The organism is Brevibacillus sp. AG162 (genome assembly GCF_006715575.1).
Taxonomy (GTDB): Bacteria; Bacillota; Bacilli; order Brevibacillales; family Brevibacillaceae; genus Brevibacillus; species Brevibacillus brevis.
Genome location: NZ_VFNO01000001.1, coordinates 917255 through 974925, shown reverse-complemented (window position 1 = coordinate 974925; position 57671 = coordinate 917255). Strand labels below are relative to the sequence as shown.

At 47.9% G+C, this 57671-nt stretch carries 35 protein-coding genes, 1 tRNA gene and 1 pseudogene (2 of these 37 running past the window's edge); 6 read left to right on the top strand and 31 right to left on the bottom strand.

The window, feature by feature from the left end; genetic code table 11:
* The 12 genes from FB479_RS04575 to FB479_RS04520 all read right to left on the bottom strand — a co-directional run.
* Positions 1 to 203: the start of a KDGP aldolase gene (locus FB479_RS04575; RefSeq protein WP_142062806.1), read on the bottom strand. Its footprint begins 520 nt before the window's first position; only the first 203 of its 723 coding nucleotides appear in the window; the start codon lies at positions 201 to 203; its stop codon lies off the left edge, out of view.
* 5 nt (positions 204 to 208) lie between these two features.
* Complete coding sequence (locus tag FB479_RS04570) at positions 209 to 1324, bottom strand: DgaE family pyridoxal phosphate-dependent ammonia lyase (RefSeq protein ID WP_142062803.1); 1116 nt, start codon at positions 1322 to 1324, stop codon at positions 209 to 211.
* Between the two features lie 40 nt (positions 1325 to 1364).
* Positions 1365 to 2015: a DUF4310 family protein gene (locus tag FB479_RS04565; RefSeq protein WP_142062800.1), complete on the bottom strand. Its 651-nt coding sequence runs from the start codon at positions 2013 to 2015 to the stop codon at positions 1365 to 1367.
* The gene (locus FB479_RS04560; protein ID WP_142062797.1) at positions 2015 to 2803 is read right to left on the bottom strand and encodes a DUF4311 domain-containing protein; all 789 of its coding nucleotides are present in this window, start codon (positions 2801 to 2803) and stop codon (positions 2015 to 2017) included. The genes FB479_RS04565 and FB479_RS04560 overlap by 1 nt, the downstream gene beginning before the upstream one ends.
* A 21-nt stretch (positions 2804 to 2824) precedes the next feature.
* The gene (locus FB479_RS04555) at positions 2825 to 3163 is read right to left on the bottom strand and encodes a DUF4312 family protein (RefSeq protein WP_142062794.1); all 339 of its coding nucleotides are present in this window, start codon (positions 3161 to 3163) and stop codon (positions 2825 to 2827) included.
* Positions 3164 to 3166: 3 nt separating this feature from the next.
* A complete protein-coding gene (locus FB479_RS04550; protein WP_106656408.1) occupies positions 3167 to 3529 on the bottom strand; it encodes a glycine-rich SFCGS family protein in 363 nt (120 codons plus the stop codon).
* Positions 3530 to 3561: 32 nt separating this feature from the next.
* On the bottom strand, positions 3562 to 3819 hold the full coding sequence (locus tag FB479_RS04545; protein WP_255438270.1) for a hypothetical protein: 258 nt from the start codon (positions 3817 to 3819) through the stop codon (positions 3562 to 3564).
* 104 nt (positions 3820 to 3923) lie between these two features.
* Positions 3924 to 5069: an amidohydrolase/deacetylase family metallohydrolase gene (locus FB479_RS04540; protein ID WP_142062788.1), complete on the bottom strand. Its 1146-nt coding sequence runs from the start codon at positions 5067 to 5069 to the stop codon at positions 3924 to 3926.
* The gene (locus FB479_RS04535; protein WP_142062785.1) at positions 5029 to 6999 is read right to left on the bottom strand and encodes a BglG family transcription antiterminator; all 1971 of its coding nucleotides are present in this window, start codon (positions 6997 to 6999) and stop codon (positions 5029 to 5031) included. The genes FB479_RS04540 and FB479_RS04535 overlap by 41 nt, the downstream gene beginning before the upstream one ends.
* Before the next feature lie 216 nt (positions 7000 to 7215).
* Positions 7216 to 9045: a UbiD family decarboxylase gene (locus FB479_RS04530; RefSeq protein WP_142062782.1), complete on the bottom strand. Its 1830-nt coding sequence runs from the start codon at positions 9043 to 9045 to the stop codon at positions 7216 to 7218.
* 73 nt (positions 9046 to 9118) lie between these two features.
* Positions 9119 to 9820: a YjjG family noncanonical pyrimidine nucleotidase gene (locus FB479_RS04525; RefSeq protein WP_142062779.1), complete on the bottom strand. Its 702-nt coding sequence runs from the start codon at positions 9818 to 9820 to the stop codon at positions 9119 to 9121.
* A gap of 151 nt (positions 9821 to 9971) precedes the next feature.
* Positions 9972 to 10616, bottom strand: coding sequence for a hypothetical protein (locus tag FB479_RS04520; RefSeq protein WP_142062776.1), 645 nt, complete (start codon positions 10614 to 10616; stop codon positions 9972 to 9974).
* Between the two features lie 117 nt (positions 10617 to 10733).
* On the opposite strand from FB479_RS04520, the gene FB479_RS04515 reads away from it, so the two are divergent.
* Positions 10734 to 11261 carry an isochorismatase family protein gene (locus FB479_RS04515; RefSeq protein ID WP_142062773.1) on the top strand — a complete coding sequence of 176 codons (528 nt, stop codon included), beginning with the start codon at positions 10734 to 10736 and terminating at the stop codon, positions 11259 to 11261.
* A gap of 357 nt (positions 11262 to 11618) precedes the next feature.
* The gene (locus FB479_RS04510; protein WP_142062771.1) at positions 11619 to 11993 is read left to right on the top strand and encodes a DoxX family protein; all 375 of its coding nucleotides are present in this window, start codon (positions 11619 to 11621) and stop codon (positions 11991 to 11993) included.
* A gap of 89 nt (positions 11994 to 12082) precedes the next feature.
* On the opposite strand, the pseudogene FB479_RS04505 reads toward FB479_RS04510, so the two are convergent.
* Positions 12083 to 12252: pseudogene (locus tag FB479_RS04505) on the bottom strand (tryptophan RNA-binding attenuation protein).
* 133 nt (positions 12253 to 12385) lie between these two features.
* On the opposite strand from FB479_RS04505, the gene FB479_RS04500 reads away from it, so the two are divergent.
* From FB479_RS04500 to FB479_RS04485, 4 genes are all read left to right on the top strand, one after another.
* The gene (locus FB479_RS04500) at positions 12386 to 12595 is read left to right on the top strand and encodes a CDGSH iron-sulfur domain-containing protein (RefSeq protein ID WP_142062768.1); all 210 of its coding nucleotides are present in this window, start codon (positions 12386 to 12388) and stop codon (positions 12593 to 12595) included.
* Positions 12596 to 12907: 312 nt separating this feature from the next.
* Positions 12908 to 13891, top strand: coding sequence for a zinc-dependent alcohol dehydrogenase family protein (locus FB479_RS04495; RefSeq protein WP_142062765.1), 984 nt, complete (start codon positions 12908 to 12910; stop codon positions 13889 to 13891).
* Between the two features lie 210 nt (positions 13892 to 14101).
* Positions 14102 to 14494, top strand: coding sequence for a YkvA family protein (locus FB479_RS04490; RefSeq protein WP_106656419.1), 393 nt, complete (start codon positions 14102 to 14104; stop codon positions 14492 to 14494).
* Between the two features lie 36 nt (positions 14495 to 14530).
* The gene (locus tag FB479_RS04485) at positions 14531 to 15172 is read left to right on the top strand and encodes a DUF3885 domain-containing protein (RefSeq protein ID WP_142062763.1); all 642 of its coding nucleotides are present in this window, start codon (positions 14531 to 14533) and stop codon (positions 15170 to 15172) included.
* A gap of 10 nt (positions 15173 to 15182) precedes the next feature.
* On the opposite strand, the gene FB479_RS04480 is transcribed toward FB479_RS04485, so the two are convergent.
* The 18 genes from FB479_RS04480 to edeP all read right to left on the bottom strand — a co-directional run.
* Positions 15183 to 16100, bottom strand: coding sequence for an aldo/keto reductase (locus FB479_RS04480; RefSeq protein ID WP_142062760.1), 918 nt, complete (start codon positions 16098 to 16100; stop codon positions 15183 to 15185).
* Between the two features lie 498 nt (positions 16101 to 16598).
* Positions 16599 to 16672 (bottom strand) — tRNA-Gly (locus FB479_RS04475).
* Positions 16673 to 16824: 152 nt separating this feature from the next.
* The gene (gene edeA / locus FB479_RS04470; protein WP_185746328.1) at positions 16825 to 19884 is read right to left on the bottom strand and encodes a cyclic peptide edeine export ABC transporter EdeA; all 3060 of its coding nucleotides are present in this window, start codon (positions 19882 to 19884) and stop codon (positions 16825 to 16827) included.
* A 154-nt stretch (positions 19885 to 20038) separates the two neighbouring features.
* Complete coding sequence (locus tag FB479_RS04465; protein WP_255438283.1) at positions 20039 to 20800, bottom strand: ParB N-terminal domain-containing protein; 762 nt, start codon at positions 20798 to 20800, stop codon at positions 20039 to 20041.
* Between the two features lie 24 nt (positions 20801 to 20824).
* Entirely contained in the window at positions 20825 to 21793 is a 969-nt protein-coding gene (sbnB, locus tag FB479_RS04460) for a 2,3-diaminopropionate biosynthesis protein SbnB (protein ID WP_142062754.1), read from the bottom strand.
* A 46-nt stretch (positions 21794 to 21839) separates the two neighbouring features.
* Positions 21840 to 22808 (bottom strand): 2,3-diaminopropionate biosynthesis protein SbnA, encoded by a 969-nt coding sequence (gene sbnA / locus FB479_RS04455; protein WP_106656425.1) that lies wholly within the window; start codon positions 22806 to 22808, stop codon positions 21840 to 21842.
* Between the two features lie 66 nt (positions 22809 to 22874).
* Positions 22875 to 23111, bottom strand: a complete 237-nt coding sequence (locus tag FB479_RS04450; RefSeq protein ID WP_142062751.1) for an acyl carrier protein — start codon at positions 23109 to 23111, stop codon at positions 22875 to 22877.
* 25 nt (positions 23112 to 23136) lie between these two features.
* Positions 23137 to 24180 carry a BtrH N-terminal domain-containing protein gene (locus tag FB479_RS04445; RefSeq protein ID WP_142062746.1) on the bottom strand — a complete coding sequence of 348 codons (1044 nt, stop codon included), beginning with the start codon at positions 24178 to 24180 and terminating at the stop codon, positions 23137 to 23139.
* 43 nt (positions 24181 to 24223) lie between these two features.
* Positions 24224 to 27589 (bottom strand): edeine polyketide synthase EdeG, encoded by a 3366-nt coding sequence (gene edeG, locus FB479_RS04440; RefSeq protein WP_142062742.1) that lies wholly within the window; start codon positions 27587 to 27589, stop codon positions 24224 to 24226.
* Between the two features lie 40 nt (positions 27590 to 27629).
* Positions 27630 to 28898 carry an ACP S-malonyltransferase gene (fabD, locus tag FB479_RS04435; RefSeq protein WP_142062739.1) on the bottom strand — a complete coding sequence of 423 codons (1269 nt, stop codon included), beginning with the start codon at positions 28896 to 28898 and terminating at the stop codon, positions 27630 to 27632.
* Positions 28899 to 28914: 16 nt separating this feature from the next.
* Positions 28915 to 37572 carry an edeine biosynthesis hybrid PKS-NRPS EdeI gene (gene edeI / locus FB479_RS04430; RefSeq protein ID WP_142062735.1) on the bottom strand — a complete coding sequence of 2886 codons (8658 nt, stop codon included), beginning with the start codon at positions 37570 to 37572 and terminating at the stop codon, positions 28915 to 28917.
* A 1-nt stretch (position 37573) separates the two neighbouring features.
* Positions 37574 to 40264, bottom strand: coding sequence for an edeine non-ribosomal peptide synthetase EdeJ (edeJ, locus tag FB479_RS04425; protein ID WP_142062733.1), 2691 nt, complete (start codon positions 40262 to 40264; stop codon positions 37574 to 37576).
* Positions 40265 to 40294: 30 nt separating this feature from the next.
* Entirely contained in the window at positions 40295 to 44278 is a 3984-nt protein-coding gene (gene edeK, locus FB479_RS04420) for an edeine non-ribosomal peptide synthetase EdeK (RefSeq protein ID WP_142062730.1), read from the bottom strand.
* A 33-nt stretch (positions 44279 to 44311) separates the two neighbouring features.
* On the bottom strand, positions 44312 to 47602 hold the full coding sequence (edeL, locus tag FB479_RS04415) for an edeine non-ribosomal peptide synthetase EdeL (protein ID WP_142062727.1): 3291 nt from the start codon (positions 47600 to 47602) through the stop codon (positions 44312 to 44314).
* A gap of 17 nt (positions 47603 to 47619) precedes the next feature.
* A complete protein-coding gene (locus FB479_RS04410) occupies positions 47620 to 48783 on the bottom strand; it encodes a pyridoxal phosphate-dependent aminotransferase (protein WP_142062724.1) in 1164 nt (387 codons plus the stop codon).
* A gap of 15 nt (positions 48784 to 48798) precedes the next feature.
* Positions 48799 to 55314, bottom strand: a complete 6516-nt coding sequence (gene edeN, locus FB479_RS04405; RefSeq protein WP_142062951.1) for an edeine non-ribosomal peptide synthetase EdeN — start codon at positions 55312 to 55314, stop codon at positions 48799 to 48801.
* Between the two features lie 24 nt (positions 55315 to 55338).
* A complete protein-coding gene (locus tag FB479_RS04400) occupies positions 55339 to 56586 on the bottom strand; it encodes a lysine 2,3-aminomutase (RefSeq protein WP_142062721.1) in 1248 nt (415 codons plus the stop codon).
* Between the two features lie 78 nt (positions 56587 to 56664).
* Positions 56665 to 57671 carry the 3' portion of an edeine non-ribosomal peptide synthetase EdeP gene (gene edeP, locus FB479_RS04395; RefSeq protein ID WP_142062718.1) on the bottom strand. It continues 3499 nt past the right edge of the window, so only the last 1007 of its 4506 coding nucleotides appear in the window; its start codon lies off the right edge, out of view — the gene reads right to left on this strand; the stop codon is at positions 56665 to 56667.

Sequence of the window (57671 nt, the reverse complement as noted above, 5' to 3'; positions counted from 1 at the left end):
GTAGGATCACCTGCACCCAGCCCTACAGACACTGGTACACCTGCTTGCTGATATTGTTCAACTGCGGTTATTGCTGCTTCTACGGATGCAAATCCTTTGACCAAGATCCCGATCAGAGCGCGGCCATCAGCGACGGAACATATTTGTTTTGCGTTTTCTACATCCCTTGCCAAAACGTTTAAACGAATTTTCGGTGTCCCCACTTTTGTTATTCTCCTTCTCCCGTTTTTTGCAGCAGTTCCTTCATTCGCGCTGCAATGATATGTTCTTGCCCTTCGTGAAACGGTCGTGGATCAAAGGCAATTACTCCCGTATTCACATAATGGTTGCGGGTAAAAATAGCTGGATTTCCTTGCTCCAGTTGGCGTGTAAGCTCCCGAGCCGTCATCCCCGTCACTCGTTCGTCAAGCTGAACTTGCACACGAAAGATCGCCCGGCCTGCCTCATCCTGTGTGATCACTGCTCTCACACCGGGCAAGCTGTTCAGTTCTCCTGCCAGCCACTCCACTCGCCTCTTCTGCTCGGGAACATTTTGCTTTTCCGGGTCGTACTGTCCAAGCGCTGCAAGCAAGCCTGCAATCGCTTCCTTTCCTACCTTCATGGCACGACCGACGCCTTTATATTGCGCGCGACATGCGGTCACCAGATCGGCACGGCCTGTGATAAAACCAGACGTTGGTCCACCGATTGCTTTTCCGCCACTGTAGATGACCAGATCGGCACCCAACGCTACATAGCGCCGTAGATCCTCCTCCGCGGCTGCATCAACAATTACCGGGAGTCCAAACTCACGACCAATTTGAATCATCTTGTCTAGCGACTGCATCCCTTTTTGAATCGCATGGTGTGATTTGACATACAGCAGCGCTGCTGTCTGATCATCAATCGCTTCTCGCAAATGGTCTTCTTCTACGTGATTCGCATGACCGACCTCTACGACTTTCCCACCACCCAGCGCAATCATCTGTTGAACGGAAGCGCCAAAGTGCACCGCGTGTCCTTTTTGGATGATAATCTTGTTATTCAACCCTTCGGAGTAAGGAAGCCGCTCGATCAAACTCAGATGGCAACCAGCTATGACTGCCGCTACACTAATGGCAATACCAGCAGCTGCTCCTGAAGTAGGACAACCGTCTTCTGCACCGGTCGCCTCTGCGATATGACGACCTGCCACAATCATCAGCTCACTGATTTCTACATAATCCATGGCGGCTTCTCCCATGGCCTGTGCGATAGAAGGATGGACGGCACTTGCACCCAGTGCCGTCATCTTACCGCTTGCGTTAATGACTTGCTTCAACCCTAGCTGCTGATAGATTCCCATGGTTTGCCCTTCCTTCCTATGAAAACTCTTCTCTCTAGCCTCATTGTGTCGGGATCGGGAAAATGGCGCCGAGGATCATGGCGCCGATAATCGCACCACCCGCAATCGGTTTATTGTAATAGTAGAAAATCGCTGCACCTGCTGTTGCGCCGAGTCCAACTGGAATCGAAGCCATAATCGCAGAAATGACAATCAAAGGACCTAAGTAACGACCTGCTGCGTTTCCAGCTCCCATCATGACATCCGCACCAAAGGTAGAGTTCGATGCGTTGATCGTGTACTTCCGAATCAAAATAATGACGGTACCAATGACGAGGCCCAAGAATGCACCTGTTGCCAGCGCCAATGGAAAAGAAGTCAACGGAGCTGTAAAGCCTGCTCCCAACATCAATGCGGGAACGCCAATCCCGATACCTGTTTGCAACGAGCCGCCAATATCGAGAATCCCAACCAGCGGCCCCTCCAAAACGCGGGCGAACAGAAAGCTCGCACCAAACGCAGCAGCCGCACCGTATCCGCCACCCTTGATCCCCGCCTCCAGCATCGCAACGATGGCGATATCGTTAAAGGCACCGACATGATACACATAGTAAAGATGGGTACCCGCAAAAATTCCTGAAGACAAGCACGCCACAAAAAGGGGAAATGCCCATTCTGAATACCAAAACCCTTTTGCCTGCAATTCACCCATTACTTTTTCACCACCGATCCGAATGTTTCGTGAAGCTCAATCAACCACTGTGGAATTTCCACGTACATACTCTTCAAGAGCGCGACATCAAAACCACGGAAGAAGCCACTGAATACAAACAAGAGAATGACTGCAATAAACATGGATTTCGTAATTTTGTTCCAACCACTGTCATCCAGGCCTTTACCGATCAAAATACCCAAGACGATTCCAGGTACCGCATTCCCCATGACCAAGTGCGACAAACCGCCCAAGACCGTTCCCCATATCCCTGTCCGCTTGCCTGCATCCATCGCAGCCATCCAGAACACAATCGGCATGATCGGATTGATCAACCAGTTCGCAGCCGGCACCAGTACCTTCGTCGCCACCAGCTGCATCGACTCAGGAATTGCCGTCGCGGTTGAGTTCAGCAGGGTGACCACAACCACACCAACCGCTGCTCCAGCAATAGCCATTTGCTTCGGATTGTGCAATGTCTCTGCGACATTCTTGTTTCGCCAGAGCAGCACGGCCGCCGACCAGTTCGGGATGACGCGATGATCCACATCTTGCGTCAACGCACCCGCACCGACAACAGACGCCCATGAGTTAAACAAAAAGCCAAGTCCAAATGAAAAGTGGGAAATGGGATCGCCTGCACATGCGTTCAGCTCTCCAAAAGTCCGGAATGCCCCCATCCCTTGGACATTGGGTGCATGGAACATCCTCGCCGCCCCTGCACCAACACCGAAGCCGACCAATGCCCCGATGACGATCGACTTCAACACAATCATCAAAGTAACCATGAATCTACCCCCTGTCTGCTTCTATCGCTGACGAACCAACTGCCCTATACCCGCAGTCTGCTCGGTTTGCTGCTGAAACGTTATGTTTTCTACCTGCATCATTCCCAGCCTTACTTGAATATCTACCGTGATGTCATACCGCGTTCGTTTGCGCGGGAAGAACAATCCAAAAAATCGCTCATGCTTCACTGTTTCTGTCGCAGACACAATGGAAACTCCTACAGGCTCGATTCGCACGACCAAATCATTCGTCTGTCTCGCCACTACATGCTTGATTTGGGAAAAAATCTTGTTGAAGGCTCCCTCTTTCGTATCGCCACTCCCGGATAATCGCAAGGTCTGCGTCGTCTCCGTATACATGGATTACTTCCCTCCCAGCTTGACGTATTCTTCCACTATGCGCCTGCCTAGCTCTTCTGTATCCATGAAGCCAAAGCCAATCACTTTTTTGCCGCTACGCAAGGCAGTAATACCCGCATCTACTGAGCGCAAGCCGTACTCGACCGGAAAACCATACTTGGTCTTGGCAGTCAGTGCCCCAGCCCCACCACTTCCGCAAAAGGACAGCCCTAGATCTGCGCTCTCACTGACCATGACATCTCCGACCTTCATATCAGCGCCAACACCTGGAATGACGATCGCGGTCCCGCCAGCAGCTTCGATTCCTTTGGCGATGTTCTGTCCTTTTCCGAGACGATCACCAATCACGATTTTTACCTTAGACATATACATACCCTCCTTATATTCACAGCGATGTTTTACGATGGCCCCATCTGCATGGCACGGATCGCTTCAAAATGAACCGCTAATAGAAACGCTTCTGTATCATCTGCCTTCCACGCACTATTTTCTTCCGAGAGGACTTTGTGCGAGAGCGTAACCATATCGGGATGAATCTCAGCGAATAACTCCGCTTCAATCACGGGCAGCCTTTCCCCGTTTGTCATCCGTCGTACAAATGCCAGTACATGAGCTCCGATGGCCAGCCAGCGATCTCGCGGTATATGAATCTCCATGAGGAGAAACTCCTCCTCAATTTTTCGGAGAATCTGTTTAGTTTCAGAAATTTCAGATAAATAATCCGATTTTGTCTCTGCCAGTTCCTTGAGAATGTCATCAATCATTTGCATGTCAGTACCTTTCCCGAAGTAATCGCTTGATAAGCCACTACTCTTTCCTTTGTCTCCAACGTTTCTTGTTCACTGTCCGTCAAAATGGTCAGCTCTTTTTTGATCTGCAGTATGGATACATCTGCGCATGCCCCTACTCTCAACGTCCCAATCTCGTTTTCCAACCCGAGAATTCGTGCGGGCGCAAGCGTACTTGCCGCAATCACATCATCGAGCGAGTAGCCCATGGCGAGAAACTTCGTGAGCGTGTGCGTCAAGCTGTGCACAGGACCATCAATATTGCGCTGGTGAACATCTGTGCTAATGACATGTGGCCTAATCCCTTGAGCCTGCGCATGACGCAGTGTTTGAAAACTAAAGCTCGCTTCGCCGTGCCCGATATCGAGTAAGACTCCCCTCTCCAATGCGTCTTGCGCCTCTGGGATCAACTCGCCTCGTTCGTCGAACATCCCTCCTTTTTTTCCGTGAAACGCATGTGTCACCACGTCTCCTCGGTCTAGCAGAGGTAATATTTCCGTGAGTTTGGGCGGAGCGTTTCCAATGTGAACCATCATGGGTACGCCCGCTTCCCTCGCCGCTTCCTTGGCTATGAGCAAGGGTTTTATGCCGTTTTGCTTGACGACAGATCCGCTCATGCGGGCTTTTATCCCTCGTAATATCGGCTGTTCTCTTATGAGAGCTGCCGCTTCTCTCGGGGTTAACCGCGCCATGTCTGCGAGCTCCCCGCCGCCATTGCACAAGCCGTCCCCCGAAATATTCAGAAATGCAAGAACACGAGTAGCAGAAGGGTACACGGCTTCTTCAAGAAAAGCATCAAACGACCATAGCCCGACACTGCCAGCATCTACTACAGTTGTCACTCCTTGCTCGACCCCGACCCGATCCGCAGCTACGCCCAAATTCGTTTTTGTCGGAAAAACGTGAGCGTGCAGATCGATCAAACCGGGTGTCACGATAGATCCCTCTGCATCGATCGTCTCCTTGCTTTCCAGATTCATCCCTTGATCATCGGTTGTCTTCCCTTTCTCATACACCCCAAGGATCCGCCCTTCCCGAATGGCAAGATCATAGTGCCCGTTCAGGTTCTGGGAAGGATCAATGACCCGTCCGTTGCGTATAAGTAGATCCACTATCACTCTCTACCGTCCCCTTTCCTGAAAAATAGCGCATAATGGCTGTCACTTCACTAGGTGGAACTTGGAGGTTTGCCTCAGCCATCAATTGGTTCAGCTTTTCACGCCATGCCTTCCATTCTTTTGATTCTGCCTCTGCCGACGATTCCCACTCCTCCTGATAGGGTGAGCCAAAAGCCAGTCGATTCACCATCAACAGCAGGTGCAGCGTCAGTCCGCTTGCCGTTTGTTCCGTTACGTACTCCCGAAAAGCAGTCACGATTTTTTGACTGATCTCATACCCTTTGCAGATGACATCCTGGGACAGTCTCTCCACCACCGGCAAATCTGACGGATTGAGACCAGTAGTCAGTGTGGGAAACCAAGCTTCCTTGCGAGCATTCACAGCCTGCTGTCGATTTCCTCCCTCCACTTGCAAGGCTTCCAGACAGTTCTGAATCTGGTTGATATCTTGTCGTGTAGGAAGGGGACTGACAACCACAACGGGCACTTCTGCCTTGATCGGAAGTACACTGATAATGACATCCACTCGACGACTCGCCAAATACTTCTCTACCTCTGTGCTGGAACACAGGCCTACGACCCGCAGGGAACGCAATTCGCTTTCCAGATACGTTTTCAAAAACCGTGAAGTCCCTCTGCCTGTTCCGCAAACGACGAGCGCATCTGCCTTTTTCTGCTCCAGCCAGCGATCATAACCCGCTTGGAAATGGAGTACAAAGTAAGCAATGTCTGCATCGAGCCAATAGACCCCACGATGCCAAAACACATCTTCGCAAGAGCGTTTGACTGCATCAAACATGCGTGCGTATGAACGGCGAATCTCCTCCGTCAGTGGATTCGCAAAAAGAACTCCCTGACGATAACGGTTCAAACTGTCATCCAAGTGAGCAAAAAGCAGTCTGACCAGCTCCTGATCCTCGTACAACGGTGCCAGCATCCGATTACTAACCGCTTCCGTCAGTTCCTTGGTTGCCTGGAAAACATCCAAAACAATCCTACCTGCACGCGCCTCTCTTGGCACCTGTTCAGTCCCTAGCAGCGGAAGGCACGCATACGCAATTTCGTGTTCGGGAATATCGACGTTCAATCGCTGACATAACGCTCGAACTTCTTGTGAAAACAGCTCGTACCCGCTCCAATGCCTTGCTTCTCCCATCTCGGCATCATCCGCAGTGACCAATTGGCCCCGCTGTACACGATGGACGACAATGCAGAAGCGAATCAGTAAACTAATCAGAGCTCGGTCTGCCAGCGTCTCCGCAGCAGCATTCATCCATGCTTTGATGCTGTGAATGATCTCTCCTAACTCTGTCCGGCTGATCAGCCATTTCTCCAGTAAGGGGCCTGTTCTCGCTTCTTGTCCGTATTCTAAAAACACCCCCTGTACCATTCGATACATGTCGATTCCATCCAACAGATCGTGAATCAAGTTTTCGAGAGCATACCGCTTGTGCCGCTCACTCCCGTCCACTCGTACCCCATACCTTTGCTTCGTGACAAGCTCGAGACGCCAGCCATCGAGCAGCTTTTCCGCGTCCTTGACATCGGCAACGACGGTATTGCGACTGACTCCCATATGGTCGGCCAAATCGTTCATCCGCTGATACCCTTCTGACAGCAGAAGAATGAACAAAAAATGCTTGACCCGATCCTTTTGTGGCAGAATGAGTGTCTTGCTGTCATCACTTTGCAAATTTTCCTTCAAAGCATTTCGATGCTCTTGTTCTTCCGTGATCCACAGCCCTTTATTCGGTTGAGAATGGAGGATGACATTTCGTTCCTTCAGCCATTGTCTGACGTTCTCCAGATCGTACTTGACGGTCCGTTCGCTTACCTGGAAATCGCGCGCGACATCCTTAATTTTCAACGGATAGTAGCTGTCGAGTATCACCTTCAGTAATGCATGGGAACGTGTGGTTAAAAAGACCATTCCTTTCTCCTTTCCATAAAAAGCTGTGTCCTTGCTTGAGATTCATTATAGAAAACGCTTTCTTGATGGTAAAGAACGATTCCTTTCCCCATCGATCGTGCAATTTTTGCAATTATCAGTTTGAATCGACAGCAATGAAAAAGATGACCCCAATAGTACCCTTACATAAAAAAGGTCCGCAACGAAAGGTTACGGACCTCTACTTGTAGGAGGTGCTTACAGGATTCCACCCAAACTCGCACCTTTGACAAACAGTCGTTCGATATTTTTCTCGACAGTTGGATCTGGTACCAATGGCGGTGCTTGATGGGGCTTGGTACGGGCATCAATAATCAGATTATCGCAACCCCAATGCTTATTCTCATAGTAGCTGTTCACGCCGTAAATGTCGTGGGATGGATTGCTGCGCGTGAAGGTTGCCCACAGGAAGTTTTGTAGTGATGTACTCATGAATGTACTGTCATCACAAAGGATGATCATCGGGCAAGACGGGATCGGCCCTCTCGCTTGAATCGCGTCACACAGATTCTGTAATTGCTGCTGGGCGTTTGCGTAATCGGTAAATGCAGGGCCTTGGATCGACACCACACCTGGCATAATCAAACGGGCATTCTCAAACTCTCGTAAACCCTTCAGTTCATCCGGTACCTCTTTGCACAGCTCTCGTTTTTGATCGCCGTAAGCTGCGAGGACAACCTTACTGCCGCTGTTTAATCCCGTTCCCGAATAATCCAGCGTATCAATGGTCGTGTTTGTATAAAAATGAACATCGCGATGCAGGTCGATTCTCTCCAAAATATAGGTCATAAAATCAACTTCATCATGCGTCGTCAATGGTCGATTTTCTTCTGCGGTAATGAATAAATACTTGGCCAAGCTCAATTGGCCAGTCCCTAAAATGCGGTTGGCAATGGTGAGCATCTCCGTCGGCTGTTTGACTTGCTGATAAGGCGTATATCGCTCGCTTCCGATGGCAAACAGCAGCGGATGCACACCGGCAGCATCTACAGCATGGACTTCTTTTACACCCGGGATTTCTTGCTTGATCGCATCCCCCGTTAACTCGTGAATCAGCTGACCGAATGACGTATCTTCTTGTGGCGGACGGCCCACAACCGTGAATGGCCAGATGGCATTTGGCTTGGCATACACTTTCTTAACCTTCATCACAGGGAATGGATGAATCAGACTGTAATAGCCCAAATGGTCGCCAAATGGTCCTTCTGGCTTCGTATCTCCAGGATAAATATCTCCTGTGATCACAAAATCCGCATCATTGCTTATGCAGTAACCATCGATATAGCTGTAGTGAAAACGACGCCCAGAAAGCAAGCCTGCAAAAGTAATTTCGCTCAAGCCTTCTGGCAACGGCATGACAGCCGATAACGTATGCGCAGGAGGCCCGCCAACGAAACAGCTTACTTTCAGCGGCATCCCCATTTTGGTCGCTTTGGCTTGGTGGACACCGATTCCACGATGGATTTGATAGTGTAAGCCAATTTCTTTGTTTACTTCATACTCATTTCCAGTCAACTGCACACGATACATACCCAAATTGGAATTCATGATTCCAGGCTTGTCCGGATCTTCCGAATAGATTTGGGGCAGCGTGACAAAAGCTCCGCCATCCATCGGCCAGCTTTGGATGAGTGGAAGATCGGTTATGTTGATTTCCTGTGCAGTTACTGGCATGCTAGTGGATTTTTTTGCAGGCAATGCTTTCAGAGCAGCAAAGCCGTTCTCGATATTTTTAAATGGCTGCTTTAGCGCTTTCATCGGATCATTGCGCATGGCAATGATATTTTCAGCGGCTTGCCAGGTGCTTCTGAAAATAAACTTGCTGCGCTCGATTGTGCCAAAAAGATTGGACACCGCACGAAATTTTGATCCTTTAACATTTTCAAACAGCAATGCTGGTCCCCCAGCTTCGTACACCTTCAAATGAATCGCGGCCATTTCCAGATAAGGATCTACTTCTTCACGAATACGAACCAAATGTCCGTGCCTTTCCAAGTCAAGGATGCACTCTTCTAAATTCTGATACATATCTATAGGGCTCCAATCACTAGATTCTAGATTTACCTGTAGATCAATACCTTCTCATCATACAGGAAAGATCCTACAAATTCACGTTACCCTTCCGCACAATTTCTTGAAGCTCGCTCAGTTCTCTGATTTCGTACGTTGGCTGAATGCTCGTCTGATTTTCCTTGCCCAGAGGATTGAACCAGCACGTATCGATCCCGTAATGGGCTCCCCCTTGTATATCAGAGGTCAGGGAATCTCCCACCATCAATACGTTCGCCTTCTCTGTCCATTGAAGTTTGGAAAACGCGTAATCAAAAATTTCCCGATCCGGCTTTTTGTAGCCGACCTCTTCGGAAATAATCAGGTGCTCAAAAGAGTTGCAAAGCGGTGAAGCGGCAATTCTTGCCGTTTGCACAGAGGCGAACCCATTCGTAATGATTACTAAGCGGCAACCCTCCAAGCTGTTGCACAATTCAACTGCTCCCGGTACCAAATGCACTTCTTTGCCCAAGGATTCGAGATAGGCGCTGCCGAACGCCTCTGCATCAACGTCTAGCTGAACAGCTTTGAAAAGTCTTCGAAATCTCTCTACGCCCAGCTCTGCTAGAGTGATCCGCCCCTTTTCTAAATCCTCCCACAATCCTTTGCTGATCTCTTTGTAAGTCGCTCCATAATCAGACGATCCCGTAGCGTGTCCGAACTGGGAAAACGTCTTTTGCAGAGCATTTTCTTCTGTCGTTTTGAAGTCGAGAAGTGTATCATCTACATCGAATAAGATGACTTGATAGCGCATGGCAACCTCCATAAATCTTTACTGATCAAGTATTCGTACAAACTATCACCTTCCTATCATATCAAAAACAGAAGGCCAAACTGCATACAAAAAGCCTCGAACTGTATCATTCGAGGCCATCTCGCTATACGAGAATCCATTTTACGCTAGCTTAATTCGCACTTTTTCCTACATAGCTCCCTGCCATGATGATCGAATTCGTGTATCCACCACTTACATTATCGAAGCCTGAGAGCAAGGTTGGAACCCCCACAAATTCAACCGTATCATCTTCGTAGATGTCTAATGCACCTAGGTAAACAACTTGGTAGCTATCCTCCTCGTCATTGACGACATGCAAAACAGAAATGGTTCCGACCTCCGGTATTTCTTCCTCTTCGATGCTCAGCACCGTTCCTTTATCTTGAATCATCGTGGCATGATACTTAGAAATATTTTTATTGATATGTTTCGGTTGCACATTTTGATCGACTAATTGCTGGGCTTCCTTCACTTTATCACCGGTTGCCGGAAACAGATGAGCATGCTTTGCCAAAAACGCTTTGGATTCCGGTGGAAATTCTTCTCCAGCTTCAAAGCCATTCGCTTCATGTAAGGCGAGTACAGCCATCGAAAGGTATGTAGCGATATGATTATTTTCTGATTCCGCAACTGCCTCTGTACCTTCACTCGTGGAAGAAGAGCCTTGAGTAGCTAAATTGGAAAACACGGAAGAAGTACTTGAATTCGTTGAACCACATCCTGTCACGAGAATAAATGCAAGTAGTATGAATGCATAAGAAAATGAAACTCTCATCTCACTCAACCTTTCCTATTATTTCCTTCCCTTCATTATCTCATGGTATGTACCTTGCAGGAAGTACACTCTTTCCTTCCGAATTATCTCTTTACATGGTAGAAGGAAGGTGAATCAATGAACGCACTCTTAGTGATTGATGTGCAAAACGGAATTGTGAGTTGTGGGGATTACAAAGAGGAACTTTTTTTGATGGAGCAGGTGATCAAAGATTTTAAAGAGAACAATCGCCCTGTCATTTTTATGAGACATATCGATGATGCAGAAGAAAGTCCACTGAATAGAAGCTCTATCGGTTCTCACATACACCCTCCATTAAAAGACTATTCCGACTACTCGATCGAAAAACAGACCCCTAGTTCCTTCTTCCAAACTGAACTCACACAGACATTAGAAAAGTTAGGGGTCGATCATCTTTTTATCATTGGTTTTGAGACGGAATTTTGTTGTATGTTTACGGCGATCGCTGCCTATGATCGCGGATATAAAGTGACGCTCATTAAGGACGCGACTGGAACAACCAATACCGCCGAATCATACGGCATGCAAGGATTAGACATTAATAAGTTTGTCGGGACCGTTCTCCATTGGTCGAGTGTCATTGAAGTAGTAAACTACGCCGAGTATGCTGAAAAATACAAGTGATGTGAGCAGGTCGTACCTGTTATTCGAGGACTCGCCATCGATTTCCATTGTGGATTGGATGGCGCGTTTTTCAATTGTGTCATTTTATTTATGAATAATGGAGTAATTACCTTGAACAACTAAACCTACCCACGTTCATTTTCACACATTGGATATCCGTCCCTGATATAGAAAAAAGCGTACTGATGATCGAAATAAATACGCACAACTATGACTTGACTTACTCTGCCGGGGCTTATTAAGAGACGTAGACAGGTCAATCCTTTGCAGAACGTTCAGGAATTGAAATATGACAAAAGATGTCATAGTGGGCAGTTTATACTGAATCCATCAACGAAACGATTGGAGGATTTCAGTATGATAGGTCTGCGTATTTTCGCAAAATGGGTAATGATCGCAGGGTTGTGCTTGATGTTCGTTTCATCTGGTATTTACAAGCTGATTGGACATCCAGAGACAACACTTGCTTTCCAAGCATTCGGGTTTCCCTTTTGGTTCCAAGTTGTAATCGGTTTAGGCGAACTACTCGGCGGACTGGGCTTACTGATGAAAAAGTATGTGCGTTACGCCGCCTATGCGCTCGCAGTGATTATGCTTGGTGCTTCAATTACTCTTCTTTTACACGGGGACACGACTACTGTAGCGATTCCGCTTGTCTTACTCCTTGTTTTCTTGCTGATCGCTCACCAGAGTGATAGCAAAAAACAGCCGAATAAGGCTACGTCGATTTAATCCTTCCGCTCACTAAAAAGGCCGTCAGCTCCTACCCGTAACCAGGTGAGGATATGACGGCCTCCCGCTTTTTCTACAAGCTCGTTCGTTTACAAATGCTTTTTTATAAAGTGTAAGAGGGTCTGACCTTGTGCGGTAAGAATCGCTCCCTTACCTTGGCATTTGGGGCATGATTCCTCTTGCTTGTTTTCATTCCAAGAATCCCCTTGCCTTCGCATTCCCAGCAGGATTGCTCTAAGTCATCCATTGAAATCGTCATGAGACAAAACCCTTTCCCTGCTAAAAACAACCGTACTTTGTCCTGATTTTAACACGAATAAGCAATTATTTACCACATACCCTTCTGCTCGAAATCATAGTAGGTAAAGATAGTAAAAAAGGAGGGATGACATGTGGATCAAGAAAAAGTAACCATCAAGATTAACGACAATGGATCAATTCGTGTTACCGGTGCAGTTGACTTGCTGGATGGAGCAGGTGACAAGTTTGAAGTCGGTTCATCTTTTTCACTCTGTCGATGCGGTCAATCCGAGAAGAAGCCGTTCTGTGATGGCACGCATAAAAAAGTAGGCTTTGAAAGTGCACCACGGGCAAAATCTTGATCCGAAAGAGCGCAGATGCGCTCTTTTTTTCACTTATTGATCGCTTATTATGTCAAATTGTTTCCACATTGAAATATTGGTATAATTTTGAAGAATATCATGGCGACAAGTCATCCATAACCCGAACCATTATCTTATGTCTGCGGTCTAGATCGCGTATCTGTTTTTTATTGTAGCTGCCCTGCCAAGTTCTCGTTTTGATTGACGGCAATTATTTTTTATACCTAAAATAATGACATTCCGATCCCATACGCAAAGACGAAGAACTATCCTTCGTTCGGTTATGGCTGACAAAGTTAGGAGTGCACAACCATGAATGCACAAGTTGTACGTTACGATCAATTTGGCGAACCCCATGAAGTATTGAAGGTTGAACAGCGGCTGATTGAACCTCTGAAGCAAGATGAAATATTGGTGAAAATGAGCGCACGTCCGATTAATCCTTCTGATCTTATCCCGATTCGTGGTGCCTACAAGCATCGCATCAACCTTCCCGCCATTCCTGGGTATGAGGGGGTTGGTACCGTTATTGATACAGGTCCTTTTGCTCCCCGATCTCTTATCGGTAAACGTGTTCTGCCTTTGCGCGGAGAGGGTACTTGGCAAGAATACGTAAAAACGACAGCTGAGCTAGCCATTTCGGTTCCCGATTCGATCCAAGATGATATCGCCAGTCGGTTGTACATCAACCCCATCACTGCGTGGGTCATCTGCAATGAGACACTTCAACTGTCTTCTCATCAGGTTTTGTTAGTCAATGCAGCCAACTCAGCCATTGGCCGCTTGTTTATACAGCTATCCGCTCTTTTCGGTTTTAGAGTGATCGCCATCGTCCGAAACGCAAGATATACCGAGGAGTTGATGCATCTTGGGGCATGGCAGGTCATCGACAGTTCATGTATGTCTATATATGATGCCGTCATGAGTGTAACGAACGGACAAGGTGCTCATGCGTCTATTGATTCCATTGGCGGCCCAGATGGTTTAGAGCTGGCGAAGTCTACACGTACTGGCGGGATTTTCTTGTCGTTAGGACTTTTATCGGGAGTTCAAGTGGATTGGTCGATCATCTCGAAAGAGCTTGGCGTTCTCCCTCAACTGTTTTTATTGCGCCACTGGAATCAACGAGTTTCCGTATCTACCTGGCACGAAACGTTTGAGAAAGTCATCGAGCTCGTTCAGAATGGGAAGCTCCTTTTAGCAGAGCCTGGAGAGAAATTTGCTTTGCATGATGTAATAGAAGCAGTGAAATCTGCGGAGAGTCGTCATCGTAAAGGGAAAATCATCTTGGTGTAATTACTGGCATGCAATCGTACATCCTAAACGCTACTTTTCTACGAGCAAAATACATGATAAGCTCTCGCTGTAGCGCAAATTTAGATGGTAAAGTGCCTATACGGCCCCTCGTTCTTTAGGGATGTACAAGGGGTTTACGCTTTAATAACACCGAAGCCAAAATAAGCGTTTCCTCACCCTTTTTGGCTTCGGCGAAACATAGGAGGTCCTATGGCTAAACATGAAAAGAGGTTTCTTAAAAATTATGAATCAAAAGCCTCTGAATATCTGAACGATAAAGAAAAAGCATCTAATCTCCTCAAAAAAGCAATGAAGAAAGCAGATAAAAAAGCGATCGGAGATGTTTGGGAGAATTTACAGCTACTCTTTAGTATTTTCGGAGATTGGACGAGTGGAAAATATCGAACAATCCCTGTTAAATCCATCTTGATGATTATTGGCGGGATTTTGTACTTTGTTTCACCCGTAGACGCCATCACAGATTTTATTCCTGTTGCTGGTTTACTAGATGACGCGACAATCATTGGTTTGGTGCTTCGACAAGTGAGCAGCGACCTTACTCTATACAAAGAGTGGAAACAAAAAGAATTTTTACAGGAATAGGAAAAATCCATGGTTCTAGTAGAGCGAGGTGCTTTGATGACGTTACACGAGTATTTATATCATGCATTTCCAACGTTAATACTTAGACCACCTTTGTTTTATAGTTGGGATACTGGAATCCGTTTTGAGCTGGGTGTGGACTACCATTACCATAACGTTTATGAAAATGGCCCCTATTTACAGGGGGTTTATACGCGAGCGATTACTTTATGTAAAGCTTTACATGCACCTAACGATGACATCTATATCGTAGTGGATGTAAACGATTTTGGAGACGGTGGGGCTTTCAAGCGTAAATTGAACACCTTTTCCAAGTATGTGAAGAACAAATCACTTTTGTATAAGCTGCAACAACACACCATCCCTTATGTTTTTCCAGAAGACGATGAAAATGAAGCCTATCGAACGCATCGATTCGCCTTGAAGTGTAAGACATCCGATTTTGCATTTGTTCCGATGGTAAAAGCAATCTGTCGTCAAGATATGGGATTGAAGCCACGAATTTTTCATCGGGTCTATTTTATCAATACGAGCAAACATACCATCTTTCACATCTATGACGATCGAGGCTGTGATTTATTAGCCACTTCTCCTGAAACAATCAGAGGGATATATGACAGCTATTCGCATTGGATAGTAGACTATGACAGAGCCAAGATCGATCAGGTGTTTTCGTAAATGAAATCAGCTATGGCAACACATTTCCGGCAGCACGATAGATGCCATACCACTCTTCACGCGTCAAGCGAATAGGTGCTGCTTTCACGCAATCTTTCATTCGGTCGATATTCGTTGTGCCAATGACAGGTTGCATGTTCGCGGGGTGCCGTAATAGCCAAGCGATGGCGATTGTCGTGTTGGATACTTCATATCTAGCTGCAATTTCATCGATTTTCTTGTTCAACTCAGGAAATTTCTCGTTCCCAAGGAAAGACCCCTCGAAAAATCCATGCTGGAACGGCGACCAAGGCTGAATCGTAATATCATGCAGCCTGCAGTAGTCGAGCACACTGCCATCTCGGTTCACAGCCGAGTTGTTCTCCATATTGACGTTGAAGCCTTGCGAGATCATCGTCGCGTTCATAATGCTGAGTTGCAACTGGTTAGCGACGATGGGTTGCTTCAAATATTTGTGTAACAGCTGGATCTGCATCGGATTTTGATTGGAGACGCCAAAGTGGCGCACTTTACCCGTGCTTTCCAAAAGATCAAACGCTTCCGCTACTTCTTCTGGCTCGACAAGAGTGTCTGGACGATGCAACAGCAATACATCCAAATATTCAGTTTTTAGGCGTTTTAGAATCCCATCCACTGCATTCAAAATATGCTCTTTGGAAAAGTCGAACATGCCGGGCCGGATGCCACATTTCGATTGCAAAAGGATACGTTCGCGAACGCTAGGGCTCATCTGAATCGCTTCTGCAAATACTTCCTCACATCTGCCTTTTCCATAAATATCTGCATGGTCGAAGAAGTTCGCCCCTTCTTCAAGCGCCGTTTGTACGAAGCGCTCCGCTTGCAGCTTGTCTAGTGACCCTATCCTCATGCAACCGATTGCGATGACCGGTACTTCTAACTTGCTCGTGCCGAGTGATATGGTTCTCATGTCTATCCTCCCACACCTGAATGTCATTTTTTTCATTGTGTCATGTAAGAACAGTCGTTTCAATACGTTGGAAAATACTTGTTCTGAAAAATCTCAGCTAATGATACCTTAAAGAAAAGGACGGCGATTCATGTTGAAATGGAGGTACGGGTACAGGAAGCCGAGGTTGTTAAAGCAGATTATCATGAGAGCTACTAGGTTTATTCAACTCACAAGAATGAGAATCCTGCGGCAATGGAACTCGGGATGGATAAGAAATCCAAAGAAGTATGTGACCAAAAAATTAAACGATAAGATTCGAAAAATGTACAAGTAAAAGTCCTTCCCAAATTGCCATGGAAGGACTCTTTGTTTGGTGTAACTTCCCTGTACACCCGTGATTCTTCTATTTTCGGTAGGAATATTTTGCCCATTTCACTTCCAATCTTGTTTTTCTGCAACCATTGTTGCACAAACAAGAAAAGCCCTTGATATCAAAGGATTTTCGACCATTTCGTATGGAGCGGGTGATGGGAATCGAACCCACGCCGCAGGCTTGGGAAGCCGGAGTTCTGCCATTGAACTACACCCGCAAAATGTTACCGCATTTCATTCCAACTGCTTCCAATTATATAACTGTCTGAATTATTTGTCTAGTGCATCCAATCGAATGGAGCCGTGCCAATCATGCAAGAAAAGACCGCCGGGCACCATCCCCGTTCGGTCTTCTCTGCTTGGTTTGACATCAGGCATGCGCAAGTGTTTGCTGCGAAATAATTCGCCCACTCTCCATTTTCACTACCTGATCAGCAAGATGGAAGTAGCGATCGTCGTGTGTGATCGCGATGACACATTTGCCCTGTCTTTTCATTTCTGGCAGCAAGGATTCGTAAAAGAATTGACGATACTCTGGATCTTGGTCTGCTGCCCACTCGTCAAAGAGAAAAATGGGCCGGTTTCTTACCAGACTGAGCATTAAGGCAAGACGCTTACGCTGACCCGTAGACAGCTTCGTCGTGCTAAATGTTCCCGTTTCATCCACTTCCACTTTGTCAGCGATGCGAAGCACCTCTAAATATTTGCTCACTTCCTCTTGCTTCTCTAGGTAATCGATTCCGTACATCTTCTCAAACAAGTAGAAATCACTGAAGATCGCGGAGAAGAATTCGCAGCGTTGATCAGCATTCACTTTTTGGCCGTTCATGAAAAACTCGCCCTCATCCTGCTCGTACAATCCGGTAATCAGCTTGGCAAACGTTGACTTCCCACTGCCGTTACCACCGACAATGAAGACGATTTCCCCCCTTCGGCAGGAGAAGTCCAGCGGCCCTACGGAAAACTCTTCGCCCTCCTTGTTTTTGTATCGGAACCGCACCTGTTCCGTTGAAAACGTCTCAAAGTCTTGCGCATTCCGCTCAGTCAAGCTTTCCTCTTCTTTTCTCGTTTCCACTGATAAGGAATCGAGCAATGCATTCAGGCGCTGCCAGCTGATCTTGATACGAATCAGCTCCGGTACTGCATTCAAAATACCGTGAACAGGCCCTGTCATATACAGAAAGACAAACACATAACTAATCAGCATCTCTTTTTGAAGCGAAGGGAAGAGAATCGGGAATAAAAAGGCAACCGTGCCGATTACCACGACGAAAAGCAATTCCCCGATCAAATACACATTCACAAATTTAAATTGGCCCGCTGATTTCTTATGTCGATAGTCTGAACAGCTTCTCTCCATGTCTTGTTCGAATTCTTTTCGTTGTGCCTGCGTCAGATACAGCTCCTTGAAGCCCCCGATCATATCGGTAATATAGGAGAAAAACACATTTTGGATGTCTCTGGTTTCCTCCCATACTTTGTTTGCAAAGCGACCTGCCAGCGTATACAAGCCTACAGCCACAAAAATGACAGCCAGACAAAACAAAAATCCGTAAAGATCCAGCGAGCCCAGATAAATGAAGCAAAACACGAGTGTAACCGCACTCGTCAGTGCCACAACGACACTATTGGCGAACGTACTGATCGTTTCCGTATCGTTATTTAATCCCGCATATATTTGACCGTTATCAAGTGTCTCGTACTTTTGATAAGGGGTCCGAAAAATTTTGCGGATCAGTTCCATTCTTTTTTCGTATACGATTTCATTTGTGATCACAATCAGTCGACTACGCATCATTTTCTCCCCGACGATATACAACAAGATACCCAGGAGAAAATACAGGAAAATCGATGCATGAAACTTGTTTGTAGAAGTGAGCGCCAGATTGATCATAAAAATAATCAGCGCATTTCCAAATCCGCTGATAAGCCCCTGTATGACAATAGACGTCATGGATGTTTCTTTTGATTTCGGGAACAAGCGAATTAGCGTGATATAGAGATTAAACAGCCCTAGACTTACCACCAATGCGTACATGGCGTAAAAAATGGTGATCGGAAGCCAGACCTCGATGAACTGCCAGGGTAGCCCCATAAAAAAAACATCCGGTAAATAGTACAAGGCGGCTGTCAACACACTTCCCATGACAACAAAAGCAACGAAAGATGTTAAACAGATGCGCCCCGCATTCGAAGCGAGTTTTCGTTCGCCTCGAAAGACTTGCACCATAATCTGCACGATTGCCCCACTAAGTACCAACAAAAGGATACCAAGGATCACAAGACTAATACTCGCCAAACGATCTGCCTGCAGATTGGTGTCAGACACGACTACTGGCACTTCTTTTCCTTGTAGGAGATTGACGGCCCCTTCCGCGATAACGAATGCGTTCAACGAGTTTGTATTGGTCAAAACGATGGCTCCCAGCTTTTCCTCTGGGCGAAACACCATGTACGACGAGAATCCAGGGTTGTTGCCGCCGTGCGAAATTTGCCCCCCACCATCTTGATAAATCATCCAGCCTGACGCATACGAGGAACCGTCTGCAGCTGGAGGTACCGATCGATCAGGAAGATGTGCGGTACGCACCAACTCCGTACGAAACGCAGAGGACTCCACCTCTAGCTGAATCTTCAGCCATCGTTCCATATCGTTCAGGTTGGATACGACATAACCAGCTGGCGTGTTTCCACGATAATCAGGCGCATCATACACTTTTGGAGAAAAGAAGCTGATTTTGTGCCCTTTTGCCATATCCCACTCGGGTGCCTGTGCCTTCAAAAAGGTATGGGTTAGTCCCAATTTGGCAATGACTTGTTGCTGCACATACTGCTCATAGGACTGACCGGTAACTTTCTCGACCAAAAAGCCGAGGATATCGTAGTTAATGGTGGCGTATTCATGCTCGGTCCCCGGCTTACGAACCAGTTCAGTATGATTGATCGCTCGAACTGTTTCTTCGATTGCATTCTCGCTGGAAGTGATAGGTATGGAGCCAATGCTTTCAAACGGAATCCCACTGGTATGGTACAGCAAATGCTTGATCAGGATCGTTTCCGGTTGTCCTTTATATGTAACGGTAAACCACGGTATAAAGCTCTGAACCGGGTCATCCAGCGAAAGTTGTTTTTGCTCGACAAGCTGGTGTATTGCTAGCGCCGTAAAGGCTTTGGAGTTCGATCCGATTTCAAACAATGTGTCAGCAGTTATCCGCTCCTGCTTCTGGACGTTTGAAAATCCAAACGATTGCTTGTAAATCGTTTTCCCCTCTTTGACGACCACAACGGCTGCACCCGGGATTTTTTCCGACTCCATGGTTTTATTGACCAGCTGTTCGATTGCCGTTGCGATTTCCGTATCCTGTCGATCGATCGTTTCGGCGTACACGGACATACTGCCGGAAAGTACGAGAACCAGACACATCAGCAAGAATGCTAGTTTTCGTCTCGACTCATCTATGATCTTTTGCAGAATGATCCACTCCTTTTTAGGCACTGCGTCTGTGGGAAAGACCGCAACCAGTACGTGATGTAATTGGGATTGGATAGAAACCGTGGCGAATCAAACTCGCCACGGTTTCTTATTACGCATCGCACATATACACGGGTTTCGAGTAGAGGCGCAAGGTTTCTCTCCATTTTTTAACCAATCGCTCCCACTGTTCTTGCTCGATTTGTTCCTGCTTCAATAGGCTAATCGGGATACACAAGTTTAATAGGCGCCCGTCGATTTCAAAACGAGTAACACCCGCAGGCAAAACATGCCCTTCCGATACGATATGCTCCAATTCCGCCAGACTGATTGGTGGGAACCGTATCAAGGCGGCTCCTGTTTCCGGCCATTCGAGCATCCCTGTCGGCAGACGATGCACCGGGTGGCTATAGTTATAACTGTCCACTAATTGACGCCATAGCGTCATTCTCCACTCATCATCCTGCCGCTTCTCCTTTGGATACAGATAGAAGCGTTCCTTGTTCCCTATCTTCATTTCTGCCACAGGCGTTTCTCGTAAACGCTCTGTTTCCCACCGAAACACAGAATCCTGCTCCACTGATTGCAACCATGCAGCGACTGGCACAATATGATCCCACATATCCAAGTGAAAATTCTCATGCTCGACTACCTGTATGGGGATATGTTTGCACCCAAGCGCTTGAAGAGCAAAGGTCCGATGTGCGCCATCAATGATCAAATACTGGCCGTTTTGCATGAGAATCGCCAGTGGAGGATGGCGCAAAATCCCTTCCTCCTCAATGATCTGTCTAGTCTTGTGAAGTCGCTTGTTTTCATGTGACTCGTGCAAACAAATTCGAGATGACTCTACCAGTTTTAGATTTGCCAGCACATCGTACAAAATGGTAACCTCCAGTTAGTCTTGCAAGTGAGTTCCGATCCCCTGCGAGAGTGCTTGTTTGTAATAGTAGGCGGCAATGGCGATATCAAAAATCGCCATCCCCATCGGATTAAACATGATGGGCTCATCTTGTGGAAATTCTTTCATCTGGTCAAGGCAGACGATATCTGTGATGGATTTGGTATCTTCTTTTTGCAATCCTCTCTCCAGATGCATGATCTCGATGTCCGTATTCTCACGGCAAACTTCAGTCCAGTCGTCTACGATAATAGAGCGGGTATAGTCGAGAATTTTTGGTGTAAAATCGCGTAACGATACATTTAACAACAAGGACTGACGTTTTGGTTGCTTGTCAATAAAACCATGCGGTGATACCGTGCACGTAATGAACACATCTGCCTCGCAATATGCTTCTTCCCACGTTTGCGCGATAACCGTTTTCTCTTTTATCTCCACCGGAATATGCTCCTGCTGGATACCCGCAATGTCATAGAGAACCACCTTGGCGATCTTCTCTCCTAACATGGCCGTTACCATTTGCAGATGAAGTCTGCCAATCGGACCAAATCCGATAATTCCGACCGTTACATTTTGCAGGGGACGTACTTGTTCGTAATGCTTGAGAAGAAGACCGGAAACAGAAGCAGTTCGAATACCGCTGACCAGGGCCGTATTAATCGTTGCCACAGGCTTACCCGTTCTGGCTTCGTTCAGGATGGTAATCGAATGCGCGCGTTGGATACCCTCTTGAAGGTTTTTCGGGAAACTGGCAATCCACTTGATTCCCGCCATGTAGGTATCTCCGCCTACAAATGCTGGCATGGCAATAATGCGGTTTGACATGTCATGATACCGCAAGTAAGGTTTAATCGGCTGTGCATAATCTTCCTTTTTTAAGGAATGCACAGCATGTTCAATGACATCAATGGTTTCCTTCCAATTCTTGCCGACCTTTTCAATATCACTCGTGTTTAGATATAACAACGTGCATCCCACCCTGCTTATCGTAGTAGATTTGATTGAAGACTTCTTAATTGCCAACGAAAGAATGCTTTTGCTGGTGCAACCACTGAACCCATTCCTGGTTGTATACGGTATTGACATATGGCATACCACCGTCTGGGCATAAAAAGACAACGTTTGGCTTGACTACATGCTTTTGATCTTTGAAATAGTTTTCAACCGCCCAGTAGGAAGTCCCGGAAGATCCTCCAGCAAAAATGCCATGCTCAGCATACAGCTGATAGCAAGCCTTGACTGTGTCCTCCTCCGAAACATGAACGACTTCATCAATAATCGCGTGCTTGAGTATGTCAGGCCGCATGCTCGATCCAATTCCCGGGATGTATCGTTTTTGTGGTTCTTGTCCAAAAATCACCGATCCTACCGTATCGACTGCAATGATTTTTATGTCTGGAAATCGTTCTTTCAATCGCTGCGAAATTCCAGTAATCGTGCCGCCAGAGCTAACGCCGATAAACGCATAGTCCAATGTCTCGAAGCTGTCTGCGATCTCGGCTCCCAGTCCGAAGTAATGGGATCGAGCGCTGTCCGGATTTCCGTATTGGTTGGTCCAAAACGAGTTATTCGTCTCGTTCAGCAGGCGATTGACCGTTTGAATACGCGTTAGGAGAAATCCTCCTGTCTCGTCTCGATCCGTTACTTTTACGACCTCATGGGAAATTACCCTGAGTAAATTCTCATAGACGGGATTGATGTTTGGATCAATGACTGGAATAAATTTAATTCCGATTCGCTTGCACAAAGTCGCCAAAGCGATAGCAAAATTTCCCGAAGAAGACTCGATTACGGTAGTTTCCTGCGTGATCTCTCCTCTTTTGATCGCCTCCTGTAAAATGTAAAAGGCCGGCCTCACTTTTACACTTCCCATGAGGTTGTTGTATTCCAGCTTGCACGACAGATTGATGTGCTCATGCTCCAGTTTGATTAAAGGCGTATTGCCAATCATGTGACTTATGGCCATCATTTTCGTTAGCATATTGAGCCCTCACTCCCGATTTTTCCCGTCTTTTTCCGATCGACCGAATATATTTTGGCCCTTGGATCAGGCAGATTTTGCATCCATTTTTTGCTGGATGTAACCGGCCAACGTTTTCATATCTTGAAAGTTTTCCAAATGGAGCATGTCATCATCGAATTCAATGCCAAACTCTTTTTCAACCTTTACGACCGACTTGATAAAGGTCAATGAATCAATGTACTCCGTAAGTTCTCCGCTTTCGTTCACGTACTCAGAAAACAACTGTAGGAGCGTCTCGTATACTTCGTTTTCCCTTTCCATAGGAGTCCCTCCAAGTGGTAGATGCTTACACAACAACGCCAACCCGTTCCAGTATTTCTCTTGTTTTGGCGACCGCCTCAAATTCCTGGGCTTTTATGGTCATGACTTTTTGCAGAACGCGATGAACCATGTCACTCCGATTACTGTCAAAAGCCTTAAGAATCATATTGGTCGTAATTTTCCATTGATGTCCGATATTGCGATACAACTCGGCAAGATCTGCAAAGTTTTCGTACTTCTCACTGATCGCCTTCAGGACGTTGGCATACATCGCTCGTGTTTGCGCCATGCTGATCAAACTGTGGTTAAGGATATCGAGATGATCGTCTGTAATCTCCACTCCACTAACAAGAAAAGCCTCTACGTCTTTGAGAAAAGGATCAAGGGATTTCAGCCCTATCTCGACGTTGACATCGTCAGGTACATCCAACTCCCGCTTGATTTGACTTGTATCGCAACGCCCCTCTAGTACGCTGAGATTACTCCTGACAGCTTCTAGCAACTGATCGGGCGTCGGATGCTGGGAATCTGAAAGTACCAATTCAAATGAACGATTGTGGAGTGGATACCATTCGCCTGTACCTGCATCGCGATAGGAAGAGTTGCTCGCCAATAAAAATTGCTCAATGGGCAACAGACCTTTGTAGCGGTAGTAATCATCGACGATCAGAAGCTGGTTGCCTTCTCTTCCTGTGACAATGATGCTATGCATTTCAGGCAGGTCCTGATAATAAGGGTTGTACGGAAGTTCTGCCATATTGCAGAGGACGATTGTCGGCACCCCCCGTTCCAATTGCTCTTGAATATTTGCCAAAAACAGGTCGTCTTCCGGTTCGGCCTGCCCTTCCACGCGGATATTGTGAATCCACGTAAGCTCAGCGACTGTTCTCATGTATTGACCGTTTACATCTCCATAAGGAGCATCGTGCGTTTTCAGATAGATGGCACCGCACTGCTTCCAAGCTGTTTCCAAGGCGGAAAAGTTCAGGTATTTCAGAACCGTGTAGATAGAAGCGCCGATGCAATCCAGGTTCGGATGCTTGCTCGGTTGAATCTCGGTGAGTGACATGAGCACTCTCCTTCCTGTCTATCGTAATGGTATACACATGCGACTATCGGATATCCGCATCACGTTCTCGCAAGGCAAATACTCGTTGCAGAAATTGACCAGTGAGTGACCTCAACTTATCGGCAGAAGCTTCTATATCGGATCGCTTCAACATTTTTTCTTTGTATAAGCTAAGGGCATAGCGATTCACCACGTTGTTGGATGTCTGCAAAATCTCCTCTGCCAGTTCGCGTATAGACTGATCCGCCTGTGGAATGTACCAGTCCAATAATGTTTCTATCCACAGTTCTTTCCCGCCTAATTGAACGTAGAGCTCGTTTAGGTTTTCTTCATGAAAATAGGTGTCTGGCTGCTCCGTAAGCGACAGCAACAGCGCAAGCTCACGGCCAACTTGCTGTTTACTCTCGACCGCTTTTAGTAAACGCAGCAACTCCTGTTCCGCGCTGGCACGCAAGATTGCTTCGTCATCTGTAACCCGATCGAGCACCATGATCAGCCGGGAATGCGGCTCTACATTTGCATAAATCTCCTCAAGCGTTTGGTACGTTGTGGAAAATTTATCGTACTGGATTCGTTGAGCTTGCCCGCGAGTCAAATGATTGTGATTGATGATCGTATAAACCTGCTTGTCATGGTCATAACCAGTGATGACGGTGAGATGATCGGTATGCTCCTTCTGGTATTGCGGCGTGTAAAAGGTGTAATACTCGTCAAACGCAACCATTACTGGCTTGCCTTGATCCAACTGGTGAATGATCGACTCATGCAATTCATCCAGACGAGCGACCGGCACGAGCTTGACCCGATAGCCAAATTTGTATAGCATCTCCTCATCTGACAAATATCCCATAACCTCCGCATGCTCCCGATACGAATAGGGGTACCCCTCAGCATCTAGCTGATAGCCGCGCTTCAACCCAAGAAAAAGCTTGAAATACGGTATCAGATGGGCATCCTGCTCCTCCATTAATAAAGCGAGACCGCGATCATAACAATTCCATTGACGCCAGGACAAATGACTGACATCGGCATACGAGCTGCGTTTGATTTGCGTACCATGCAATGAATTTGTGCTTCGTTGTTGAACAGCTTGGACTGCAGTAGCAGCTGCCTCGTCTTTCGCAACCTGTTCAACTTCATGCCCAGCCGCATCAAGATAGGCAGCAAAATCGGAAATCGTCAAATGGGTAAGCAGGTCTTGTACTTCTACTTCTCGGTTCATCCGCTTTGAGATTTCGCTGATCATTTTAATCGCGATGATCGAGTCCCCGCCCAGATCGTAAAAATTGTCATGGATATCTACTTCTTCAAGCCCCAGAACATATCCCCAAATGTGAGCCAGCTCTTGCTCTAATATGCTGTAGGTATCATGTTTTCTCCCACGTATCACCACGTTTGGCAGCTTCGCTTCTCTAGATTTTTGCGGTGCAACATTGCCTTTTTCTCTCCCGGCATCCTTGTCAGGAGAATGAAGAGAAGAGATGTCCAGCCAACAACGCTTCCGCTCAAACGGATAGACAGGGAGGTGTACACGGCGCGGCTTTTTAAACGTATACATGACAGTCCAGCGTACATCTGCCCCGCTCACATACAATTCGCCGAGCTCTTTCAGATCAGACAGCTCTTTGCTTTGTGCCAATAAAAGCTTTTGCAAAAGTGCATTAGCCGCCTTATTCCTCGCTTGTTGTTCTGCCTCAGTCAGTATCCCGGGCTCTCTATCGGCTTTTTCCTGTGAGATAACCTTGTGCCAACCAAAGAAAATATCTGGTTCGGAAAGTGTTGTCCAGTCGCTCGCGCACAACTTGGAGATTTTTGCGGCAAAATCATCCATGTCCCTGCAAATAAGCAGCAAACGGTAGCCGTAGTGACTACGGCCCGTATTTGCCGTAAAGCTAAGACTTTCCAATGTCGGCAGTTCCTCCATAGGCTTGCTGGTCCACTTCTGAAAACGGAGCAACAGGTTGAGCAAGCTCTCCTTGCTTTTAGCGGATAAAGCGATAGCCTGAAATCCTTCGTCTTGCTTGGGAGGCTGTACGAATGGTGCTTCCTCTACGACGAGGTGAACATTGGTTCCACTCATCCCAAACGAACTGATTCCAGCCCGTCGCACGCTTTTCTCTGGTTCCCACTCTGTCAATGTGTCATGGATGTAAATGGGAGATTGTTCAAAAGGAATCATCCGATTCGCGCGCTGAAAGTGCAAATGCGGAGGTATCTGCTTTTGTTTAAGAGACAGGATCACCTTGAAAAGACCAGCCATACCCGCTACGTGATCGGTGTGACCGATGTTCGTCTTTACGGAGCCTATCCCGCAAAATTGGCGACGGTTTGTGTATGGGCGAAACGCTCTCTCAAGCCCGTCCATCTCCATAGGATCACCAAGCTTGGTTCCTATGCTGTGTACCTCAATATAGGAAAGCGTTTCGGGATCAATCTGCGCATCTTTCCATGCCTGCTGAATCACTTCGGCTTGTGCCATTGAATTTGGCGCCGTTAGCCCGAAAGAATGGCCGTCTTGATTGGCGGCACTTCCCTTGATTACGGCATAAATCGAATCCCCGTCTGCAAGAGCCTTTGTCAACGGTTTCAGCAAAACAGCGCCAACGCCTTCACCGACACCCGTACCGTCTGAATCATTGTCAAACGGTCGAGTACGCCCAGATTGCGATAATATTCCCAAATCATTGCTTCCATCTTGTAAGGACAGCAAGATGAGCTTGACACCACCGGCCAGCGCCATCTCACATTCTCCTCGACGAATCGCTTGGCATGCCAGATGAACAGCCATCAGAGACGAGGAGCAGGACGTATCCACAAGCATGCTTGGACCTTTGAGATCCAACAGGTAGGAGATGCGAGAAGCGATCACCGATTTCATATTGCCAATGATTGAGGTGGACAGCGCATCTGGTTCCAGTTCGCGAATCATTCGTCTATACTCTTCACCAAAATCACTGCTAAACCCCAGATATACTCCCGTACGACTGCCTGCGAGCATCGTTCCACCATATCCGGCGTCCTCAATCGCCTCCCAGCATGTCAGCAGAAATAAGCGCTGGTTCGGGTCCATCTGGCTGGCTTCCTTAGGAGAAAGACCGAAGAATTGCGGATCGAATTTATCAATTTCATTCAGGTAGGCTGCTTCTCGAAATTGAATTTGCTCCATCGTCAACCCTTTGGCGAGTAACAATGGAATCAAATCGTTCTGGCGCTCTTTGGGAAGCTCTCTCACACAATCTTGACCAGCTTGCAACAGACGCCAAAAGTCTGCCGGGTTTTCTGCGCTTCCGAATCGGCAAGCAGCACCAATCACCGCAATATCGTGTTGATTGGGTTTGCTGTCTGTTGAATGAGCATCCGTCTGCTGTTTATTCAGTTTGACTCGGTTCAGTCCTAATGGCTTGCTCACTGCGTTCTTCCTCCTTGGGTCCTCTGCTCCCTGATTCGGCTTAGCTTGCTTGCCATTCGTTGCCGATCTCAGGAAATCGCTGTTGCAAGTCCGGTTTGCTGGTCAGCTGTTCAAAGCGCATGGCTTGTTCCGCGTCAGGAGCTTTTTTTGTTTGCAAGATCAGACGAAGCAGAGAAAAAGCTTCCTGTACATCCCCATAGCCCCCCTCTTTTTCTTCTTGTTCCAGCTGTTGCCTCAGTTGTTGTAGCGCTTGATAGGGAGCGATTACTCCTTGCTGGTACACTTCTTCATCGAGACCGCGGTTTTTGGTGCAAACGGCAATCGCAATGCAAGAATCGACCAGTTGGGCAATCGCTGCTTGATTACGCTTTTTGGCATCCTGAAGCTCTTGCTGATAACGATTGATCTCCCCCTGCTTGTCAAAAGCAAAGGCACGAACGGGATATCCTTTGGCCAAATTTGTCAGTACATTTTTCGGACCGAGCTCAATTACCGTATTCGCTCCCTGTTTTACCAAGTAATCCATCGCCGATTGCCAGCGAACTGGGCTGGTTGTCTGGGCTGTGAGTAAATCGACCAGTTGATTAGCATGGACATAAGGTTGTGCAGTCACATTGGAAATCACAGGCCATTTGGGATCGCAGTACGTGTATCGCTTCAGTTCTTCATGTAATTGTTCGGCGGCTTGCACCATGAGTGGCGAATGGAAAGGCGCACTCACCTTAAGGCTGACAACCGAAGTCGAGCCATGCTGCTTGCACGCTTCTTCTACTTGCCGCACCGCATGTGCATGACCGGAGATGACGATCTGATCAGCGGAGTTATGGTTGGCGACCACAACGATTGCATCGTCACGAGAATGTTCCCGACAAATCTCCTCGACAAGTTGAGCATTCAACCCGAAGATTGCTGACATGGCTCCGACACCCTGCGGCGTGGCCGCCTGCATGAACTGACCTCGGCGATAGACAAGGCGGACGGCATCTGCAAACTGGATGGCACCGGCACAAGTCAGGGCCGTAAACTCGCCCAGACTGTGACCAGCCACCCACTTCGGTTCGATGTTCATTTCCTGTGAATAAACGCGGAAGGCTGCGACACTTGCCGTCAGGATTGCTGGCTGTGCGTGCTCTGTTTTGGTCAGTTCTTGTACATCCCCTGCAAAACAAAGGGTTTGCAGGTTAAATCCAAGCGCATCACTTGCTTCTTCAAAGGTGCGAGCCGCAATGGGATGGGCCTCACATAATGCTTGGCCCATTCCAACATATTGCGAACCTTGTCCCGGGAATAAAAGTGCGATTTTGTCCATTTTTGATCACCCTTCTCTACGTCATGTATTCATTCACTAGCATCCTGAGCAATTGCTGGTAATCCTGCGTCATCTCCGTGACTTTTTCTGCCCGCAGGCAATCCGGGTCGAATGCACACACGATATCAATCACGTCTTTTCCTTCCTTGATCCAGAAGGTAAGCTCATGTTCATGGTGTGTGAACGATGCATCGGTAAACTCATGGACACTGCCGAAGAATGGAATAATGGTTCCGCCGTTGCGATCCGTTCGCAATTTTTGGAGCCACAACGAGGCCTCCCCCGTCATTTTCTCGATGAAATGTCGTTTCTGCTGCACCTGTTTGAATAGATCGAAGAAGGTGTTGACCTCCGACATGTTCACCCGGAATGGATAAGCCTTCATCTGCAGTTCCTTGGCGACAGCCACTTCCATATAAAGATCCTGCTGTCCTGTCAATTCGGCCATGAGGTATAGATACATCGAAAGCAGAACGTCTCTAACCTCAACTGCCTCCATTTGACTTACTTGCTGCACATTTTCAAACAGATCACCAGTAAGTGAGAATTGGACCCAGTTTGTGTCCACACTCGCTTCTCCATTAGTCCAATACTGAGGTGGCAACTCTATCAGCGAGACACGATCTAGCTCCTTCAACCAATAAGTGGTCGTATCGGTTTCCTCTTGTTCATCTGTTACATCTAAAGCGGTGTTCTTCAAAAAGTTGGTTAGGCCAAACAGCGTAGGATGAGCGAACAAATCGGCAATTCGAACCCGTCCTGGGTAAAGCTGTTCAAGCTTGGCATGAACTTGCACCAGTAAAAGCGAAGTACCGCCTATTTGGAAAAAGTTATCCTGCATACCCACCATTTCACGTTTAAGCACTCCCCGCCAAATGTCAGCCACCTGTTCTTCCAGTCTGGTAGCCGGGGCTTGATATTCGGTGTGCTTGTCTTGCAGCGCATCAGGCTCTGGCAATGATTTGCGATCCAGTTTTCCGTTTGGCGTCAGCGGCCATATACTCATATGCGTATAGAAATGCGGAATCATGTAATCGGGTAAGCTTTTGCTCAGCATGGCTCGCAATTCATCACTGTCCAACGTTTGCTTTGCCATATAGTACGCAGACAGGTAAGGATTGCTGGCGGTATCTCGCACACTGACCACCGCTTCCGTAATATCCGGATGCTGACAAAGGGCACTTTCAATTTCCCCCAATTCGATCCGATAACCGCGTACTTTGCACTGAAAGTCGGATCGTCCCACATATTCAATACGCCCATCCGGCAGCCATCTTGCGAGATCACCTGTTTTGTACATGCGTTGACCAGGTTTAAATGGATGAGGGATATAGCGCTCAGCCGTCAGCGTCGGCTGACCGAAGTAGCCTCTCGTTACTGCATCCCCTGCAATGTAAAGATCGCCAGTGATCTTCATCGGCTGCACTTGCAGATGCTCATCGAGGATGTAGACTTGTGTATTGGGCAAAGGTTCGCCAATCGTTACTTCCTCTGCGTCAGTCAAGTCCTGAACCGTAGACCAAATGGTTGTTTCAGTCGGACCGTACAGATTGTAAAGTCTCGCCTTGGTCTGTGTACGAAGCCGTTGGAACAAAGACGCTGAAAGGGCTTCTCCCCCAATCAGGATTGCTTTCAGGCAGTCAAGTGCGTGCAAGTTGCTCTTCTCTTCCAGCATGAGCTGTAGACGGGATGGAGTCAGTTGAAGGAAAGTGATTTCTTCCTGCAAAATCAACTCCTTAAGCACCTGCGGATCAGCTTGCTGCTGTTCGGTTGCAATGACCACTGTCATCCCTTTCGTCAGCGGTACAATCGTTTCAAGCAGAAAAATATCAAACGAAATCGTCGTCACAGCCAGCATTTTGTCTGCGCTGGTAAAGTCGATGTGTTTCCCGATTCCCGAACAGAAGCTCATCAAATTGCCGTGCTCAACCATAACGCCTTTAGGCTTGCCAGTAGAACCCGATGTGTAAATGACATAAGCGAGATCGCCAGTTGTAGCCTGTGGCGGAAGATTTGAGTCGTCTTCCGTCTCCATCCGGGAATCGTTTACGTCCAGTCGGACAACACTTCCCCACTGCTTCTCTGCCAGAGAATCATGGGTTAAGACGAGGCGAGTCATGCTGTTTTCCAAAACATAGGAGATACGCTCTTCTGGGTAGTGCGGATCAATCGGAACAAACGCAGCCCCTGCCTTCAAGATCGCCAAGAGTCCAACCATCATATCCACAGAACGATTCGTCAGAAGGCCCACGCAAGTATCAGCAGTGACGCCGTGTTGCTTGATCAAACGAGCTACTTGGTTTGCTCGCTGATTTAAGTCCGAATAGGTGACTTTCTCTTCTCCGCATGTTACAGCTAACGCGTTCGGCTGTGTTGCCGCTACTTCTTCAAAGAGCTGGACGACTGTTTTTTCACGAGAGTATTCCAAACTCGTGTCATTCCATTGCTCAACCAGCAGCAAGCGTTCTTCTGCTGCCAGCATGGACATCTTGCCGATCAACCGTTCAGGATCTTCCACCATCTGCTCCAGAATCTTCTGGAAGTGTGTGGACATCGCCGTGATCGTCTCTTTGCTGAACAGCTTGTTGCTGTATTCGATATCGACAATCAGGCGCTGTTCTCGCTCAATGATGTCAAAGGTCAGATCAAACTGGGCAGAACGCTGTTCAAATGGATAAGGAGAGAGTGTCAGCCCATTTGCACTCATGCTTCCCTTCGCGTCGCCGGTATTTTGCAAAATGAACATCACATCAAACAGCGGGTTGCGCGCCGTATCTTTTGGCAGCGTCAGTCGATCCACCAGCATTTCGAACGGATAGTCGGCATGAGAGAGCGCCGCCAGTGCCCGTTCTTTTACTTCCTGAAGGAAATCGGCCACGGTTCGATCGCTTCGCGGGAAGTTTCTCATCGCCAGTGTGTTCAGAAAGACACCCACGATGTTTTCCAGGTCTGCATGATGACGGCCAGCCACTGGCGATCCAATGATAATGTCTTCTTCGCCAGCGTATTTCGACAGCATAATGGTGAGTGCTCCCAGTAGCGTCATGTACAAGGTTGAACCATTGTTTTTTGCCAGTGCCAATATCTTCTCTGTCATCTCTTGAGGAATCTCAAAGGTCAGGACATCTCCCTCGAAGCTCTGAACGGACGGTCGAGGGTGGTCCGTAGGCAGATTAAGCACAGGGACTTCTCCATCCAGCTCTTTTAGCCAGAATTTCTCCTGAGCGGCCAATACCCCATTGCCCAGCTGCTCTGCTTGCCACACACTGTAGTCTTTATATTGAATCCGCAGCTCGGGCAACTCTAGTCCCTGATACAACTGGAAGAACTCGCGGATCAAAATGTTGATGGACACACCGTCGGAAATAATGTGATGCATGTCAAACAGCAACAAGTGTTTGTTGACATCAACGCGAATGAGCATACCGCGAACAAGCGGCGCTTTTGACAAATCGAATGGTTGAATGAATTGTTCGACCGTTCTCTTGGCCTCGTTCTCATCGACTTCACTATACGCCAGCGTAAACTCTACGCTCGGCTGAACGGTTTGCATCAAAACTCCATCCACGATGGAAAATGAGGTGCGCAATGACTCATGACGCTGCACCAGCGAGACAAATGCACGTTCGAAAGCCTCTCTGTCCAGTTCTCCTTCAAGCATCATGACTGTTGGGATGTTGTAGGCAACTGCCCCTTCCTGCATTTGTTCCAGCACATAAATTCTCTGCTGAGACGAGGTGGCGGGGTAAGCTTCACGATGCTCTGCTACAGGAATCGCGGACACAGTTGTTTCTTCATTCGGAGCCATCAACACAGCCAATTGACGGATTGTCGGTGTCTGAAACAGATCAGTGATCGTAATCTCTTTTTGCAACTGCTTGGTGACACGGGAAACGATACCAATTGCCAAAAGAGAATCGCCACCCAGCCTGAAAAAGTCGTCGTCGATGCTTAATTCGGTGTAACCCAGCACTTCGGACCAAATCTGACCTAAGGCTTGTTCCAACGAAGTGTAGGGATCGCCTTCCTCCCTGCCAGACAAAGCAACACGGTTTTGCATGGTCACTGCGGGTGGTGCTTCGCGTTCTTTGTGAGTTTTCACGCTTGCAAAGATCGTGTCTCCGAGCTTTACTTTCAGAGACGGTGCCCATTCCTTCAGCACTTGCAAATCAAATTGTCCAATGATCAGGTGCTCCGTTTGGCAAGACAGCGATGCATGAAAGGCTTGTATCGCTCCATCTATTGGCATGTAACCGATAAAACCAGGACCTGTTATGCCTTCAAACGCGTACCAGTTCAAAGCTATCGTCGGTTTTCCCGTTCGACTGCGAGCTGCACTATACGCATCCAGGAAGCAGTTGGACGAGACATAGTCACTTCCGGTCGCTCCACCCCAAATCGAAGCAAGTGATGAGAAGATCACAAAGAAATCCAGATGCTCTGATTCAGCTATTTGATCGAGTATGACTGTGCCCGCCATCTTCGCTTTCAAGCCATTTTGAAAATCGGAAAACGTCTTCGTCTGAATCGTCTCGAAGGTGATATGCGCCGCGGATTGGATAATGCCGTTAATCGGTCCATAGCGTGCTCGGACTTGCTCCGAAATATCCTCCATCTGCTGACGGTCGGACACGTCGGCTGCATAGCAGACTACCTGCGCTCCCATTTCCTCTAGCTCAATCAGCGCTCTTAGCTTTCGAGCCTCAGAAGCACTGCAGTCTGGATGCTGTAAACGTTCTTGCCACTCGTGGTTAGGTGGAAGTGGAGAACGATTAATCAGCACAAGCGTCACATTTTTTTGAGCGGCTAGATGCTTACTAAATGCCAGACCCAGTTTTCCTGTCCCTCCGGCGATCAAGTACACACCATTTTCACGTATCTCTACGGGCCTTTTCGGAATTTTATCGATATCGCAGCGATTCATTTCTGGTACGATGCGATTTCCTCTATAGGCAACCAATGTGTCATCCCGATTGCAGCGAATTTCCGCTAGAAGCTGGCCTGCTAACTGCGATGTTGAACGCCCCTCTGTTGCGAGATCCAGGCTAAAGCACTGCAGTTTTGGATTTTCCTGCGAGATAACCTTGGCCAGACCGAACAAGGGCGCTTTTTCTGGATAAACAGGACCGTTGTCATCTACTGCTTGTGCGTAGTTCGAGACAATCCGTAAATCAAGCACCTGCTTCAGATCCAGCTCAAGCAACGCTTGTGTCAAATGAAACAGACTGTAAACTCCCAGATGTTGCGCTGACTCAAGAGCTTCAAGCTGTCCGAGGCCATTCGGCTGCTGGGCACCTGAGGTCAAGCTCCATAAATGGATAATCCCAGTCAGCTTTTCCATTTTGTCTCCAAGTCTCTCGAACACACGCCGCAGATCTTCTGGCTGGCTGGGATCTAGGATAAACTCGTGGGAAGAAACGGAGGCAAAAGCCTCACCGCTGCGAAGTCTGAACACTTCATGTCCTTCCGATGACATCGCGTCAGCCAGCGTTTCTCCTACACTTCCTTTATCTTGAAACACTAACCAGATCCCTGGACGCTGGGTCTGATGGTTGGTTGTCAGCTCTTTCGTTTGCCAATTGATCTGGTAGAGCCACTCTCGATACTCTTGTGGCGTATACGCTGAGTGTCCGACCAATAACGCCGAATCAGACAAATCAAGCAGCTCTGTTGACGACGGATAAATGGCAATCGATTGATAGTTCGTATCCCGAAGCGCCTTTTCCCAACGTGAGGCATCCATCAGTCTGGCTTGCTGTCGCAGATCGGTGTCTTCGTACTGCCACCAGTCTTCGGCAAGCCCCCCGATCACATTTGCCGTTGAACGATTTTTCACGAGCTCGATCGCAAACAGCACACCTTGCTCTGCAAGCAACTGATGCAAAATCGATAAGGATGCCCGCACATCCCTGGCCCTGTGAATCGCGTTATTTGCGATGATCACATCGTATGCGTGTAAATCGAAGCCTTGTTCGGCTGGGGACTGCTCCATGTTGAACAGGCGGAACTGCGCAAACGGGTACACTTCTTGGAACTCTTTTTCTGCCTCTGCGAGAGACGATTGCGCACAATCCGTAAACAGATAGGTGACATCTTGTTTCTCAATCTTTGGCAGCAATAAGCGAGTCAGACTGCTGGAACCGCCTCCGAGCTCCAGAATGCGAACAGGACGGTCAAACGAATGGATGTATTGGGCAATTGTTTCCACTGCCATCAGTCCAGAAGGGTTTCCAAGAGTAATGCGATCCGCATACGACTTATATAAGTCAGAAGTACCGTCGTTCGACACGAGTACGTTCTGCCCCGTCATGATGGTTGCGTATTGGGCAAAACAAGCTTTCAATTGAGAGAACGTATCTCGCTCATTCGGATAGCGATCCAGACAATCCTGATAAAACGCTTCCGTATCAAGACCCTCTGCCTGTGCAGATAGACGGTATGTTCCTTCAACGTGTTCAACCAGAGAGGCCTTAACGACAAGTTCAAGCATGAATTGGAAGAGGTGTTCATTTCTTCCATCAAACCTTACAGCTTCACGCAATTTTCCCAGCGTATACGTTTGATCCTGCTTGCGGAACACACCTAGTTGCTTGAAGCATTCAAGCGATGACAAGCCGGAATAAAAAGTCTCATCCTCTTCCAAACCCGTTTGCTTTTTGACATTCACCTGATTCAGTAGCGTTTCCCCAAAAGTAAAGAAGGTAGAAGCAATTTTATGAACATCAGCTGTCTCGTTCTCATGAGCCGCCTCAGATGCTACAGCAGCGGACCGCTCAACCGTGTCGTTAGTTGGTTGATCCGATTGCACCCAGTGACGGGTTTTGGCAAAGGAATAGGTTGGCAAAGGTACCTTTTTCCATTTGACAGGACGGTAGTATTCAAGCCAATTGATAGGCACCCCTCGTACGTACTGTTTTGCCATTTCTACTGGGTCTGAGCTGTCTATTTGCACGCTGATCGGCAATGAACTTTCCCCACGTGAATTCAGTACCCCGTAGAACACCTGGTTCCCATCAACAAACGGAGCACCGTCCTCCGTCCGTTCTGCCGTGCACAGGCGATGGACCTTCTGCAAAAAGTCCTCTTTGCTGTTGACAATGAAGGCAAGGCGATACCCATAGTGTCCGCGCCCAACATTGGCAGTAGCGCACATATCAAGTAGGGAATGCTCAGAAGGCCCTGATAAAAATGCTTGGTATTTCTCGAGCATATCCCAGAGCGACTCACTTGTTTTGGCAGATAACGTAATGAGGTAGTCGCCAGATTCTGAAACGGCTGTCTCCTCGCGCCCAGGAGGCTCTTCCAAGATGACGTGGGCGTTTGTCCCGCTCAGGCCGAATGCACTTACGCCAGCTCTCCTCACAGGTTGGTCCGCCTCAACATCCCAATCCTTAAGGACATCATTTATATAAACAGGCGAATCGATAAAAGGAATTAAGGTATTCGGCCGTTTTACATGCAGCGTTGGCGGAATCTGACGATGCTTCATCATCAGAACCGTCTTAATGATCCCAGCCACACCTGATGCCGCAATCGTGTGCCCGATATTACTTTTGACCGAGCCTATTGCGCAAAATTGCTTACGTTTTGAAACTTTCTGAAAGGCATGCATGATCCCCTCAATTTCAACAGGGTCGCCTAATCTTGTCCCCGTCCCATGTGCCTCAATATAGGAGATGCTCTCTGGATTGATTCGCGCTCTCTCCCACGTTGTTCGCAACAAAGCAGACTGAGAAATCGCATTGGGCGCTGTAATACTGGTAGAACGACCATCACAATTGACCGCAGTGCTTTTGATCACCGCATGGATATAATCGTTGTCCTTGACTGCTTGATCGTATGACTTCAAAAGAACAGCGCCAAGACCTTCTCCCCATACTGTTCCATCAGCAAAGTCATCAAATGCCTTGGTTTTGCGTTCTACAGAAACGATGCCAAAGTCTGTATCTTGTTGAATCGGAAACAGGGAAAGGTTAACTCCGCCTACGAGAGCCATTCGACAATCGTTGTTTCCAATGGCCTGACATGCTTGGTGCAGAGCGACCAAGGAGGAAGAGCAAGATGTATTAATCAGTTGGCTCGGACCTGACAGATTCAGCAAATAGGAAATTCGTGAAGCGATAATTGCTGCAACGTTGCCAGCAAGCGAGGACGAATCAACGTTTTTCAGCACACGCTGGTATTGTGATTCATTGTCACAATATCCCAGAAATACGCCTGTAGGAGAACCGCTGATCATCTTCTCGCTATACCCGGCATGTTCAAATGTTTCCCATGCCAACTCGAGAAACATCCGCTGATAAGGGTCCATGGTTCGAGCCTCTGCAGGTGATATCTCGAAAAACGCATGGTCAAATAAATCCACGTGATCGAGATAACCCATCCGCTCATACTTAAAATCTGTGTCGTTAAAAAATTCTCTCGCTACCCTCTCGACATCTGGACGCCTTGCAGTAGGAATATCACCGATTGAATCGTGTCCCTGCTTCAAATTGTTCCAGTATTCTTCGAGGCTGCTGGCTCCGGGAAAACGACAAGCCATACCGATGATCGCGATATCTTGGCGTGTATTTACGTTGGCAGAGGACAGTTCCTTCAGCAAAGGGAGTGCTTCCTTCTCTTGCAGTCGATGAGCTGCCACTTGCTCCAAGATGTATTTTTTTAGCAAACTCATCCTAATTCCCCTTCCTTTTGTCGATCAGTTCGGCACCCTTGTCTACGGAGAGAACTCCCTCCTTGACCTCCCTCAGCAATTCCAGAAGGGATTCGTCATCATCGCTTTGATCTTCCATAGATGCAAACTGATCCTGTTTTCTTTGTTCGAGAAAATCCACAAACATGGCAATCGTATAGTAGGAAAACAAATGAGCGACGCTAATCTCGCTGTCCACTTGTTTTACAATTTGCGCATGCATTTTAAGCAACAGCAGGGAATTCCCTCCCAACTGGAAAAAGCTGTCGTGTACCCCCACTTTTTCGATTCCCAAGATTTCTTTCCAGATGGTAACCAGCTGTTCTTCCTTCTCGTTTCGCGGGGCTACGTATTCAGCATCGGACGCCTGTTGTTCATCCACTTCAGGCAGTAGCTTGCGATTGATCTTGCCCCCTGCTGTCAAAGGCATTTTTTCAATGCTGACAAAAAAGGAAGGGATCATGTGATCGGGAAGCCGTTCGCTGAGATAACCACGCAAGTTACTTGCGGTCAATTCCTGAGCATTCGATACGTAGTACGCGCACAATCGAGCCTTCTCTTCTTGAAATAGCACGGCACACTCTTTTACTAGCGGGTGGGACAATAGAACCTCATCAATCTCGCCCAGCTCAATTCGGTGCCCGCGTACTTTTACTTGATGATCGATGCGACCGCAGAACTTGATATTGCCATTCGGCAGATAGCGCCCAAGGTCGCCTGTCCGGTAAAGCTTTTGATAACCAATTTCCGGATAAGGGTTGTCAACAAAGCTGGCTGCAGTTTTCTCAGGATCGTGCAAGTAACCGTGCCCCAAGCACAAGCCAGTTATATAAATCTCCCCTTGATGCCCAGCCGGAACTAGTTTTCGATTTGAATCCAGCAACAGAATTTTCGTATTGGCTATCGGCTTTCCGATCGGTATCGGTCCCTGATGGGTATGGTCGATCTCAAAGTAGATGACACCGATAGACGTCTCCGTCGGACCATACAGATTCGTGATACGAACGTGGGGAAACCGCTGAAGAAACAGATGCACGGTGTGAGCCGTAATTTCCTCTCCCCCCAAGATCAGGTGGCGAATCGAAGAAAGTGAATCGTGTATGTCCATCCGTGTTTCCATTTGATCTACCAGCAGATTAAAGACCGACGGCACAAAGTCCGTAATCGTAATCTGATAGGTTGAAATAGCGTGCAACACTTGATCGAGCGTCATCTCGAATTCAGGAATCGGCAATACCGTACGGCCACCATGCAAGAGCGGCCAGAAAAGTTGCCAGACCGAACTGTCGTAGTGATGGGGAGTCGTCTGGAATATGGCGTCTTGTTCTGTACAACCGTAATGTTCATCCATCCAGCGAAACCGATTGAAAATACCGATATGAGGAACAACAGCTCCTTTTGGTTTGCCGGTGGAACCAGATGTATAAATCACATAGATCGGGTCGTCCACATCTACCTGGACCTGCAAGTCACCTTCTTCCTTGATATCATCCGCATCGACGATTACAGCACGTGTCCATTGCACGAATGACGGTTCCTGACGTATTTCTGGTCCGATCAGCGTCACCGGACAATCCAATTCATCCAGTAGCTGCTTTTTCCGTTCGTTCGGACTTTGCACGTCTAGCGGAACAAATGCCGCACCCGTTTTCATCACAGCTAGAAGGGAAATGACCAAATTCAAGCTACGATTCATCAAGACGGGAACATAGCTTCCTCTTCCAATACCGCTGGCCTTCAACATACGCGCAAGGCAATTGGCTTTCCCATTAAGTTGAGCGTAGGTAAGGGTTTTGTTGCCAAACACAGCCGCTGTTAGATGAGGAGTACGCGCTGCTTGTTCCTCGATCAGTTGATGGATCGGCTTTGGAGCAGAATGAGGAACGTCCGTTTGATTGCGGGTATACAACAAATCAGTCCGCTCTGCTTCCGTCAACATATCGATTGTGTGAACTAGCCGTTTGGGATCGACGACCACTTCACGAAGAATTTGTAAATAATGACTGATCATTCGTTCGACGACAGCCTCTTGGAACTGCTCTCCCGCATACCGTACGCGTCCGGTAATTCCATCTTCTGTTTGCTTGCATGCAAATACCACTTGCAGGGTCAGACCTTCTAAAGCAGCAATATCTTGCATGTTTTCTAGTACGAAAGCTGTATCCAGCAGTGTCATCAGATCGGTGTCGGATAGATCAAGCCATTGCATCATTTGCGAAAACGGATAGTTCTGATGCTCCATTGCCTCTTTGACCAGCTGCTTACCCTCTTTCGCCACTTCTGCAAAAGTAGCTTCTTGATGCATCCGTACACGCAGCGGCAGCACCCGATTCCAAGCATTAGGGGGAAGCGGATTCTGAAAGACGGGCGTGAGAATGATCATGTCGTCTGTCTGCTTATACCGATTCAGCATGATTTGAAACGTCGACAGAAGGAACAGGTAGAGCTTCATCGGATGATGATCGCAATGAGCCGCAACGGCAGCGTTCAAATCATCTGGAAAGACAAAAGATATTTCTTTTGTCTCCTTCTCCCCATCGCCTTCCTTCTCCGTCCCTTCGGTTGGAAGGAGGGAGAGCGTCCACTCCCCCTGTAACTTCTCTTGCCAGTACTGCTCCTCCCGGCTAAATTTCCGACTGGTTAGCAGAATGTTTTGCGAAATAGTAGTCTCCATATGCCCTCCCCCTCTTACTCACCGCTTGCTCTAAAATTCAAAATCCCAATCGACGCCCTGTGCTTGAATAAGGGCTACCTCACGGGTCAATTCAAAGTCTTGCAGGAGGCGCTGGGGATCTTCCATCACCTGCTGCAACAAGCTTTTGAAGTCACTCACAAACTGCTCCATCGTTTCTCTTCGGAACAGGTCACTGCGGTAATCCAGCTTACATGTAAGTCTGTCAAAAACAGGGTAAGCCGACAGATGAAGGTCAAGTTTTGCCGTGTTGTTTTGCAGTGGATAGTTTTTGACGATCATGTCCTCAAGCTCCAGTTCCCCTTCCGGATTGTCCATGTTTTGCAGGACGAAGATCGTATCAAAAAGGGGCTGACGACCTGTATTTGGTTCAATGCCAAGAGTCTGAACAAACAGATCAATCGGGTAATCCGCCTGTTCAAAAGAGGCTAGCGTATGCTCACGGACCTCCGCAAGAAACTCGCGATAGGTTTTCGCGCCTTTTGGATAATTGCGTAGGGGAATGGTGTTGATAAACATCCCAATCACTTCATCGAACTCTGCAAATTTGCGGCCAGCTACTGGAGTTCCGACAACGACATCCTCTTGGCCGCTGTATTTTGCAAGCAACATGTTGTAAACCGACAACAGCACCATGTAAAGTGTCGCCTGTTCCTGCGTTGCCAGCTCCTGCAACCGCTGCGTCTCCTCTGCCGATATCTCGAACTCAATCGTCGCACCAGGAAACGTAAGAGATTCTGGCCTTTCGTAATCAGTCGGAATCGATAGAAGTGGTGCCGGGCTGGAAAACAGGTCTGCCCAATAGCCAGCTTGAAGCTCCCCTGACTCAAGTGCAGATTCCTGCCAAACAGCAAACTCTTTTTGCTGAACTTCCAATGCAGGAAGTGTCACGCCTGCATAGAGACGAACAAAGTCTTCCACGAGAATATCCATGGATACACCGTCTGAAACGATATGGTGCATGTCGAACAACAAGAGATGCTTTTCCGGTGCAATCCTGATTAGTCCTGCACGCAACAAGGGCGCTTGACGCAAGTCGAATGGCCGTACGAATGTTGCCAGGCTGGCATCCAACTGCTCTGCACTTGCTTCGCTCACTTCCAAACGGAAGGCCGGCGAATCATGTACAAATTGAACTACTTGCCCATCTATATAATCAAACGAGGTACGAAGAGATTCATGGCGGTCAATCAATCCTTGAAAAACATGTTCTACTTTCTCACGACTCAAATCACCCTCGACGAAACGGGCAGCCGTAATATGAAGGCTTGTGTCAGTCGGATTCAACTGCTGAAGAATAAAGAACTTGCGCTGGGCAGGCGTAACCGGATAGTACGATCTGGCTTCGACTGGGAATCGTCTTTTCATTATCGTCTTGTCTGCCCCATCAATCACCTTGCCAAGCTCTTGAATCGTTGGGTGATTAAACATGGTTCGCAGTGGAAGCTGTACGCCAAATTGCTGTGCAACCTGCGCAGCCACCGCGTTGATTTTTAACGAGTGCCCCCCTAGAGCGAAGAAATTGTCCCGAGCGCTGATTGTTTTTGGATCGAGCTGCAGCACTTGAGCCCAGATGTGGGTGAGAGCTTTTTCCGTTTCGGTTGTAGCTGACACAAAAATAGATGTGTCGACCCGATCCTGTATGCCAGGCTTCGGTAAAGCCCCTCTGTCCACTTTTCCGTTCGGGGTAAGTGGCAATACGTTTTGTTTTACATAGTGCATCGGCACCATGTATTCCGGAAGCACAGTAAACAGATAATCACGCATATCTCGTGCAGAAAATCCCTCCAGGGGAACGACATAGGCACATAAGTACTTTGCACCCGTTTCCTCTGAAAGCGCCAAGACAACCGCATCCTTGACCGCAGGATGTCTGCGCATTACCTGTTCAATCTCACTTAATTCGATTCGGTAACCCCGAATCTTGACTTGATTATCCATTCTTCCGAAGTACTCAATATATCCGGCCTCCGTGATCCGGCCTACATCACCCGTTCGATAGAGGGCTTGATAATCAGGGTCTTCTACCCAGCTGGCATACGGATTTGCTACAAAAACTTTTTGCGTCCGTTCCTCATCTTTGTAGTAGCCGTAACCAACGCCCGGGCCGGCCACACATATTTCTCCTTTTACGCCTCGTGGGCAGATACACTGATTTTGATCGAGTATGTAAATATGAGTGTTCTGAATCGGTATGCCGATGGGAACCACTATCTGCTGATCGCTAGGCATTTCCCGGATAATGTGGTGCGTAATATCATCGGATGCTTCCGTTGGCCCGTACATATTCACCAATGGAATTTCCGAATAGCAGCCAAACCAGCGCCGTACCAGAGGGGCAGGCAACTCCTCTCCTGTTACTGCCATCCATCGCAGATCAGGGAAGCTGCGATCGGAGTCGGGCCATTCTTGAGCGAGATCAAGCAGCACAGATAGCAGAGATGGCACCACTTCCGCGATGGTGACGCGATTGGAACGGAGTACGTTATGAAGGGCCTGCGTATCCATAACCGTCTCGGTATCGACCACCAACACAGAGCCACCCACCAGCAAAATAGATAGATATTGCCAAACAGAAATATCGAAGCAAAGGGAAGCCGTTTGTGCGACAAGATCGTCCTCGCAGAGGGATAGGTCGTTGATTTTAGCGAAAATGTGGTTAATCATTCCACGGTGGTGCACCATTACGCCTTTCGGTTGTCCAGTCGTGCCCGATGTGAAGATGATGTACGCCAAGTCTGTTCCCGCACTCTCCCGATCGATGTCCTCTCCCGAAAGCGACTCAACCGATTGATCGGATTGACCAAAGACATAGAGATACTTCAGTTCAGGTGAGGATGCTTGAATCGACTCCAATCCATCTAGCAAGTCAGGCTGAGTGATTAACCCTGCAATCTCGCTCTTCTGCACGATGTACAAGATCCGATGCTGCGGATAGTCTGGATCAATCGGTACGTAGGCTCCTCCCGCCTTGAACACTGCAAGAATCGCAACAAGCGTATCCGCGTTACGCTTCATATAGATACCGATTTTCGTGCCAGGTCGCAATCCTTGCTGGATAAAATAGCGCGCGAGTCGATTGGAGCGCTCGTTTAATTCCTGATAGGTTAAGGTTGCTTTTCCGTCTGTCACCGCTTTGCGATGAGGAGTCTTTTTTACCTGCTCCTCAAAGAGGCGATCAAAGCTCTGATCGCGCGGAAAATCAACCCGGTTGTCGTTGAATGAAAGAACTAACTCCCGAATCTCTTCCTCAGATAAGCACGCTATCTCTGCGATCTTCTGATCCGGTTGCGTTACGATAACCTGATAGATACGGACCAAATGCTCCATCATCCGTTCCATCATGGGGAGTTGGTATCTTTGCCCCACGTAACGCACGAGTAATTCGAGCGAGTTTTCCTTTTTAGAAAAGAGGAGCTGCAACTCGCTCGATACCTGTTCCAAGCTGTTCTGATCATGAAGGACGTCTAACAAGCAAGTCGCCTCAAAAAACGGTGTGCTGTTCCCCTGCTGCGGAACTTGCAGTTCCTCAATCAACCGCAAGATTGGGTAGTTCTGATGTTCCACAGCGGCCTTTAAGGTCTGCCGAACTTCTTGCAGCAACTCCTTGATGCTCCATTCCGGGAGCACCTGATGACGCAAGGGCAGTACCTTGTTCAAAAACTCACCCGGCTCTGATTGACGAAAGATAGCCGTTCCAACGCATAAGTCCTGATGTCCCGTATATTTGGACAACAAGATGCAAAATCCACTCAGCAAAGCCATGAACAAACGCTGATCCGAGCCATTGCTCAAATGAATCAGCGCCTTGCTCAGCTCGTCCGGAAACACGATGGTCAGCTCACGAAGCTCAGACTGACGCTGAAACGAGGCCCGAGAGTCTGTTGGAAGGTCGAGTGAATGAAACTCTCTCGAGAGGTTCTCCATCCAATAGTCTTTTTCGCGATCAAACTGCCCACTGGCCAGCAAGATGTTTTGTGCCGTTATCGTTGACAAGCCAATCCCTCTTTTCTGTCCGTCATGTATTTCTTAAAAAGCAAAGTCATCGTCGTCCACTTGTCCCTGTGCTACTTGTACTACTCCATGACCGATCTGAAGTTGTCCGATAGTTCGGTTCGGGTGGCCTACCATTTGCTCCAGAAGAATGACAAAGTCTTGAGCCATCTTCTCGATTGTTCTTCTGTGATACAAGTTCGTGTTATATTGCCAGTGCATGCGTATGTGATCTTCAGCCTTAACTACTTCCAAAGCCAGATCGAGCATGGCAGCTTTGCGTCTGAATTCGTAGGGAGCAAACTCGATTTGATCGAGACGGACTTTTTGCTGCTCCGCTGCATGATGCAGGGTCAGCATGGCGTCAAACAACGGGTTCCTTGCTGGATCGCGAGGCAATTGAATCTGGCTTACGAGTTGGTCGAATGGATAGTCTCCATGCTCAAAACCGTTTAGCACGTTTTGGCGTACCTGTTCGATATACTCTTGGACGGTCAATTCTTTCTTCGGCCAGTTCCGCAAGGCCAAGGTATTAACAAACATTCCTACAACAGGGGCAAACTCCGCACGCTGTCTACCATCCATGTCGCAGCCGATGACGATGTCTTCCTGATTGCTGTATTTGGATAACAAAACAGAATAGACGGCCAAAAGAAGCATGTACAGCGTCGTAGAACTCTGACGGGTGAACGTGTCGAGTTTTTCCAGCCATTCTTCAGACAGCTCAGTCAGCAACTCGTCTCCATCAAATGTCATATTTTGTGGGCGAGGAAAATCCGTCGGGATTGCCAACGGTTGCAGCTGCCCGGAAAATGCATCCAACCAGTAGGCTTCATGCTCGGCCCAACTGCTCTCAGCAGCTTGTTCTCTTTGCCACCAAGCGAATTCCTTGGCCTGTACCGACAATTCCGGCAAAACCTGTCCTTGGTAGAGGTTACAAAACTCCTCAAGCAAGATGGACTTGGATATGCCATCTGAAATGATATGGTGCATGTCGAAAATCAACAGATGCTCCTCTGATGAAATCTCAATGAGGCCGATACGAAGCAAAGGAGCTTGCTTTAAATCGAAAGGCCGGAAAAAGCGTTCGATTGTCTTTTCCACAGCTTCCTCGTCTGCTTTCCATGTCTCAATCTGTACAGACAGATCACTGTGTACTTTTTGTTTCACCTGTCCTTCCATCAGATGAAACGAGGTGCGCAGCGCCTCATGTCGTGCGACGAGTTGATCTGCAACGTCTTGGAGACGCCCTGAATCAAGGGAACCGGTCATCCGCATAACTCCCGGTGTATGATAGCTGGTAGCATCTTCTTCCAACTGCCACAACAGGTAAAGCCGCTCTTGCGCACGCGTGACAGGGTAATATTCCTGATCAGAGAGCACGACGATCGGTTTTTGCTCCATCTCTTGGAGGCTGCCTGTGATCCGACTCGCCAAGCCTCGAATCGTCGGAGCATCAAACAGGTCGCGCATCGAAAGCTTCACTTGAAACTCACTTTCCATTCTGGATAAAAGCTGAATGGCCTTCAGCGAATGCCCTCCCTGTCCAACAAAGTGATCAAGCACACCTGGCGATGGAATCTGTAAGACATCCGCCCACAACTCAACCAGCTTTTGTTCGATAGGATTTGCCGGAGGCACGTAATCACTACTGACGCTAGGCTTTACAGCAGGCAAAGCTTTTCGGTCGATCTTTCCATGCGGGGTTAGCGGCATCTCGGACAGCTCCATAAAGTAACTCGGGATCATATAACCGGGTAGCCACTCCAGCAGGTGCGCACGAAGCCCATCCGGCTGAACACCGTCCTTTTGCACCACATAGTAGCAAGCCAGTTCGGTCAAACCCATCTGATCGGTCATAGCCAATACAGCTACCTGATTCACAGCAGGATGCTGAAGGACGGCGCGTTCAACTTCTTTCAGTTCCACACGATAGCCGCGCACTTGAACCTGATCGTCCATCCGACCCAGATATTCAAATACGCCCGTTTCACTGAGCAATCCGACATCTCCAGTACGGTAAAGTCGCTCGCCGGTAATGGGATGATACGTAAAAGCTTTCTCGGTCAACTCAGGCTTGCCCAAATATCCGTCGGTGATGCCAATTCCTCCGATGCAAATCTCGCCCTTGACATCTGGGGGACAAATTTCCCCCGTCTGACCAAGGATGAACATATGCGTATTGGCAATGGGAACACCAATAGGGATTCTGAGTGTTTCTTCAGCGGGCTGTTCTGTGCAAAGATAGACGGAAGCGTATATCGCTGATTCCGTCATCCCGTATATATTGGCGATTCGCGCGATACGGAACAGACGATTCCATTCGCGAACCAAATTGGCTGTCAGTGCTTCTCCTCCATTAAATACCCACTTCAAATGGGGCAACGGATCTGGTTCATTGCGAGAATGCACATGAGCCAGAAACACATTCATCATCGCTGGAACGAACTGGGTGACTGTAATGCGCTGCTCTCGCAGCCAGTCATACAACGCTCCCGGATCTTTCCCGTCTTCCTCTTTCAAAATCGACAGCTTTGATCCAACCATCAGCGGCCAAAACAATTCCCACACCGAGTCCGTAAAAGAAATCGAGGTTTTTTGGGCAACCACGTCTGTCTCGCTAAGCGGAAAAGTCTCCTCCAGCCAAAACAATGTATTCAAGACCTGTTTGTGCGTAATCATGACGCCCTTTGGCGCACCGGTCGAACCAGATGTGTAGATGACATAAGCAACATCATCCTCTGAACCCGCCGGGGCTATCGCCTCATCCTTTTGGCGGCGAATATCGAGCGCTGTATAGACCTTGTATCCATCGTGATGGAAGGAAGTCTCGTCCAAACAAATGATCGTTTCGATGCTGTCAGGTAGATCCGGAATGATCTCATCCAGATACATGGATTCTGTTACAAGCACCTTGCAACGACTATCCTGCAAAAGATACCGAATTCTAGCTCGGGGATAATGCGGATCAACCGGGACGTATCCCCCACCTGCTTGGAGGATTGCGAGAACTGCCGCTACCATACGGGAACTCCTGTCTGCGAGAATTCCTACGAGTTGCGAAGGAACTACACCCGCATCTTTCAAGATACGGGCTAACTGGTTTGCTTCCGCGTGTAGTTCTGCGTAAGTTCTTTCTCGATCCGCCTCTACCACAGCGACTCTATCAGGCGTTTTTTCCGCTTGCCGGGCGATCAGTTCAGCGATTGTCACTTTGTTGCGATACGGTTTGTCTGTCTGATTGACTCGGGTTAACAAGTTCGCTTCATCATCAGTGAGCAGGTTAAACTCGTTCAGATCCAGATCGAGCTGCATACGTCCATTCATTGCGACTCTTCCCCTTTTTAGGTGGTGGTGAAAAATTCCCGCAAACGGTTAATTCCCTCGTTATACTTGGCGGCAGAGTATGAGAGGCGCAGTGTGTTCGGGATGCCAAAGTCAGAACCCGGTACGGTCGCCACATGTGTAGCCTCGAAAATTTGCGTAGCCAACTCAAGCGAGGTGCTGATGCCTTTTCTCTTCATAAATTCTTCGCAGTCAATCGTGAAGTAGAAGCTGCCTCTCGCTGGCAGAGCACGGACATCCGGTACATTTTGGAAAGCGTCTATCGTGTAGTCTCGACGACCTTTGTACAGTTGGACCAAATGATCAACCTCATGCTGGTAATCAAGCGCAGCCATTGCTCCGAACTGTACGACTGGGTCTGCTGTGAGCAGTGTGTGATGCTGAATGACCGTCAGTGGCTGCACCAGCTCATCCGGTACGATCGCATATCCGACACGTCTGCTGTACATCCGATACGCTTTGGAAAACGCATCCGTTGTGATGAATGTAGACTTGGTATTTTTCAGCTGCATCACGGATTCGCACTCGTCATCGAAGTAGGTATTCGCATAAATTTCGTCATTGATAATAGCTGCACGACCGTCTACGATGCTGTCGATCGTATACAATTCCTCTTTTGTAAGAATATTTCCCAACGGGTTGCCTGGCGTGTTGATCACGACCACTTTTGTCTTGTCTGTAAAGTTCTCTTTGAACGACTCCACATCCAGTCTCAACGTATCCAGATCAATTTTGTAGTAACGAACTTTCGCACCGACTAAGAGCGCGCAGAAATGATAAAGCGAGTAGTACGGAAGTGGCAGCAACACTTCATCGCCCTCTTTAAGCAGGAGGTAGAACAGGTTACGGAAGAGTGTGCTGGTTCCGACACTGATCACGAAATTCTCCGGTTTGATTGACACATCGTATTTTGTTTTATAGTGGGTCGCGAGCTTTTCTTTCAGCTCAGGCAGCCCCCCTGGATATACAAGCGAATATTTTTCAAAGCTGTTCAATGCCTGTTGCATAGAATTGATAATTTCGGGATGCAGCGGCATTTCTGACTTCCCAAGAGTCATGCGGATCGCTTCTCCACCGTTTCTCTCAAGCTCATTTGCCATCTGGTCCAGTACAAACATCAAAAAGCGCTCGTCGTGAAAATTAATGGAGGATCTGATTTCCATATTCTCCTACCCCTTTTACTTTATTTTGGATTTTTCTGCTAACATTTTTAGGATTTTCACATAGCGATCCGAAAGCGATTCAACATATGCCGTCTGAAGCATAGATGGATCATAGCTAAAAACGACATGGATACCTTCCGAAGTTTCTGCTACCTGAAGAACCAACGGACTTCCGGCTATTTCTGGCTCAACTGAACGTTTGACTTCCCGTTTCCAAACAGCTGACTGAGCTTTGAACGGAATCGTCTGGTTGACAAAAAGTGTCGGCCATTCCATGTGCGTCGTCGCTTGCCAGTGCTCTGACGGATACAACGCGAGCGTTTGCATCCGGGCACGTACTTGCTTCGTTTGATCCAATAATTGTGAAAACGAACTGATCGTCTGCATATCGATGGTGAGCGGTACGATGTTGTCAAAATTGCCTATCGTTTGTTCCAGCACATCTTGCGTCCGATTCGTCGTCACTACCCCAAGCGTCAAACTAGGTAATTGGGTGACCTGTCGAAGCAACAGCAGGTAGGAGGCAAGCAAGATGTCTCCCAACTCCTGATTGAAATGAGCAGCTACATGCAGCAAATCGGCGTGACCTGTCGGGTCGATATCCTGCTCGACTTGTCGCTTCGCTACCCCACCCGTACCAAATGGTTGAGCAGATTGTGGATTTGCTGCTGTCAACCACTCGTGACGTTGGGCCTCGAGATGCCCGTAATAAAGCATTTTTTTCTGCCAAACAGCGAATGCTTCGTAGCGAGGCTGTTCTTCCGGCGATGGTTCATGCCCTTCTGCAATGGCCTGATACAGAGCCTCCCATTCTTCCAGGAGGAGTCCGAGACCTCGCCAATCACTTAAGGAACTGTGTATACTTCCAATCAACCGATAGCGGTCAGCAGCCAGCTTTATCAGTTCAAAACGAGCCAAACATCCTGATTTGTCCTCAAAAGACCTCTTCTGCTCGGCAGTCAATCGTTCACGCAACCATCCCGTCGCCTCTGCCTCGCTTTTCTCCTGTAAATCACAAAGCCCAAGCGGAATCGGTTCTGATAAGCCTTGGGGCGACAACTGAGGAAAACGTCGCACGAGAGCTTGCCAAGCTTGCTGCATATACGACAGTTCGATTCTGCTCCGAAGCTCGATGTCAAAACATCTGACAGCCACAATCCCATTCTCTTGTTCCTGCTTCAGCAAACGTTCCTGAACGAAGGAATAGATGGGCGCTGTTCCCGAATGAAACTCGCCTAGAATCGGCTTAGGTCTTTCTACGGCTGATTTCCCGTCAGTCAAAAGTAGGTAGGGGGCATCTGTCAGTTGCAGATTACGTCCAGCCCGGTCTGCAAAAGAAACGGGGATGCCGCACGCTATCAAGGTGTCGATCCGTTCAGTCAGGTTCGCTACCCGATCCTCGATTTGGTAAACGCCACAACCACTTTTCATGAGCTCCCGTTGTTCTTGTGAGTGCTCGATTCGAGGCTCGACTAACTGGATGCTACTCTCTCTCGCTTTGCCCAGTGTGATGATACTGGCTTGCGATTGCCGATCCAGGTATTTCTCGTGAACCCGGTAGCCCAGGAATGTAAAGAACGACAGTGCCTTTTCAGCATCTGATGTAAGCAACCGGACAGCAGATTGCTGGTCGCTGCTTTGCCATTCGTCATGCTTCCTGTCCTCGCTCTCTACAAGTTCAATCAATCCTACTGATTCCAGAAAGAGAAAGGCAACGAGTCTATGATTGAAAAGTACTGCTGGCTTTGGTGGGCTGACCAAATCGTATTGGAAACCAGAGTCAACTAACTTTTTCAAAAATTGATCAATATTGGAAATGGAAAAGCATAGATGGTACGGACCCGTCCCCTTCTCTTCCAACAAACGAACGCAAGGTGACGTTTCATCGACAGGCGCAATTAGCTCGATTGGCACACATCCCGGTTTCATGCACATGGATAGATACACGTTTTGTTCTGGATCATGCAGTGAATCGCTTGCATCAAATCCGAGAGTGCCATACATGATTTGAGCCGGGCCCAGTTCTGGAACTGCAACTCCGACATGATGAAGGCGGTTCATCACGCCCTCTTTTTCTGTTTGATGTGGGACGATGTCAACATCATCCAATCGCTGTTTTGGATGCTTCAGAAGCGCTGCCAGTACACGCAAATAGTTGTCAGCGAAGCCTTCCATTGTCTGGGCTTTAAACAACTGGGTATCGTATTCAAGCACGCACCTGAATTGATCAGTGAGTGGTGTAATATCCAGCTTAAAGTCAAGCTTCGACGTCTTCGATTCATGCGGAACCTCTTCAAATTGCACGTCGCCCACTGTAAACCGGACTTCCTGCTCCCGTTGGTTATGGAAGATCAGCATCGTATCAAATAATGGATTTTGCGTTTGCTGGATGCCTGCGGCGCTACGAGCAACGATCTCTTCAAACGGATACTCCTGATGTTCGTAGGCCAGTAGCAGACTGCGCTGCACCTCTTGTACAAAATCGGTATACACAAGATCGGCACGAGGACGATTGCGTATCGGCAGGAAGTTGATAAAGACGCCGACGATTCGCTCCAAATCGGGATGGTTTCGTCCAGCTACCAGAGAACCGACAACGAAATCTTCCTGAGACGTGTATTTCATCAGTAACACGTAATAAGCCGACATCAAAACAGCATGGACAGTCACTTCGTTCTGTTTGGCAAATGCATGCAAATCACCGTACGTAGAATCAGTAATAAAAAACGTATGGTGATCTCCCTGGAATGTCTTAACAGAAGGACGCGGATAATCCAGCGGAAAAGACATGAGCGGGACTCGGTCACTAAAAGTGTCCACCCAGTATTTTTCCTGCTGATTCCACTGCTCGCTCCCCCGCTTCTGCCACTGCCATTCGGCGTAGTCCTTGTATTGAATGGGCAGTGCAGGCAGCTCTTCACCCACATACAATCTAGCGAAGTCTTCCATTAACACATTCAGTGAAATGCCATCCAAAATAATATGATGAGAGTTGAACAGCAGATAATGCTGAGTAGCTGTGACCTCGACTAGGCAAACCTGAAGGAGAGGGGCTTTCGTCAAATCAAAAGATTGCCGGAAGTCTTCCATCAGTTCGTCCAATGTCCTGCCGTCGCTATGAATCGTTTTGATCTCAAATGGCAGATTGTCGCTGATGTACTGATACACTTCTCCATCCTGTACCGCAAACGAAGTTCGGAATGCCTCATGCCTTTGGATGATATCCTTAAACACACTTTTCACTCGACTTACATCCAGATGACCGTTCACCGCGATTACACCCGACATGTTGTAGCTGGTGCTTTCCCCTTCTATTCCATGCATCACGAAAATGCGTTTCTGTGAAGACGAAGCCCTGTATCTCTCGGCTTTACTTGCCCGGTCAATCGGCGCGTAGGATATCGGCTGTCTACCCCTGATGCGGTCAGCTAATTGTCGAATGGTCGGGGTCTGGAATACATCCCTGATCGTGATGTCTGTTTTTCTCTCTTTTTGCAATCTGGTCACGAGTTGAGCGGCCTTTAGCGAGTGGCCTCCTAGCGAGAAAAAATGATCGTGCACGCTTATTTTTTCGACTGCCAAAAGTTCTCGCCATATTTGAGCCAATTGCTGCTCAAGTTCATCTGCCGGGGCCTCTTCCTTTCCCGTGCGATACTGCGTATAATCCAGACGTTGCAAGGCAGTCTTGTCTACTTTTCCACTCTGCGTCCGAGGCAAGGCATCAAGATGGACGAAAATGGCAGGTAGCATGTAATCAGGCAGATAAGTCAGCACTGCTTCTCGCAGAACATGTTCCTCAATCGGTTGCATCGCGGCCAAGCATGCCACCAGATAAGGATCGCGTTTTGACTCCTGAATGGCCACTACTGCTGCTTCCCTGACACCAGGCTGACGGCGCAGGACAGCTTCAATTTCTTCCAATTCAACGCGGTTGCCGCGAATCTTAATTTGGAAATCCTTGCGACCAAAATATTGCAGATGTCCTTTATCCGTCCAACAAGCCAAGTCTCCTGTACGATAAAGCCTGCCATACGGGGTCAGTATATAGGACGCTCTGGTTCTTTCCTCGTCAGCGATGTAACCTTCCGTTACTCCCATCCCGCCTACATACATTTCTCCTATCACCCCTTTGGGCAATAGATGAAAATCTTGGTCCAGAAGAAAGACACGAACGTTGTAACTTGGATGTCCAATCGGAAGCGGATTTTCAAAAGGTCCTTGTCGCGGTACACAATACCCAGATGCCGAGATACTATTTTCCGTTGGGCCATACAAGTTGTACATCTGTGCTTGAGGCAGCAAGGCTGCATGTCGTTCTACTAACGAAGAAGACAGCATCTCTCCTGTACACAGCACTTTTTGAATCGAATCGAGCGAGCCATCAGCCACGTGGTCAAGCAAAGCGTGATACATCGTAGGGACGACGAGTATCACGTTTGCTTGTTGGCTCTCGATGGCAGCCGCGAGCTTTTGCGGGGACTTGTTTTCATGTCGCTGCAACAAGCAAAGGGTACCGCCGCTGATCAGTGTGCAGAAAATCTCGACAACCGATGCGTCAAAAGTCAATGTGGCGATCTGCAACGTTCTCGTCTGCTCTCCGAACCCGACAAATTCAATGTGCCACCAAAGAGCGTTGATTAATTGATCATGCTTTACACGCACACCTTTTGGCGTACCTGTCGAACCAGAAGTAAAGATGGCATACGCCGTACTCGAAGGTACCGCTTTTCGCTGTGGTGTTTGAGTTAATTCCTGTGCCCAGCATGCTGGTTCATCCAGACGAAACACCCTTGTTTGCAAGTCAGCGACGAGTTCCAGATAGCTGCCCTCTGTCACAATCAGAACAGGCTGAATCTGGCTTACGATCTGTTCAATTCGCGCTTTTGGCAAGTCTGGATCAAGCGGGACATAGTAACACCCAGCTTTGAGGATAGCCAGCAGTGCAGTAATCATCTCAGGGGAACGATCACACATGATAACTATCGGTTGGCCTGCATCTGTCACCTCCTTTTGCAGAGCCCAAGACAGGCGATTCGCTTGCTCTTGTAACTCCTTGTAGGTCACAGTCTGCTTACCTTGTACAAGCGCAACTGCATCCGGTGTTTTTTCTGCCGCTTGATCAATCAACTCGTGCACGCAGTAGTTGCTTGGAACTGGCACGACTTTCATCTGTTCCTCGATCATCTCGTGCCGCTCACGATCACTGAGCAAGGTAAGGTCACGAATTTCTTGATCCGGATCAGTCGCAATCTGCTCGAGAAGGCTCAGATAGTGTAGCGCCAGGCGTTCGATTTCCTTCGCTTGAAACTTCCATGCCTGGTAGTTGACATGGACTGTCCATTCATCACCTGGTGTTACTTCCAGCACCATTGGATAATCGGTTGTTTCATGTGAAGTGATATTCTCCAACTCGAAGTCAAGTTCCAATCCGGCCAGTGTCTTGTCGATGGGATAGTTTTGGAAAACGAACAAACTGTGCGCCAAAGGAGTTTGTGCATCCATCTCTGAGCAGTTTTTCAACTGAATCGATGGCACGTACAAATGCGGGGCCATCTGGTGCTGTTCTTCCATCATGACACCCAGCAGATCTTTGACTGTTGTCGTTTCTGTCCGTTTGACCCGGAGCGGATACGTCTTGATGAAGAGGCCGACGATTTCCTCTACTCCAGTGAGATCGGCAGGACGTCCGGCGTACGCCACTTCAAAAAGAGCATCCTGCGTATCGCTGTATTTTTGCAGCAAAATACCCCATGCGGCTTGCAACACTGTGCTGATTGTCACGCGGTAACGCTTGGATGTTTCCTCCAATTTTTCCGTAAGCGCTCGGCTGAGTCGAAGATGATAAGAAGAATACCGCTGCTCTTCGTTGCGATCCCGCATATAGGGAAGCGGCGTAGGAGAGCTAATTCCTTGTAAGGAATCTTTCCAATACGATAACGATTGTTCTTTCGATGCTTCTTTTAGAAAACGCAGATACTCTTTGTATTTCGCCTTCTGCTTGATCGCAGGGGACAGCCCCGAGCACAATTGTCCATATGCTGTAAATATCTCTCTTAGGAGAATGCCGGAACTCCATCCGTCCATGAGAATGTGATGAAATGACCATATGACTTCATAACGATACAACTCCATCCTTACAACTTGAATGCGAATGGTATTGCCCAACTCAAGCGTGAAAGGTGTTTGCTTGTCCTGTGACAACAAAGCAGACAGTTTTCTTTCACGCGTTCCAGATGGTAACTCGCTCCAATCGAAATAAGGAATCTCCACTGTCTTTTGCTTGAGAATCAGCTGGACAGGGGCTTGAAGCCCCTCCCAGCGAAAAACCGTACGAAGCATTTCATTGGCCTCAAACGCCATCGTAACAGCCTGCGTAAACAACTCCAGCTGAAACTTCCCACGAAGAGTTAGCCGATGCTGTTCAAAATACAGATTGGAATCCTTTTGGAGTCGGTAATAAAACAGCATGCCCTCCTGCGTTGGACTTAACGGCAAAATATCAGCTATATTGTTTTTGTCGATCTTGTTCATCACAATTTTTCTCTCCTGACTCCCTTACCGAACAGCTTCACTCGGCAGGTTTTCCACGATCTCCCCATCTGCATTCACGTACGGCAAGCCATTGTGCTCGAATACATGGTCGAGGCAGTACATCTCTCCCTGCTTGTAGTCCAAAATCATCAGGTCTTCTGAACGGGTTGGGATTAATTCCTTCAACCGCTCTGGAAGATAGTCTGGTCCGACCGCTTGATGCCATTTCAAAATAATTTTTTCAGGGCGCTCGGCTGTCGGATAAAAGCCGCAAATCTCTAATTTTCCAAAGTCGTGCGAAGTAAGAAGTACCCCTTTTTTCTCCAAACCACCCAGATTGCGTTTGGACTCGGCCACATTCCGGAACGCCTCGTCCAGAGGAATCGCATACTGCTCGACTCCCCTGACTGGCATAAACACTGTCAAATAATACGAAATGATGCGATTATCGAGAAACTTGCGCTGCAAGTCAATCAAAGTCTCGACAGAATCGTTCACGCCACGAATGATGGCAGGCTGTCCGCGAATCTGTACACCGACGGATAGCAGCGCTTGTGTTGCTTGAATCGAAACGTCGCTTATTTCACCGGGATGGTTGAACTGGGAAATCACACTTACCTGCTTGCCGGGCGTCTGTCTTACTTGGTCAAAAAACGCTAGCAGCTCTCCGTCGAGAAAACGAGCGGGATCATAGGCCAGTGCCTTGGTGGCAAAGCGAACGAGTCGAATACTCTTCACACTCAATAGAGTGCTAATCAGCTTGATTAGGTCAGAGCTTTTACGGAAGGAAGCAGGATCTCCACCGGTAAAGAGAACATTATCGATGTACGGATGAGCTTCCAAATACTGCACTGCCCTTTCTGCTTTTTCCATAATATTGGTGTACCCAATATCCTCGTGGCGGATTTCGTTCACTTTATAGCAGAACTGGCAGTTGGCAATACAAAAGTCGTCGATGTGAAGCAACAATGTCTTTTTGTACTTGTGTTGCAGGAAAGCTGTTTCATCTTGACGGTACGACTTGTTCCCATATGGATCAAAGCGGCCCTTATAGGGCTTCTCTCCCGGTGGCGGAAGCACGATATTGATCATCTGGGTACGATATGGCTCTGATTGACTCGCAATCAACTCGGCATAATAGCGAGTCACCTTGAATGGCATATAAGACTGCTCCAGTAATGCACTGCGCTCTTCCTTCTCTGCTTCTGTAAAGCCGACAATTGTTGCGAACTCCTCAAATCCTTTTTTTCCCATCAACACCTTAACACTCAATGTAATCCCTCCCGTCATTCATACACACTCTTCTTCTTTGCTTTCTCGAAACACTCGGTCAAGCATGTGATTCGCTTGTTAACCAAACAGCAAATCCAGTTCTTTTTGTGTCAATTCCACATCTTCGAAATCCGATGGAGTAAATTCAGGAACCTCTTGACGGCAGCAATGATCAATGAGCTGCTCCAATTCACTGAAAAACAACGCAAGTAACTTCTCTATGGTCTCCTCACGATACTTGCGCAAGCTGTACGTAACCGAAACCTGAAGTTCTCCTTGTCGAATGAGAGCAGCCACATCAAGCAGTGCTGTCAAATGATTACCCACTCCGGCATCAACCGCCAAGTTTCCTCCCAGTAGAACCAGATCATCACTCCGTTGATTATCAACGGTTCCCAGATAATTGAAACGAACATGGGACTTTTCCTCGGCCGCGAGCAGTTGAGGCTTTAGCCAGCCAAACCCAAGACCACCCATCGGTATCTGGCGCAACTTCTCCTTTACCTCTTTCAGGTGATCGGTCCGATTGGATGCATTCGTTTCGAACAAAACAGGATACATGCTGGTAAACCATCCTACTGTTCTGGTTACGTTCATCGCATGAATAGAAGACTCACGCCCATGCGACTCCATTACCAGTAAGAGACGCGCTCTTTCAAACACATCACACAATGTCCGGGTAAGTGCTGCAACCAATAGGTCTTGGGGACCTGTGTTGAACATTCGGTTAGCCGTTGTCAACAGTCGTGACGTGATCTCGGCTGAAAGTGTGCGTGTAGAAGTAGCGCTGTATTCTACCAAGTCTTCGCCAAAATCGTAATCAGTTGGAAGTTTGTCTTCCGGGATGGAAAACATGTCCCAATATGCTCTTTCTTTGCTTGCCTGATCCGACTGGTAAAAGGCGGAGACTTCCTTTATCCAAGCTTGCATCGAATGTGTTTTATCCGGTAAGACAATCGGCTCATTACGTTTCAGACTGGCCAAGGCGCTCATCAAATCCTCCAGCAGAATCCTCCAGGAGACACCGTCCACAACAAGATGATGGGCCGTCAAAAACAATCGTTGAGGTCGATCGGGACCTAATT

Excerpts from the sequence above, each read along its gene's own strand:
- FB479_RS04445 (WP_142062746.1), bottom strand. The coding sequence starts at position 24,180 with ATGTCACTCACCGAGATTCAACCGAGCAAGCATCCGAACCTGGATTGC.
- FB479_RS04570 (WP_142062803.1), bottom strand. The coding sequence starts at position 1,324 with ATGGGAATCTATCAGCAGCTAGGGTTGAAGCAAGTCATTAACGCAAGC.
- FB479_RS04560 (WP_142062797.1), bottom strand. The coding sequence starts at position 2,803 with ATGGTTACTTTGATGATTGTGTTGAAGTCGATCGTCATCGGGGCATTG.
- FB479_RS04450 (WP_142062751.1), bottom strand. The coding sequence starts at position 23,111 with ATGGAAAGGGAAAACGAAGTATACGAGACGCTCCTACAGTTGTTTTCT.
- edeL (WP_142062727.1), bottom strand. The coding sequence starts at position 47,602 with ATGAATGGACGTATGCAGCTCGATCTGGATCTGAACGAGTTTAACCTG.
- sbnA (WP_106656425.1), bottom strand. The coding sequence starts at position 22,808 with ATGCTAACGAAAATGATGGCCATAAGTCACATGATTGGCAATACGCCT.
- FB479_RS04410 (WP_142062724.1), bottom strand. The coding sequence starts at position 48,783 with ATGGAAATCAGATCCTCCATTAATTTTCACGACGAGCGCTTTTTGATG.
- FB479_RS04545 (WP_255438270.1), bottom strand. The coding sequence starts at position 3,819 with ATGGAGATTCATATACCGCGAGATCGCTGGCTGGCCATCGGAGCTCAT.
- edeI (WP_142062735.1), bottom strand. The coding sequence starts at position 37,572 with ATGAGTTTGCTAAAAAAATACATCTTGGAGCAAGTGGCAGCTCATCGA.
- FB479_RS04515 (WP_142062773.1), top strand. The coding sequence starts at position 10,734 with ATGAACGCACTCTTAGTGATTGATGTGCAAAACGGAATTGTGAGTTGT.
- FB479_RS04530 (WP_142062782.1), bottom strand. The coding sequence starts at position 9,045 with ATGTATCAGAATTTAGAAGAGTGCATCCTTGACTTGGAAAGGCACGGA.
- FB479_RS04485 (WP_142062763.1), top strand. The coding sequence starts at position 14,531 with ATGACGTTACACGAGTATTTATATCATGCATTTCCAACGTTAATACTT.
- FB479_RS04490 (WP_106656419.1), top strand. The coding sequence starts at position 14,102 with ATGGCTAAACATGAAAAGAGGTTTCTTAAAAATTATGAATCAAAAGCC.
- FB479_RS04565 (WP_142062800.1), bottom strand. The coding sequence starts at position 2,015 with ATGGGTGAATTGCAGGCAAAAGGGTTTTGGTATTCAGAATGGGCATTT.
- FB479_RS04510 (WP_142062771.1), top strand. The coding sequence starts at position 11,619 with ATGATAGGTCTGCGTATTTTCGCAAAATGGGTAATGATCGCAGGGTTG.
- FB479_RS04495 (WP_142062765.1), top strand. The coding sequence starts at position 12,908 with ATGAATGCACAAGTTGTACGTTACGATCAATTTGGCGAACCCCATGAA.
- FB479_RS04535 (WP_142062785.1), bottom strand. The coding sequence starts at position 6,999 with ATGGTCTTTTTAACCACACGTTCCCATGCATTACTGAAGGTGATACTC.
- FB479_RS04520 (WP_142062776.1), bottom strand. The coding sequence starts at position 10,616 with ATGAGAGTTTCATTTTCTTATGCATTCATACTACTTGCATTTATTCTC.
- FB479_RS04550 (WP_106656408.1), bottom strand. The coding sequence starts at position 3,529 with ATGTCTAAGGTAAAAATCGTGATTGGTGATCGTCTCGGAAAAGGACAG.
- edeN (WP_142062951.1), bottom strand. The coding sequence starts at position 55,314 with ATGAACAAGATCGACAAAAACAATATAGCTGATATTTTGCCGTTAAGT.
- fabD (WP_142062739.1), bottom strand. The coding sequence starts at position 28,898 with ATGGACAAAATCGCACTTTTATTCCCGGGACAAGGTTCGCAATATGTT.
- FB479_RS04525 (WP_142062779.1), bottom strand. The coding sequence starts at position 9,820 with ATGCGCTATCAAGTCATCTTATTCGATGTAGATGATACACTTCTCGAC.
- edeJ (WP_142062733.1), bottom strand. The coding sequence starts at position 40,264 with ATGGAGACTACTATTTCGCAAAACATTCTGCTAACCAGTCGGAAATTT.
- FB479_RS04555 (WP_142062794.1), bottom strand. The coding sequence starts at position 3,163 with ATGTATACGGAGACGACGCAGACCTTGCGATTATCCGGGAGTGGCGAT.
- FB479_RS04480 (WP_142062760.1), bottom strand. The coding sequence starts at position 16,100 with ATGAGAACCATATCACTCGGCACGAGCAAGTTAGAAGTACCGGTCATC.